General features: G+C 65.1%; 44 protein-coding genes and 1 pseudogene (2 of these 45 only partly in view). 26 read left to right on the top strand and 19 right to left on the bottom strand.

Going from position 1 to position 57671, the window contains the following annotated elements; all coding sequences use genetic code 11:
• The 3 genes in view from BES08_RS31960 to BES08_RS19650 are tightly spaced (each overlapping or abutting the next) and all read right to left on the bottom strand, a layout consistent with a single transcriptional unit that may run on beyond the window.
• Positions 1-18, bottom strand: the start of a protein-coding gene (locus BES08_RS31960) for a glycosyltransferase (protein WP_081798956.1). The gene continues 1377 nt to the left of window position 1, outside the view; only the first 18 of its 1395 coding nucleotides appear in the window; its start codon is at positions 16-18; its stop codon lies off the left edge, out of view.
• The gene (locus BES08_RS31955; protein WP_083274773.1) at positions 15-1154 is read right to left on the bottom strand and encodes an acyltransferase family protein; all 1140 of its coding nucleotides are present in this window, start codon (positions 1152-1154) and stop codon (positions 15-17) included. The genes BES08_RS31960 and BES08_RS31955 overlap by 4 nt, the downstream gene beginning before the upstream one ends.
• Positions 1144-3300, bottom strand: a complete 2157-nt coding sequence (locus BES08_RS19650; RefSeq protein ID WP_197524485.1) for a GumC family protein — start codon at positions 3298-3300, stop codon at positions 1144-1146. Before BES08_RS19650 ends, BES08_RS31955 begins: the two co-directional genes overlap by 11 nt.
• A 163-nt stretch (positions 3301-3463) precedes the next feature.
• On the opposite strand from BES08_RS19650, the gene BES08_RS19645 reads away from it, so the two are divergent.
• On the top strand, positions 3464-4621 hold the full coding sequence (locus BES08_RS19645) for a glycosyltransferase (RefSeq protein ID WP_069709565.1): 1158 nt from the start codon (positions 3464-3466) through the stop codon (positions 4619-4621).
• Entirely contained in the window at positions 4614-5696 is a 1083-nt protein-coding gene (locus BES08_RS19640; RefSeq protein WP_008832831.1) for a glycosyltransferase family 2 protein, read from the top strand. The genes BES08_RS19645 and BES08_RS19640 overlap by 8 nt, the downstream gene beginning before the upstream one ends.
• 20 nt (positions 5697-5716) lie before the next feature.
• On the opposite strand, the gene BES08_RS19635 is transcribed toward BES08_RS19640, so the two are convergent.
• Complete coding sequence (locus tag BES08_RS19635; protein WP_008832830.1) at positions 5717-6505, bottom strand: anti-sigma factor; 789 nt, start codon at positions 6503-6505, stop codon at positions 5717-5719.
• On the bottom strand, positions 6502-7011 hold the full coding sequence (locus BES08_RS19630; RefSeq protein ID WP_008832829.1) for an RNA polymerase sigma factor: 510 nt from the start codon (positions 7009-7011) through the stop codon (positions 6502-6504). Before BES08_RS19630 ends, BES08_RS19635 begins: the two co-directional genes overlap by 4 nt.
• Positions 7012-7097: 86 nt before the next feature.
• Here BES08_RS19630 and BES08_RS19625 point away from each other — a divergent pair, with 86 nt between their 5' ends.
• Both BES08_RS19625 and BES08_RS19620 read left to right on the top strand, forming a co-directional pair.
• Complete coding sequence (locus BES08_RS19625; protein WP_069709381.1) at positions 7098-8342, top strand: S8 family serine peptidase; 1245 nt, start codon at positions 7098-7100, stop codon at positions 8340-8342.
• Between the two features lie 110 nt (positions 8343-8452).
• Positions 8453-9232, top strand: a complete 780-nt coding sequence (locus tag BES08_RS19620; protein WP_008832827.1) for a hypothetical protein — start codon at positions 8453-8455, stop codon at positions 9230-9232.
• Positions 9233-9364: 132 nt separating this feature from the next.
• Here the strand turns inward: BES08_RS19620 and BES08_RS19615 are convergent, their stop codons facing one another.
• Together BES08_RS19615 and BES08_RS19610 are read right to left on the bottom strand one after the other, a co-directional pair.
• A complete protein-coding gene (locus BES08_RS19615; protein ID WP_069709380.1) occupies positions 9365-11611 on the bottom strand; it encodes an FdhF/YdeP family oxidoreductase in 2247 nt (748 codons plus the stop codon).
• A gap of 124 nt (positions 11612-11735) precedes the next feature.
• Positions 11736-12659, bottom strand: a complete 924-nt coding sequence (locus BES08_RS19610; RefSeq protein WP_008832825.1) for a LysR family transcriptional regulator — start codon at positions 12657-12659, stop codon at positions 11736-11738.
• Positions 12660-12804: 145 nt separating this feature from the next.
• On the opposite strand from BES08_RS19610, the gene BES08_RS19605 reads away from it, so the two are divergent.
• From BES08_RS19605 to BES08_RS19565, 10 genes are all read left to right on the top strand, one after another.
• On the top strand, positions 12805-13962 hold the full coding sequence (locus BES08_RS19605; RefSeq protein ID WP_008832824.1) for a muconate/chloromuconate family cycloisomerase: 1158 nt from the start codon (positions 12805-12807) through the stop codon (positions 13960-13962).
• Between the two features lie 5 nt (positions 13963-13967).
• Positions 13968-14258, top strand: coding sequence for a muconolactone Delta-isomerase (gene catC / locus BES08_RS19600; RefSeq protein WP_008832823.1), 291 nt, complete (start codon positions 13968-13970; stop codon positions 14256-14258).
• A gap of 47 nt (positions 14259-14305) precedes the next feature.
• The gene (locus BES08_RS19595) at positions 14306-15226 is read left to right on the top strand and encodes a dioxygenase family protein (RefSeq protein WP_008832822.1); all 921 of its coding nucleotides are present in this window, start codon (positions 14306-14308) and stop codon (positions 15224-15226) included.
• Positions 15227-15251: 25 nt separating this feature from the next.
• Positions 15252-16601, top strand: a complete 1350-nt coding sequence (locus BES08_RS19590) for an SRPBCC family protein (protein WP_008832821.1) — start codon at positions 15252-15254, stop codon at positions 16599-16601.
• The gene (gene benB / locus BES08_RS19585; RefSeq protein WP_008832820.1) at positions 16598-17113 is read left to right on the top strand and encodes a benzoate 1,2-dioxygenase small subunit; all 516 of its coding nucleotides are present in this window, start codon (positions 16598-16600) and stop codon (positions 17111-17113) included. The genes BES08_RS19590 and benB overlap by 4 nt, the downstream gene beginning before the upstream one ends.
• A gap of 10 nt (positions 17114-17123) precedes the next feature.
• Entirely contained in the window at positions 17124-17909 is a 786-nt protein-coding gene (gene benD, locus BES08_RS19580) for a benzoate diol dehydrogenase BenD (protein ID WP_069709379.1), read from the top strand.
• A 25-nt stretch (positions 17910-17934) separates the two neighbouring features.
• The gene (locus tag BES08_RS33705) at positions 17935-18078 is read left to right on the top strand and encodes a hypothetical protein (RefSeq protein ID WP_172705185.1); all 144 of its coding nucleotides are present in this window, start codon (positions 17935-17937) and stop codon (positions 18076-18078) included.
• A 3-nt stretch (positions 18079-18081) separates the two neighbouring features.
• Positions 18082-18852: an alpha/beta fold hydrolase gene (locus BES08_RS19575; protein ID WP_036524997.1), complete on the top strand. Its 771-nt coding sequence runs from the start codon at positions 18082-18084 to the stop codon at positions 18850-18852.
• A gap of 4 nt (positions 18853-18856) precedes the next feature.
• The gene (locus BES08_RS19570; protein WP_036525000.1) at positions 18857-20083 is read left to right on the top strand and encodes an NAD(P)/FAD-dependent oxidoreductase; all 1227 of its coding nucleotides are present in this window, start codon (positions 18857-18859) and stop codon (positions 20081-20083) included.
• Positions 20084-20273: 190 nt separating this feature from the next.
• Positions 20274-21833 carry a tetratricopeptide repeat-containing sulfotransferase family protein gene (locus BES08_RS19565; protein WP_069709378.1) on the top strand — a complete coding sequence of 520 codons (1560 nt, stop codon included), beginning with the start codon at positions 20274-20276 and terminating at the stop codon, positions 21831-21833.
• A gap of 69 nt (positions 21834-21902) precedes the next feature.
• On the opposite strand, the gene BES08_RS19560 is transcribed toward BES08_RS19565, so the two are convergent.
• The gene (locus tag BES08_RS19560; protein ID WP_008832414.1) at positions 21903-22991 is read right to left on the bottom strand and encodes a TauD/TfdA family dioxygenase; all 1089 of its coding nucleotides are present in this window, start codon (positions 22989-22991) and stop codon (positions 21903-21905) included.
• A gap of 245 nt (positions 22992-23236) precedes the next feature.
• Between BES08_RS19560 and BES08_RS19555 the strand changes: the two genes are divergently transcribed.
• From BES08_RS19555 to BES08_RS19545, 3 genes are read left to right on the top strand one after another with little or no spacing between them, the layout of a single operon-like run.
• Entirely contained in the window at positions 23237-23878 is a 642-nt protein-coding gene (locus BES08_RS19555; protein ID WP_008832413.1) for an isochorismatase family protein, read from the top strand.
• Positions 23875-24786, top strand: coding sequence for a hydroxymethylglutaryl-CoA lyase (locus tag BES08_RS19550; protein ID WP_008832412.1), 912 nt, complete (start codon positions 23875-23877; stop codon positions 24784-24786). The genes BES08_RS19555 and BES08_RS19550 overlap by 4 nt, the downstream gene beginning before the upstream one ends.
• 5 nt (positions 24787-24791) lie before the next feature.
• Positions 24792-26003, top strand: coding sequence for a CaiB/BaiF CoA transferase family protein (locus BES08_RS19545; RefSeq protein WP_008832411.1), 1212 nt, complete (start codon positions 24792-24794; stop codon positions 26001-26003).
• A 136-nt stretch (positions 26004-26139) separates the two neighbouring features.
• On the opposite strand, the gene BES08_RS19540 is transcribed toward BES08_RS19545, so the two are convergent.
• From BES08_RS19540 to BES08_RS19510, 7 genes are all read right to left on the bottom strand, one after another.
• On the bottom strand, positions 26140-26781 hold the full coding sequence (locus tag BES08_RS19540; protein WP_069709377.1) for a GntR family transcriptional regulator: 642 nt from the start codon (positions 26779-26781) through the stop codon (positions 26140-26142).
• 163 nt (positions 26782-26944) lie between these two features.
• Positions 26945-28342, bottom strand: coding sequence for an efflux transporter outer membrane subunit (locus BES08_RS19535; RefSeq protein ID WP_069709376.1), 1398 nt, complete (start codon positions 28340-28342; stop codon positions 26945-26947).
• 165 nt (positions 28343-28507) lie between these two features.
• The gene (locus BES08_RS19530) at positions 28508-31690 is read right to left on the bottom strand and encodes an efflux RND transporter permease subunit (RefSeq protein ID WP_069709375.1); all 3183 of its coding nucleotides are present in this window, start codon (positions 31688-31690) and stop codon (positions 28508-28510) included.
• 258 nt (positions 31691-31948) lie between these two features.
• Positions 31949-33217 carry an efflux RND transporter periplasmic adaptor subunit gene (locus BES08_RS19525; RefSeq protein ID WP_008832407.1) on the bottom strand — a complete coding sequence of 423 codons (1269 nt, stop codon included), beginning with the start codon at positions 33215-33217 and terminating at the stop codon, positions 31949-31951.
• Positions 33214-33606, bottom strand: coding sequence for a hypothetical protein (locus BES08_RS19520; protein WP_069709374.1), 393 nt, complete (start codon positions 33604-33606; stop codon positions 33214-33216). The genes BES08_RS19525 and BES08_RS19520 overlap by 4 nt, the downstream gene beginning before the upstream one ends.
• Before the next feature lie 536 nt (positions 33607-34142).
• The gene (locus tag BES08_RS19515) at positions 34143-34766 is read right to left on the bottom strand and encodes a TetR/AcrR family transcriptional regulator (protein ID WP_036525008.1); all 624 of its coding nucleotides are present in this window, start codon (positions 34764-34766) and stop codon (positions 34143-34145) included.
• Between the two features lie 283 nt (positions 34767-35049).
• Entirely contained in the window at positions 35050-36564 is a 1515-nt protein-coding gene (locus tag BES08_RS19510; protein WP_008832404.1) for a succinyl-CoA:acetate CoA-transferase ScpC, read from the bottom strand.
• Positions 36565-36676: 112 nt separating this feature from the next.
• On the opposite strand from BES08_RS19510, the gene BES08_RS19505 reads away from it, so the two are divergent.
• From BES08_RS19505 to BES08_RS19485, 6 genes and pseudogenes are all read left to right on the top strand, one after another.
• Positions 36677-37546, top strand: a complete 870-nt coding sequence (locus tag BES08_RS19505) for a LysR family transcriptional regulator (RefSeq protein ID WP_036525011.1) — start codon at positions 36677-36679, stop codon at positions 37544-37546.
• Positions 37547-37890: 344 nt separating this feature from the next.
• Positions 37891-39162, top strand: a pseudogene (locus BES08_RS34735) (Ig-like domain-containing protein); the annotation flags it as partial.
• Positions 39136-42939 carry an Ig-like domain-containing protein gene (locus BES08_RS19500; RefSeq protein ID WP_477529341.1) on the top strand — a complete coding sequence of 1268 codons (3804 nt, stop codon included), beginning with the start codon at positions 39136-39138 and terminating at the stop codon, positions 42937-42939. The pseudogene BES08_RS34735 and the gene BES08_RS19500, both read left to right, overlap by 27 nt.
• A 56-nt stretch (positions 42940-42995) precedes the next feature.
• Entirely contained in the window at positions 42996-44210 is a 1215-nt protein-coding gene (locus tag BES08_RS19495) for a TolC family protein (RefSeq protein WP_155986209.1), read from the top strand.
• A gap of 50 nt (positions 44211-44260) precedes the next feature.
• Positions 44261-46369 (top strand): type I secretion system permease/ATPase, encoded by a 2109-nt coding sequence (locus BES08_RS19490; protein ID WP_156799937.1) that lies wholly within the window; start codon positions 44261-44263, stop codon positions 46367-46369.
• Positions 46359-47549 carry a beta-barrel domain-containing protein gene (locus BES08_RS19485; protein ID WP_008832399.1) on the top strand — a complete coding sequence of 397 codons (1191 nt, stop codon included), beginning with the start codon at positions 46359-46361 and terminating at the stop codon, positions 47547-47549. The genes BES08_RS19490 and BES08_RS19485 overlap by 11 nt, the downstream gene beginning before the upstream one ends.
• A gap of 3 nt (positions 47550-47552) precedes the next feature.
• Here BES08_RS19485 and BES08_RS19480 read toward each other — a convergent pair whose 3' ends face one another.
• Both BES08_RS19480 and BES08_RS19475 read right to left on the bottom strand, forming a co-directional pair.
• Positions 47553-49085 carry an MDR family MFS transporter gene (locus BES08_RS19480; RefSeq protein WP_008832398.1) on the bottom strand — a complete coding sequence of 511 codons (1533 nt, stop codon included), beginning with the start codon at positions 49083-49085 and terminating at the stop codon, positions 47553-47555.
• Positions 49086-49284: 199 nt separating this feature from the next.
• Entirely contained in the window at positions 49285-50178 is an 894-nt protein-coding gene (locus tag BES08_RS19475) for a pirin family protein (protein WP_036525302.1), read from the bottom strand.
• A 147-nt stretch (positions 50179-50325) separates the two neighbouring features.
• On the opposite strand from BES08_RS19475, the gene BES08_RS19470 reads away from it, so the two are divergent.
• Complete coding sequence (locus tag BES08_RS19470) at positions 50326-51252, top strand: Rossmann-like and DUF2520 domain-containing protein (RefSeq protein ID WP_008832396.1); 927 nt, start codon at positions 50326-50328, stop codon at positions 51250-51252.
• Here the strand turns inward: BES08_RS19470 and BES08_RS19465 are convergent.
• Together BES08_RS19465 and BES08_RS19460 are read right to left on the bottom strand one after the other, a co-directional pair.
• The gene (locus BES08_RS19465; RefSeq protein WP_008832395.1) at positions 51209-52840 is read right to left on the bottom strand and encodes a Na+/H+ antiporter; all 1632 of its coding nucleotides are present in this window, start codon (positions 52838-52840) and stop codon (positions 51209-51211) included. The genes BES08_RS19470 and BES08_RS19465 overlap by 44 nt on opposite strands.
• 166 nt (positions 52841-53006) lie before the next feature.
• On the bottom strand, positions 53007-55334 hold the full coding sequence (locus BES08_RS19460; RefSeq protein ID WP_008832394.1) for a TonB-dependent receptor: 2328 nt from the start codon (positions 55332-55334) through the stop codon (positions 53007-53009).
• Between the two features lie 287 nt (positions 55335-55621).
• Between BES08_RS19460 and BES08_RS19455 the strand changes: the two genes are divergently transcribed.
• Positions 55622-57457, top strand: a complete 1836-nt coding sequence (locus BES08_RS19455) for a cation:proton antiporter (protein WP_008832393.1) — start codon at positions 55622-55624, stop codon at positions 57455-57457.
• A protein-coding gene (locus BES08_RS19450) for an OmpA family protein (protein ID WP_008832392.1) crosses the window boundary here: on the top strand, positions 57454-57671 show its 5' end (the start). The gene runs 394 nt beyond the window's last position; the window shows 218 of its 612 coding nt (coding positions 1-218); it begins with the start codon at positions 57454-57456; its stop codon lies off the right edge, out of view. The genes BES08_RS19455 and BES08_RS19450 overlap by 4 nt, the downstream gene beginning before the upstream one ends.

The raw sequence follows: 57671 nt of genomic DNA, 5'->3' as shown, positions 1-57671 counted from the left end.
TAGCATAAAATTATTCATATATTTTGCATACGTTTCAGAGAATGTGATTTCGAATGCGAATGAAATTCCAAATTTTTATCTATAAATTTATTGGCATAATTTCGAGATATTGAATCAATTTTTGTGATTATTGATGCTGATATAACAACAAATAAGGCGCATAAAGGAAGTGTAAGCGTGTACTGGAAGTTGGATATAGCCTCCATCACGTGCTTAATGGGCGCATGTAGCGCGTATATCGGGTAAGATACTGCTCCTAGCCAATCTAAAATTGCACGGTTGGCTGGCGAAGGTATTGATTTTGCCCCAAGCATTACAAGTAATGGTGAAAAAATCATTACAAATGCCAGATCGTAAGCCGCTCTCGCACGCCCATCAAAATCAGGGATCAAAATTAAGACACAGATCATCAGGAGAACAGGAGTCGAAATGCATGGCACCTTTGGAACCCAGTACCTCCGGGTGCCATCAAGCACTACGCCAAAAGAAAACGAGAACGATACCCGCGACAATGCAACGAACCAATCTTGTAATACCACTCCATGATCAAGGTCACCGAAAATAACTACCGATAGGAGCAACCCCGCGAGACCCAGTACCATCCAGCACAGCAAGCCGATCGCCGTTTTGCGAGCAGAGGATCGCCGCGTTCGTGTCAGCCTTGCCGCGTATATCGCGTTTGCCACGAGTTCGTAGAACAGTGACCATGCGGGCGGATTGAAAAGAAATATGCCCCACGGAACGAACACGTTAGGCAGCATCAGCAGGTTGGCTGGTAATCCGGTAACGATGGCGAACAGACCGGGGCCTTGATCGGGACTGAACAGGCTCCGGCTCAATGCGAGCGAGAGTCCGATGAGCGTCCCGATCGCCATGACGGGTTGCAGGCGTACAAAACGCATCACCAAGAACTCGCGCAATCCCATGCCTTCTCGAAGCCGGGTTCCATAAGCATGGGCAATCACGAAGCCGCTTAGTACAAAGAAAAAATCCACTGCCAGATAGCCGCTTGCGAACAGCGAGCCCGCTGCGGCCGGCCGCCCTAGTGCCGCAAGAGTACGTAAGTGATAAAACAAAACCGAAAACGCGGCGATGCCGCGTAGTGCGTCCAGCGCAGCAAAGCGCTGGGGGGCTACAGTGTCCTCAGTCGACATAGTAGCCCTTGAATTTCTTGTGGTAGCCAAATGCGTCGGTGAGCCCCGCGCTGGCGAATTCCTTGATGTTCACCAGGCTGAGCGCAACCCCTCCCACCTTGCCGCCCCCTTGAGCGAGGAGGTCAAGAGTCGTCCGCACCGCTTTTTCCGGCGTTCGGCGCCAGCGTGCGATGACCAGAGTCTTGTCCGATAGCCTGGATACCATCCGTGTTTCGGCCACGCCCAGAACAGGTGCAGAATCGATGATGATGATGTCGAAACCCTCCCTCAGGCCAGCGATCAGGCGCGCCATGGCATCTTCCGTTATCTGGTCTTCCGAGCTCCGTTGGCCGAGGGTTGGCAAGATATGCAAGCCGGTACGATCTTCGCGCACCAGCGCTTCGTCGATCCGGATCGTACCATCCAGAACACGGAACAGCCCTTCGGCATTCCTGCCGGGTAACAGGGCGTCGGAAGTCGAGTGATGGCGTACGTCGGCGTCCACCAGCACGACACGCTGCTTGCCGATGGCCAAGGTTCGAGCCAGGCACATCGAAGTGGTGGACTTGCCCTCCCGGGGAAGAGCGGATGTGATGGTGAGGACTTTGGCCGTGCCGTCCGACATCGTGAGTCCAAGGTAGGTTGCAAGATTACGAAGGCTTTCCGTGAACAGCGACATCGGCCGCATTGTCACATAGTCCTGAGGCAGGATGCTTTCCGCTTTTGCACGAGTTGCTGAGGACAGGGTCGGAATGGCTCCTGCATAGACCGCGCCTAGGCCCGTCTCGATGTCGGCGCAGGTCGCGACCGTATCTTCCAGATATTCCGCGACCGCCATGGTCAGGCAGGCAGCTATCGCTGCTGCTGCCAGCCCGGCAAGCGCACCGAGAAGATAGCGGGGTGAGGAAGGGGTATCTGGTACACGTGCCACAGACGCGATCGTCGCGTCTGCGTTGGGCAACGCGCCGACCTGCGCGGTCTCTTTTTCACGCGTGAGGTAGGCGTTGTAGATCGCCCTGCTTGCCTCGGCTCGTCGCTCGAGTTCCAGGCGGCCCACTTGTGCCGAACTGTTCTGGGCCAGCGAGCCTTTCGCCTGTGCGCGACTTGCGAGCAATGAACCAAGCCGGGATTCCGCAATCTGCACATCGCCGCGCAGGCCGGAGATGATGCGCGTCAATTCGGCACCGAGTTGACTGCGTACGTCGGCAAGTTCATCGCGAGCTTCGACCACGTCGGGATGGAGCGCTCCATAACGCGCATCCAGTTGGGCCAGGCGGGCACTGGCCTGCGCTTCCTGCTGCCGCAGTTGCCTGACCGTTTCCGACGCAAGCGCGCTGCCGGTATCGGCCCCGCCTCCACCGCGCGCGATCTGGGTCTGAGCAGCGCTCAGCTTTCCGCGCTGTTCGGCCAGTTGCGCCTGCGAGTCCGCGATCTGGCGATTGAGTTCGGAGACTTCCTGCTCGGCCATGGTCGCGCCTTGCGCGCTCATGAGATTGTTGCGGATCATGTAGTTCTGAAGCGCCGCATCATCGGCGACCGCCTGGCGCTGCAGAGTGCTTGCCTGTCCTTCGACGTAGCGCGCGGACTGGCTGTTGCGCAGTTGCTTCTTGGTGCTGTCGAGTTGGATGTAGCGCCCTGCCAGCGCGTTGGCGATCCTTGCCGCGTTCACAGGGTCGGTGGAAGAGACCGAAATCTCGACGAGATATGTCACACCAACACGCCGAACATGACTTTGCGCCAGAAGGATTTCGGCCGTCCGGCGCTCGCGCTCTGCCGCGGATGCGGCGGTATCGATCTTGCCGCCGAACTCGCGTGTGCGTGCGAGACCCAGTTGGCGCACCACGTCCAGTGTCAATGCCAGCGAGCGGACCACTTGCACCGCCGTGTCGATCAGGTTGTCATCCGCAGGTGCCACGAAGCCGCGGTCGTTGATCTTCACCGGTTCCGCCTGCCGCGGCTCCAGCAGAAGCGTGCTTGTGGCGGTATAGGTGCGGGGCAGCAAGGCCAGTATGGTTGCGGCGATCGTCAGAGTGATCACGAAGGCCGAAGCGAAAGCCCACCTGCGCCTGAAGAAAAGCGCGCCTATTTCAGACGCCTCGGGAAATAGTCGAGCGGTTGCCCGGACGGATATTTCATCCGCTGCGGCGCCATGAATCCTGTTGCTCAAGGCGTTGCTCCAAATAGGATCATCTAAACATTGAGGCATATGCAGCAATGCCTAAGCATGTCGTCCGTAAAGCGTTGCGGTCGTCCTAGGTATAATGCCGATACGCCCCGTCGCTGGAAACAGAATTTCGCTCCATTTTGAGATGGAGTTTCGGGGTTTTCAGATGGAATTGGATCAAACTGTCAGGGCATCGGTGGCGTATCTCGTGCATGACATGGACGACACCGCCGTTCATCGGAGAGTCGATCTGCTTTTGGGAGAGGGTTTGGCGGTGGCTCTTGGCGGCTTTCGCAGGCGCGCATCGGTGATGGACACCGACATCGCGCATCGGGTGCTTGATCTGCGCCGCACTGTTGATCTGGGCCGCACCATGGATGCGCGATTGATGCAGCGTGCGGCGGCGGTGGCGCGACATCTTCTTGATCCGGCAGCGGTTCGGGAGCTTTGCTACGGAGCTTCGGTGATCGTCGCCCGAAACCTTGAGATGCTCGTGCTCGCGTGGCGTGTGCGCCGGCGCGAGCAGCGTCTGGTCTACGAGTGCCTGGACATCCATCGGCTGATGCTCGGCGGGGGCTGGAAATCCCGTATGCTCAGGTGGCTGGAGCGGTGGTTGCTGGCGCGCACGGACCTGGTGATCGTGAGTTCACCGGCGTTCGCGGATCGCTACTTTTCGAAAAGGCAACGGCGCTCCGAAGGCGTGATACTGGTGGAGAACAAAGTGTCCCGCTCGCGGTCCAGCGTGCCTCCCTCGCCTAGATCCTCCAGTGACGCCCCCATTGTCATCGGGTGGTTCGGAATGCTGCGCTGCCGCCGGACCTTCACGCACCTTGCCCAACTGGCACAGCGGGCGAGAGGGCGCGTGGAAGTGGTGATCGCCGGCATCGCCAGTCCTGCCGAATTCCCCGATTTCGAAGCGGAAGTGTCGAAGATCCCACGGATGCGATACCTGGGAGCCTATCGCCCCGAAGACCTGGCAGACCTTTATACCGGTGTCGATTTCGTCTGGGCCATCGACTATTTCGAGGAAGGGATGAATTCGGAATGGTTGTTGCCCAACCGGCTCTACGAAGGCCTGGCCCATGGCGCGATACCCATCGCCTTGAAAAGCGTCGAAACCGGGCGCTGGCTGGCGCGCCGTGATGTCGGGTTGTTGTTGGACGATGCGGACAGCGAACTGCCCGATCGATTGCTGGGGCTGACCGCCGATGAGCGATGGCGCATGCAGCTCGCCATTGCCGCCTTGCCGGATGGCGCGCTTCATCAGGCCCTTTCCGAGCGCCGTGCCATAGCCGAGGCCATCTTAGGGCGTGTCCGTGCCTGATTTCGACGGTGCCGACATGCTCATCGTCGTACCCTGCCTGAACGAGGAAGCGTACCTGCCCGCCTTGCTGGCGAAGCTACTGCGCAATGTGGGCGGTGCGCTGGTCGTGGTGGCCGATGGCGGAAGTACCGATCGAAGCAGGGAGATCGTCAGAAATCTCGCCTCCAGGCACGATAATCTGGTGCTGCTGGAAAATCCCAAACGGATGCAGGGGGCGGCGGTAAACCTGGCGGCTCGCCGCTATGGCGCCGGACGTCGCTGGCTGGTGCGGATCGACGCACATGCGCGATACCCGGAAGAGTTCGTCCCACGCCTCGTGCTTTCGGCGCAGGGCATGCGGGCGACCTCGGTGGTCGTGCCGATGACCACACGGGGGACGGGATGCTTCCAGAAAGCGGCGGCTGCGGCGCAGAACTCCGTGCTGGGCACAGGCGGCGCCGTGCATCGCCACGTCGGAAGGGGGCAGTGGGTCGAACATGGCCACCACGCCCTGTTCGACCTCGTCCTGTTCATGATGGTGGGAGGATATGACGAGGATTTTGCCGCTAACGAGGATTCCGAACTCGATCGCCGGCTTATCGCCGCGGGCGGCCGCATCTGGCTCGAGCCGGATGCTGCGATCGTCTACCACCCTCGTGCCTCCGTGAGCGCCCTGTTCAGGCAGTATCGCAATTACGGCAAGGGTCGCGCGCGCAATCTCAAGCGACATCCGGCACCGTTGAAGTTGCGCCAGATGCTGCCGATCGGCGTGCTGCCGGCAATCGCCACTGCACTGAGCGCATTTGCGGCGGCGCCTTTCGGGTTCGGAGCGATGGTGCTGGCAATACCTATGTCATGCTGGTTGGCGGTGTCGCTCGTCGGCGGGGCGTTGCTCGGCATGCGCGCGCGATCGGGATGTGCGGCCTGCTCCGGAATTGCCGCGATGACGATGCATGCTGGCTGGTCGCTGGGCTTCATAGGTGAGGCGCTGAGCAGGCGCAGGATGCCGCCGTCACCATCGTCGCTAAGGCTCGATCCATTGCCCGATGAGCCATCGATGGATGAAACACCGCTGCGGGTGGCACAGGCTACCTGATCAGCCGGTCTGGCGCAGCCCTATTTGCTCCACCGTGCTGCGCGCGCAGCCCGTTCTTGCGCGGCGTCAAGCGGATCGCCTGAGGCCATCGCTTGCGCCGCGGCCATGAGATCTCCCGCGGCCGAGCCGGCTTGTCGGTATTCGCCGTGCGTGGTGGCCTCGTTAGTCATCGCCCGGCGCAGGACCCAGCCTTCGCTGTCCTTGCAGGCGATGCCCGAACTGGCGCCGGCGTCGTAGACGCGGCAATAACCGCCGTCACTGCGCCGGAAGCTGGTGAGAATCCGCAGCTTGCCGGTTTCATCGCTGGACGCGAGCTTTTCGTCGAGGCCCCTGGCCAGCATGCCTGTCGCCACAAGCGCACCGCTTGAAGTCACACCGGCACCGTCATCTGCAATGCGCGTTCCGAAGAACAGTCCCAGCACGAGCGAGGCGGCGATCGCTGCTCCCATGCCGGACCAGCGCGGCAGCGTGAAGCGGCGCGAACTGGCGGCGCGGGTCTGCCTGTCCCGGCGCGCGCGCGCGGCGGTGAAATCGAGAATCCGGGCGGGTTCGTCCGACTTGGCGTCGATCATCTCCGCTTCGACGTCCTCTGCCGCAGCGGCTGCGATCATCAGGGTCAGGCTTTCCGGCACCGGCTCTTCAGCGACGGGATCGAAGTGGCCGCGCAGTAGCGCACGCAGGCGCTGCTGCTCCTGGAGTCGCGACGAAAGCGTGGGGTCGGCGGCAATCGCATCGGCCACCCGCTGCCCGTCGGCGCCGGACAGTTCGCCATCGGCGTAGGCGGCGAATTCCTCCTCGCTCACGGTCATGCGATTTCTCCGAGTTCGCGCAGCAATGCCTCGCGGCCACGCCCGAGCCGCGAGGTGAGCGTGCCCTGCGGCACGCCGATGATTTCGGCCGCTTCCTTGTAGGCAAAGCCCTCGACCAGCACGAGCACTACCGCTTCGCGCTGGTCGTCGGGCAGACGGGCGAGGGCGCGGCCGACATTACCCAGTTCGACCATGTTCTCGGCATCGCGATCACCGGGTGTGCCGACGTTGGCGCCTTCCTCCTCGTGAGTGAAGGTCTGCGAGCGCCGCGTCCTTGCCCGTACTTCATCGATCCACTGGTTGCGCATAATCCTGTAAACCCAAGCGTCAAGCCGCGTGCCGTCCTGCCACGACTGGCGGGACTTGAGCGCGCGCTCGACCGTCTGCTGGCACAAGTCGTCGGCGTCGGCCGCATCACGGGCGAGGCCCCGCGCGAAGCGCCGCAGGCGCGGCAGCAGGGCGGTGAGTTCCTCGCAGAAACGGTCTTGGCTCGTCGATGCGTTCATCGAAATGTCTTGTCCGCAGGATGAAACGGACCGACTGCCGCGTTTCATCCCTGAATGCCACGAAATTTTTGCTATCGGATGGATCGATGAGAAATCGCACCCTTCTTTCGGCCGGGATTGCCGCCATCTTTCTCGCCGCGCCGTCGGTGCCGGTCGAAGCGCAGCTCGGTGGTGGGCTGCCGATGGACCTGCCCGGGACCGTGGGCCGGGTGCGCGATACGCTCGGCGACATTGCCGGGCCGGTGATAGAGCCCGTCGGGCGGATCGTGAGCGACGTGCGCGCGCTGGCGAACGAGCGGGTGCGGCGGCTCACCCGGCTGGTCGCCGATCACGGCGACCGGGTCGAGTGGGACGAGCAGCACCAGCCTGCCGTGCGGGGCGAAGTGCTGATGCTGGACCCCGACGAGGCGGCGCTCGATACGGCCCGGCGGCAGGGGTACAATGTGATCGAGCAAGGTGCGCTGGAAGGGCTCGATGTACGCTTTGCGCGCCTCGAGGTGCCGTCAGGCGCCTCTCTGGCCAAATCGGTGGAGGACTTGCGAAAGACCCTTCCTGGCCGGGAGATCAGCGCGGATCAGTTGCATTTTCCTTCGGGTGGCACCCCCACGCAGGACGGCAAGGCGGTATCCGGCGCGCTTCCACGCGGCGGCACTGTCGGGGTCATCGACGGCGGCATCGGTGGTTCGACGCGGCTTGCCTCGCAGCGTGGCTTCGCGGCGGGAGCGCCGAAAACAAGCGACCATGCCAGCGCGATCGCCTCGCTTCTGACGGGGGCGGGGACTGCGCGTATCTATGGCGCCGATGTCTATGGCGCGGACCCGGCGGGCGGCAATGCGCTGGCGATCGCAAGGGCGCTGGGGTGGATGCAGGTGCAGGGCGTGCCGGTGGTGTCGATCAGTCTGGTCGGTCCGTCCAACCCGCTGCTGGCGCGGGCGGTGGCTTCGGCGCAGAGCAAGGGGATGACGGTGGTGGCGGCGGTCGGCAATGACGGCGCGGCTGCTCCGCCTGCCTTTCCGGCGTCCTATCCCGGCGTGATTGCGGTGACAGGCGTGGACGGATCGGGACGCGTGCTGATCGAGGCGGGGCGTGCCTCGCACCTCGATTATGCCGCGCCGGGAGCGGACATGTCGGCGCTGGTGCCGGGCAAGGGCCGTCAGTCGCTGCGCGGAACGTCCTATGCTGCGCCGCTGGTGGCGTCGCGTATCGCGGCGCGGCGGGCACTCGTCAGAAGTGCCGCAGAGGCGCTGAAAGCCGTGGATTCCGAAGCCATCAAGGGGCAGCGCCGAACCGGACGCGGCGTGTTGTGCAACATCTGCCGATCGGGCCTTTAGAAAAAATCTGAAATAATTTCATCGGCCATGGATGAAAGCGAAATGGCCATCCGTTCCTTCCATCAGACACCCCGGACGGGGCCAACGACAACAAGGAAGGAGCAAATCCCATGAACAAGCTCTCACTTACGACCGCCATCGCAACTCTTGCCCTGATCGCCGCGCCAGGCGTGGCCAATGCCCAACTGCTGGGCGGTGGCGGCCTTGGCGGATCGCTCGGCGGTGGCCTCGGCGGCTCGCTGGGCGGCACCATCGGCGGTGTCGGCAGCTCGATCGACGGGACCATGGGCGGTGCGGGCGACATCAGCGCCTCGCGCGCCAGCCGCAGCGTTTCGTCGCGGGCCTCGGGCAATGCCAGCGGCCACGCCAGGAAGTCCGTGACCAAGCCCTCGGTTTCGGCGCCGGATACCTCGGCGGTGACCGGTGCAGCCGATAGCGCCCGCTCGCAGGCCAGCGGCCTCGTCGACTCCGCCCGCTCGACGGCGGGTAGCGGTTCGGCAACCGGCACGGGTTCGGCCACGGGCTCGCTCGCCGGTTCACTGACGGGATCGGGCGCGAACGGCTCGGCTTCGGGTGCGGGCAATCTCGCCGGTTCGGGCAGCCTGCCTGATACTTCGGGCGTGACCTCGCAGGTTGCGGGCACCGCGACCGGGACGGCTCAGGCAGCCCGCTCGGCCGCGGCAGAGAAGGCGCAGGCGGTCGGCAGCCAGGCCCGCGATGCGGCGTCCAGCGCGGCGAACAGCTCAGCCTCGGGTTCGGGTAATGGTTCTGCCAACGCGCAGGCGGGCAAGCGCAGCGCCAACGTGAACGGCTCGGGCAGCGGTTCGGCTTCGAAGAGCGGTGCGAATGGTTCGGTCGGCCTCGGTGCCAGCACCAGCCGCGACCAGTAAGTTCCGCAGATAAGCCTTCGTCAGAAAGGCGTGCCTAACACCGCCGCGTCGCTTCCATCCCCCACCGATGACGCGGCGGCCTGCGCCCCCGGGAGAGACCACTCACTCTCGGGGGCGTTCTCATGCGTGCGATCAGGCGGCAGCGCGGATGGTGACCGGGATCGACTTGTAGGCCGGGGTGCCGCTCGCGGGGTCATAGTTGTCCAGCGGCACAAGGCAGTTGGCCTCCGGATAGTAAGCCGCCAGCGAGCCGCGCGCGATGGCATGGCGGACCAGCGTGAAGCCCTTCAATGTGCGCCCGGCCGGGGTGGTGACGTCCACCTTGTCGCCCTCGGCCAGACCCAGCATGGCAAGGTCCACTTCGTTGGCGAAGATCACGTCGCGGCGGCCGGTGACGCCGCGATAGCGATCGTCAAGGCTGTAGATGGTGGTGTTGTACTGGTCATGGCTGCGGATCGTGGTGAGCAGCAGCGAGCGCTCGACCTGTTCCTCGGCGTGGGGGTGCGCGATGAACTGCGCCTTGCCGGTCGGTGTCTTCCACGTGCGGGTCGCAGGGCCGATGGTGAGGCGGAATCCACCCGGCTCGCGCACGCGAATGTTGAAGTCGCGAAAGTCGGGATAAACGGCCTCGATGCCGTCGCGGATGCGGTCGTAGTCGGCGACGAGCGCGGCCCAGTCGATGCGGGTGTGCGGCATCGCCGCCTGCGCCAGCCCGGCAACGATCGCCGGCTCGGAGCGCACGTCGGGGCCGGGCGCCTTGAGTTTCCCGCGTGAGGCGTGGACCATCGACATGCTGTCCTCCACCGTCACCCACTGCGGCCCGGCCTGCTGTACGTCCAACTCGGTGCGGCCGAGGCAGGGGAGCACCAGAGTCTCCTTCGCCGTCAGCAGGCAAGTGCGGTTGAACTTGGTGAGGATATTGACCGAAAGGTCCAGCCCGCGCACCGCGGCGAAGCAGGCCTCGGGATCGGGCATGGCGACGGCGAGGTTGCCGCCGAGCGAGATCAGCGCCTTCGAGTGTCCGGAGCGCATGGCGGCAAGGGCTTCGACTGCATTGTGGCCGTGATGGCGGGGCGCGGCGATGCCGAAAGCGTCGTCGAGACGCTGCAGCATGTCCTCGGTCGGCAGTTCGGTGATGCCGACGGTGCGGTCGCCCTGTACGTTGCTGTGGCCGCGCAGGGGGCAGATGCCCGCGCCCGGCTTGCCGAACTGCCCACGCAGTAGCAGCAGGTTGGCGATCGCCTGCACGTTCTGGGTGCCGTGCTTGTGCTGGGTGATCCCCATGCCGTAGCAGACGATCACCCGCTCCGCCTTCATGTAAACTTGCGCCATGCTTTCGATGGCATCGCGCGTCAGGCCGGAGGCGACCTCGATCCAGTTCCAGCTGGTGGCATCGAGATCGGCCCTGAGCGCGTCCAGCCCTTCGGTGTGATCGGCGATGAAAGCGTGGTCTAGGGCGTCGGCCTCAACCACCAGTTTCATCATGCCCTTGAGCATCGCCATGTCGCCGCCAATGCGGACCTGATGGTAGGCAGAGGCGAGCGGGGTGGAATGGGTCGAGAGCATTTCGGTGGGATGCTGCGGCGACTTGAAGCGTTCGAGTCCGCGCTCGCGCATCGGGTTGGCGACGACGATGGGCACGCCGCGCTTCGATGCGGCGGCCAGCGTGCCGAGCATGCGCGGGTGGTTGGTGCCGGGGTTGTGGCCGATGCAGAAGATCGCGTCGGCGAGGTCGAAATCCTCCAGCGTCACCGTGCCCTTGCCGATGCCGATCGACTTGGGCAGGCCGGTGCTGGTCGCCTCGTGGCACATGTTCGAGCAGTCGGGGAAGTTGTTGGTCCCGAACTCGCGCGCGAAGAGCTGGTAGAGGAACGCGGCCTCGTTGGAGGCGCGGCCGGAGCAGTAGAACTCGGCCTGGTCGGCGTGGGCGAGGGCCTGCATCGATGCACCCGCGCGGGCGAAGGCTTCGTCCCATGTGATGGGCACATAGTGGTCGGTCTCGGCATCGTAGCGCAGCGGTTCGGTGAGGCGGCCCGCGTCCTCCAACTGGTGATCGCTCCAGGACCACAGTTCGGTGGCGGTGTGGCGCGCGAAGAAGTCGGGATCGACGCGCTTGACGGTGGCTTCCCAAGTAACGGCCTTGGCGCCGTTCTCGCAGAATTCGAACGAGGAGGTGTGCCGGGGATCGGGCCAGGCGCAGCCGGGGCAGTCGAAGCCGTCGGGCTGGTTCATTTGCAGGAGCGCGCGCGTGTCGGGGCTGGCCTTCATCTGCTCGCGAACGGTACGCGCCACTGCGCGCAGAGCGCCCCAGCCGCCGGCCGGCCCCGTGTAGTCGCTAATGCCTTGGGGGCGGTTCTCGGGTTCACGCGTTTCGCTCATGACTCTGGTACTCGCTGCATGGTGGCGCGGCCGGTTTAGCATCCCGCGTCGGAAAATCCGACGGTACAGGAGTATGCTTTGTGCGCGGACCTGGTTGCATGCTGCGCAGCACAGAGCGGCACCATCAGAGGTCCTCTATCAGCGCGGTGGGCACTTCGTAGCCCCATTGCGCATACTTGCGCGCGATGACGGCGGCCATGAGCGCCAGTTCGGGTGAGCGGTCGCCGGGGCGGTGGCTCATGATGATCGGCGAGGTCGCAGGCTCCACGAGTTCGCGGAAGGCGACGTCGTGGCTGCGGGCGCGGCGGACCGATTCCGGGACGATCGCCATGCCTTCCTGCGCCGCGACGAGGCCGATGGCGATCTGCAGTTCGCGCGCCTCGTGGACCACGCGCGGTTCGATGGAATGGTCGCGGAAGAGCGAGATCACCTGGTCGGCATAGCTGGGGCGCGGTGCGCGCGGGTAGAGAATTTGCGGTTCGTCGGCGAGTTCGCGCAGGGAGATCGGCTCCTCGCCGTTCGCGAGCGGGTGATCCGTCGGGAAGGCGGCGATGAGTCTTTCGTCGCGCAGGATGATGCGCCGTACTGCCGGATCCTCGAACCGGATACGACCGAAGCCGACGTCGATACGCCCGTCCTTGAGGGCGGCGATCTGGTCGAGCGTCGTCGCTTCCACCATGACCAGTTCGACGTTCTCGGCGACCTTGCGGAATTCGCGGATCAGTTCGGGCAGGCGCGCGTATATGGTGGAGGCGACGAAGCCGATGACCAGGCGCCGGCGCCGACTGGTCGCCGCCGCCTTCACCATGGTCTCCACGTCTTCCATGCGGGCGAGCATCTGCAGCGCCTGGGCATGGAGCAGCCGTCCCACCGCGGTCAGCCGCAGCGGCCGGCTCGACCGGTCGAGCAGCGGGGCGCCGACGTGAGCCTCCAGCTGCTGGATCGCGCGCGACAATGGTGGCTGGGCGATGTGCAGCCGTTCTGCCGCCCGGTTGAAGTTACCTTCGTCCGCAACCGCCACGAAGTAACGCAGGAGGCGCATGTCCATCACGAGATCTAAACCCTCCCTCTAGCATCGCTCGGGCTGCAATATACCCAACAGGTATGTAGTGTTGACCGCATTGATCTTTGATAGAAGTATCGCGCAGGCATATCTGTCCCATGAAAGCTAAGCATATGGGAGAGTCGCTGCAATGGCTATGTTAAGCCGCGCTGATACCTTCATCGTCGATGTGCCGACGATCCGGCCTCACGTGCTGGCCATGGCTACCATGCATGCGCAGTCGATGGTGATCGTTCGGCTGATCGACGCCGACGGCGTCGAGGGACTGGGCGAGGGCACCACGATCGGCGGCCTCAGCTATGGCGAAGAGAGCCCCGAGAGCATCAAGTCCGCGATCGACACCTACATCGTCCCGGTGCTGGAAACCTGCGATATCGCGCAAGTCGGCGCGACTATGGCCAAAGTCGCCAAGTGCGTGCGCGGCAATCACTTCGCCAAGTGCGCGGTGGAGACGGCGCTGCTCGACTTGGCAGGCAAGCGGCTCGGGGTTCCGGTGTCCGAACTGATCGGCGGAGGCCGGGTGCGCGGCAGCCTGCCAGTGGCCTGGACGCTCGCCAGCGGCGACACCGCGCGTGACATCGCCGAGGGCGAGGCCATGCTGGAGGCGCGCCGCCACCGCATCTTCAAGCTCAAGATCGGCAAGCGCGACGTGCGCGACGACGTGGCCCATGTCGGCGCCATCTGCAAGGCGCTCGGCGACCGGGCCAGTGTGCGGGTGGACGTCAACCAGAACTGGAGCGAGGCGCAGGCCAAGCTGGGCATGGCGATGCTGGCCGATGTCGGCTGCGATCTCGTCGAGCAGCCGATCGCCGGGGACGACGTCGCTGGCATGGCCCGGCTGTCCACCACGCAGGCGGTGCCGCTGATGGCGGACGAGGCGCTTCATGGCCCCCGCTCCGCGCTGCGTATCGCTGCGAGCCATGCCGCGGGCGTCTTCGCGCTCAAGATCGCCCAATCGGGCGGCCTTTTCGCCACCGCCGAAGTCGCCGCGATCGGTACGGCCGCGGGTATCGGCCTGTATGGCGGCACCATGCTCGAAGGCGGGATCGGCACCATTGCGTCGGCCCATGTCTTCGCGACCCTGCCTGAACTCGCCTGGGGCACCGAACTGTTCGGTCCGTTGCTCCAGACCGAGGAAATCCTTTCCGAGCCGCTGGCCTATGCCGACTTCTCGCTGGCGGTCCCGACTGCGCCGGGCCTCGGCGTCAGCCTCGACGAGGACAAGCTCGCCTTCTTCCGGCGCGACCGGACCGCGCCCGCCCTTCACGCCGTCAACGCAGGAGCCTGACCCCCGTGCTTTTCATGGTCGAAATGGACGTCAACATTCCCCTGGGCTTCGATCCCGCCGAAGCGGCGCGGATCAAGGCCGAGGAAAAGGCCTACTTCCAGAAGCTCCAGGCCGCGGGAACCTGGCGCCACATCTGGCGCAAGGTCGGCTTGTACTCGAACGTCTCGATCTTCGACGTCGAGAGCAACACCGCGCTGCACGACACGCTCATGGCACTGCCGCTGTACCCCTTCATGACCATGAAGGTGACGCCGCTGTGCCGCCACCCTTCCTCCATCCATGACGACGATCGCTGATCGCCACCGCCCGGAATAACGGGCCTAGAATTACGGGAGAGAATGAAATGGACACCAGCTTCGTAAAGACCCCCGAGATCCAGCAGTTGCTCGACCGCGCCGCCGGCGTGAACGAGAGCGGCGGCAGCCCGCGCCTCAAGGCGATCGTGCGCGACCTTACTGAAAGCGTGATGGAACTCATCGTCAGGCATGACGTCTCCGAGAGCGAGTTCTGGCTGGCGATGAAGTACCTGTCGGACAGCGCAGGTGAGATCGGCCTGATCGTCCCCGGCACCGGCCTCGAGCACTTCCTCGACCTCTACATGGACGCCAAGGACGCCGAGGCCGGCCTCACCGGCGGCACGCCGCGCACCATCGAAGGCCCGCTCTACGTCGCCGGTGCGCCGCTCGTGGAAGGCAACGCCAACCTCAGTGTCGATCCCGACGAGGGCACCACCGTGCTGCACATGACAGGCACCGTGACCGGCCCCGATGGCGAAGCGGTCAAGGACGCCATCGTTCACGTCTGGCACGCGAACTCGAAGGGCTGGTATTCGCACTTCGACCCGACCGGCGAACAGACCCCGTTCAACAACCGCCGCCGCATCAAGCTGGCCGACGACGGGCGCTATGCGTTCCATTCGAACCAGCCGAGCGGCTATTCGGTGCCGCCCGAGGGCGCGACCGACAAGCTGATGCAGGCGCTGGGCCGCCACGGCAACCGTCCGGCCCATGTCCACTTCTTCATCGAGGCGCCGGGCTACCGCACGCTGACGACGCAGATCAACTTCGGCGACGATCCCTTCGCGGCCGACGACTTCGCCTTCGGCACCCGCGCAGGGTTGCTGCCAGTGCCCAGTCGCCAGGGTGACAGCGCCTACATCCAGTTCGACTTCCAACTGCAGCGCGCCCACGACGCCGGTGACGAGGGCTTCTCCTCGCGCACCCGCGCCGAAGCGACGCCTGCTCCGGAAGCCGAAACCGTCTGACAACCAGAACACGGGAGACAGGATCATGCACGAACACCTGATGAGCCGCGTTGCGACCGCCGTGGTCGACGACCCCGAGACCGGCCTGTTCCGCTGCCGCCGCGACGTCTTCACCGACCCGGCGCTGTTCGAACTCGAGATGAAGTATATCTTCGAGAGCAACTGGGTCTACGTTGCCCACGAAAGCCAGGTCGAGAAGAAGAACGATTACTTCACGACCTGGATCGGGCGCACCCCGGTGATCCTGACCCGTGCCAAGGACGGCGGCCTCAACTGCGTCGTCAACGCCTGTGCCCATCGCGGCGCCAAGCTGTGCCGCCGCAAGCGAGGGAACCAGCCGCTGTTCGTGTGCCCCTTCCACGGCTGGAGCTTCAAGACCGACGGTTCGCTGATGCGCGCCAAGGACGCCAGCACCGGCGCCTATCCGGACAGCTTCAACCATGAAGGGTCGCACGACCTGACGCGCGCCCGCGTCGAAAGCTATCGCGGCTTCATCTTCGCCTCACTCAACCACGATGTGCTCCCGCTGGAAGAGCATCTGGGCGAAGCGAAAGTCATCATCGACCAGATGGTCGACCAGGCGCCCGAGGGGCTGGAACTGCTGACCGGCAATTCCACCTACACCTTCGACGGCAACTGGAAGATGCAGATGGAGAACGGCTGCGACGGTTACCACGTCAGCTCCGTTCACGAAAACTACCAGTCCACCATGGGCCGGCGTGCCGAAGGCGGGACCAAGGCAGTCGATGCCAACGGCTGGTCGAAGGCTCCGGCAAGCGGCGTCTACGGCTTCGAGCATGGCCATATCCTGCTCTGGACGCAGGTGCTGAACCCCGAAGTGCGCCCGATCTGGAGCCACAAGGCGGCGCTGGACGCACGGCTCGGCGAGGACAAGGCGAAGTTCATTCTCGAACAGACGCGCAATCTAGCGCTCTATCCCAACGTGTTCCTGATGGACCAGTTCTCCACCCAGATCCGCGTGGTGCGTCCGATCGACGTCCATACCACCGAGGTCACGATCTACTGCTACGCGCCCAAGGGGGAGAACGCAGAGGATCGTGCCCACCGCATCCGCCAGTATGAGGACTTCTTCAACGTCACCGGCATGGGTACGCCTGACGACCTCGAGGAATTCCGCAGCTGCCAGTCCGCCTACGAAGGCGCAGGCGAACTGTGGAACGATCTCAGCCGTGGCGCTACGCGCTGGATCCATGGCCCCGACGCCAATGCGAAGGCGATGGGCATGAACCCGCTGCTCTCCAGCGAGCGTAGCGAGGACGAGGGCCTCTTCGTGCGCCAGCACGAGTTCTGGGCGCAGATCATGCTCGACGGCATGGCGAAGGACGCCGAACCGATGCTGGAGGCTGCGGAATGACCCTCGTTCTGGAAAACACTGCCGCCGCGCTGTCCTATGCCGAGATCTGCGCGTTCCTCTACCGCGAGGCGCGCCTGCTCGACGACCGCGAGTTCGACGAATGGCTGGAATGCTATTCGCAGGATGCCGAATACTGGATGCCCGCGTGGACCGACGACGATGCGCTGACCACGAACCCGCAGACCGAGATCTCGCTGATCTACTACGGCAACCGCAAAGGGCTCGAGGACCGGGTCTACCGCCTGAACACCGAGCGTTCGTCGGCCAGCACGCCTGAAGCGCGCACCTCGCACTTCATCGCCAATGTCGAGGTGCTGGAGACGCGCGAAGGTGCGATCGACCTGCGCTACAACTGGCACACGCTCAGCCACCGCTACCAGCAGACGCAGCAGTTCTTCGGAACCACCTTCCTGACGCTGGATACGGCTGGAGACGTCCCGAAGATCCTGAAGAAGAAGATCGTTCTCAAGGACGACTACATTCATCAGGTCATCGACGTCTACCACGTCTGAGGAGGCTGCAGTGATCTTCGCAGGACGGTTCGCAGGCAAGGTCATGGTCGTGACCGGCGCCGCGCAGGGTATCGGGGCAGGTGTTGCCACACGCGCGGCGGCGGAGGGCGCAAGCGTCGTCCTCGTCGACCGAGCCGATTTCGTCGCCGAGGTGGAGCAGGCCATCGTCGCGGATGGCGGCAAGGCCGTCTCGGTGCAATGCGACCTTGAAACCTACGAGGGTGCGGCCGAGGCGATGGCGGCGGCCGTCGCGGCGTTCGGGCGCATCGACATTCTCGTCAACAACGTCGGCGGCGCGATCCGCATGCGCCCGTATGCCGAGTTCGAGCCGGCGCAGATCGATGCTGAAATCCGCCGCTCGCTGATGCCGACGCTCTATTGCTGTCATGCGGCGCTGCCGGTCATGCTGGGGCAGGGATCCGGTACGATCGTCAACCTCTCGTCCAACGCCACGCGCGGCATTCGCCGGGTGCCCTATTCGGCGGCCAAGGGTGGGATCAACGGCATGACGCAGGCGCTCGCCATGGAGTACGCCGAAGCCGGCATCCGCGTCGTCGCGACCGCGCCCGGCGGCACCAGCGCGCCCGCGCGCCGCGTCGCCCGCAATGCCGAGGGCGACAACGCGCAGGAGCAGGCCTGGATGGCCGAGGCGGTGGCGCAGGTCACCTCGTCCGCCTTCATGAAACGCTATGGCACGCTGGAGGAACAGATCGCGCCGATCCTCTTCCTCGCCTCGGACGAGGCCAGCTACGTGACCGGATCGGTCCTGCCGGTGGCTGGTGGCGATATCGGCTGACGCCAGCTTCATAGGACATGGATAGGTGCCCAGACTGATCGCCGTCACCCGCTCGGGCGACGAAACCGCCATCGGTGCTTATCGCACCGACTTCTCGCGCTTGTCCTGCCTGATCGCCATGACCCTGGCGCTCGACGGCCTGCGTGTCACCATCGCACCTGAGGACTGATCTATGCCTTTCACTCAAGCTGCAGGCGCCAGCCTCTACTGGAAGCGCGACGGCCGCGACGACGCACCTGCGCTGGTGCTGCTCAACTCCATCGGCACCGATATGGATTTGTGGGACGCGGTGCTGCCACTTCTGCGCGAACACTTCGCGCTGCTGCGGATCGACGCGCGCGGCCATGGTGCGTCAATTGCCGAACCGGGTGACTTTTCGATGGCGATGCTGGCCGCCGATGTGCTTGCAGGCGCGGACGCGGCAGGTTTTGCGCGCTTCAGTGTCGCGGGCGTCTCGCTGGGAGGGATAATCGCGATGGAACTGGCCGTCGCCGCGCCCGAGCGGATTGAAAAGCTCATCCCCATCTGCACGTCCGCCACGATGGACAGCGCTTCGTGGAACGATCGTATCGCGAAAGTGCGCGGTGAGGGGATGGCCGCCATCGCCGATCTTGCGATGGGGCGTTTTCTGTCGGACACGGCCGAACCCGCGATCTACGAAGCCGTGCGTCGTCAATTGCTTGGCATGGACGCGCAAGGCTACGCGGGCTGCGGGGCGGCGATCCGCGACATGTATCTAGCCGAGCGTATCTCCGGCATCGCCGCGCCCACTCTGGTGGTAACCGGCACGCGCGATACCTCGACGCCGTTCGAAGGGCATGGCGAATATTTGCTTGCCCGCATCCCCGGCGCTGCGCATTTGTCGATCGAGGCTGCACACCTTGCACCGCTGGAGGCTCCCGCCGAACTGGCCTCAGGCATGATCGCCTTCCTCCAGGACTGAGCCCATGGAAAAATCAGACGTCGTCATCGTGGGAGCGGGACATGGGGGAGCGCAGTGCGCGCTCGCCCTGCGCCAGAACGGGTTCACCGGAACCATCACTGTCATCGGCCGCGAGCCGGAGCATCCTTACGAGCGCCCGCCGCTCTCGAAGGAATACTTCGCGCGGGAGAAGAGCTTCGACCGCCTCTACATCCGCCCGCCGACGTTCTGGGCCGAGAAGGAGGTGACCTTCAAGCTCTCCACCGAAGTCACCAAGGTGGACGCCGAGGCGAAGGAACTGACGCTCTCGAACGGCACGACCTTCGGCTACGGCAAGCTGGTCTGGGCGACCGGAGGCGATCCGCGGCGCCTGTCGTGCGGCGGCGCAGAGCTGGCTGGCGTCCACGCCGTGCGCACCCGCGAGGACTGCGACACGCTGATGGCCGAGGTCGATGCGGGAACGCGCAACATTGTCGTCATCGGTGGCGGCTATATCGGCCTCGAGGCAGCGGCGGTGCTGTCGAAGATGGGGCTGAGCGTGGTCCTGCTCGAAGCCCTGCCGCGCTTGCTGGCGCGCGTCGCGGGTGAGGAACTGTCCGAGTTCTACCAGAAGGAACACCGCGATCACGGCGTCGATCTGCGCACCGGCGTTGCGGTTGAATGCCTCGAAGGCGACGGTCACCGGGTAACGGGCGTGAAACTGGTCGATGGCGAGGTGATCCCCGCCGAGGCGGTGATCGTCGGCATCGGCATCGTGCCCGCCGTCGGTCCGCTGATCCTCGCAGGTGCCTCGGGCGCCAACGGCGTGGACGTGGACGAGTTCTGCCGCACCTCGCTACCGGACATCTACGCGATCGGCGACTGCGCGGCCTTCGCCTGCGATTATGCGGGCGGCACGGTGATGCGGGTGGAATCGGTGCAGAACGCCAACGACATGGCAACGTGCGTGGCCAAGGCGATCTGCGGGGACGCAAAGCCGTACAAGGCGTTCCCGTGGTTCTGGTCGAACCAGTACGATCTCAAGCTGCAGACGGCCGGGATCAACATGGGCTTCGACCAGACGGTGACGCGCGGCGACGTCGAGGGGCGCAGCTTCTCGGTGGTTTACCTCAAGCAGGGCAAGGTCGTGGCGCTGGACTGCGTGAACATGGTCAAGGACTACGTGCAGGGCCGCAAGCTGGTGGAAGCGGGTGCGACGCCTGATGTCGAGCGCCTCGCCGACGCAGGCGTACCGCTGAAAGAACTGGTGTGAGGATGACGTCGTCCCGGACCCGATCCGGGACCGCTGGCCGTGAACCGCCTTGCGACGACGAGAGCAGCGAGGAAGTGATCGGGGCGATTGTCAGGGCGCGACCCGGCAGGTAGGCTCGTCGCCTCGAACAGCAGTAGAGGTCGCGCCGGATTGTTTCCTTCCAAGCCCATCGTTCCGACCGTTGCTCCACATGACGCTTGAAGCACAGGCGAGAGCAGCGTTGCGACAGGGGGACCTGAAGGGCGCGGCGTCGGCGGCGGGTGCGCTGGCGCAGGCGAGGCCGGACCAACCGGCGGGTTTTTTCCTGCTTGGCGTGGCGGCGGCAGAAGCGGGGCAGATCGCGCGTGCGGTGCCCCTGCTCGAAGCGGCGGTCGCGCGCGGGCCGGAGCCGGAGCATCTTGCCCAACTGGCCAAGCTGCTCATCCTGCTGCGGCGCGACGGGGAGGCGGCAGACGCGGCGCGGGAGGCGATGGCGCTGTCGCCGATGGATGCGCGCACTTTCGACACCATCGGGTGCGTACTGGCGCGCCTCGGCGATCACGAAGCCTCGCTCGCGCCGTTCGCTGCCGCAGTGGCAGCCGAGCCGGACGACCTCGAATATCGCTACAACCTTGCGGCCGCCAGCGGCTTTACCGGCCGTCTCAATGAGGCAAGCGCTCACTACGAGACGATCCTTGCCGCTGACCCGGTCAATGCGCGGGCGCATTACGCCCTTGCCATCCTGTCACGGCAGACCGCGCAGGCCAATCACGTCCCCCGGCTGAACGCGGCGCTGGCGGCGGTACGTGAGCCGGACGCTGCGCTGCGCATTCGCTATGCGCTGGCCAAGGAGCACGAAGATATCGGTAACTCCGCCGATGCGTTCCGCCACCTGTCGGCCGCCAACGACGCGCACAAGCGCAGCATCGGCTACGATTTCGCGCAGGATGCCGAGATATTCGACGCAATCGAAACCGTGTTCGAAAAGGGCTCGCCGGTAAGAAGTGAAGGGCGGCGCGGCGCCGCTCCCATATTCGTGGTCGGCATGCCGCGCACCGGAACCACGCTCGTCGATCGCATCCTGTCCTCTCATCGCGACGTCGAGGCGGCCGGTGAATTGCAGGCGATGCCGCTGGCGGTGAAGCTGCTGGCAGGTACTCCATCGCGCCGCGTCATCGACGGCGAAACCGTTGCGGCGAGCGTCGCTGTCGATGCTGGGGAACTGGCCGCCGCCTACCTTGAGCGTGCGGCCCATCACGTGGCGGCGCAGAAGCCGCGCTTCACCGACAAACTGCCTGCCAATTTCCTGTACATCGGGCACATTGCGCGCGCCTTGCCCGATGCCCGGATCGTCTGTCTGCGTCGTAATCCGATGGACACGATCTGGAGCAATTACAAAAATCTGTTCGGAAGCCAGTCGCCTTACTACGCCTATTCCTACGATCTGATGGATACCGCACGCTACTATGCGCGCTTCGACCGGTTGATGAAGTTATGGCAAAGCCTCTGGCCGGATAGCGTGTTGCAATTGTCCTATGAGGCGCTCGTCGCCGATCAGGAGGGCGAGACGCGGCGAATGCTTGCTCATTGCGGACTGGAGTGGGACGAGGCCTGCCTCGCCTTCCACGAGAACCGCGCCGCCGTTGCCACGCCGAGCGCGGCGCAGGTTCGGCGGCCGATCAACGCAGATGCCGTCGAGCGCTGGCGTGCGCATGAAGCGGCACTCGCGCCAGCGCGGGCATGGCTGCAGACGCAGGGTATCGACGCCTGAGCCCATCGCTCCTCACCGCGAGCGCGGCGAGATAAGCCATGCCAGTCGCAGTGACAGCCGGCATAGGGGTCAGGAAAGCAACCTCGGCACCGACATGGTGCGGATGGAGAAGCGGGCGTCGGGATGCTCCACCCCGTCGCGGTGCGCGGCACGGTGCTGGACGACGCCGTTCTTGCCGAAACCCTGGACCACCGGCCGATCGGTCTTGCTCGACAGCCAGAGGCGTAGAAGGTGGCGCTTGCGCTGCGGTTCGGGCCAGTCGAAGAACTCGGTGCGCGAGTGGAGCGCAGCATAGTTCGACAGCCACTGGATGTCGCCGGGACGAAAATCCATCGCGATCGCCATGCCGGGCTCGTACGTAATTTCGTCGAAGAGGCGCAGGACTTCCAACTGATCCTCGGTCAGCTTCGGCACGCCGGGGTACTCCTGCGCCGTCACGATATAGAGCGAACCGGCATACATCGAGAAAACCCCGTCCTCCACACTCACCACCGGCGAGGTGTAGGTATCGGCGGGCGCTTCCGCGTCCTGGCGCCTCCAGTCCCAGTGGAACGGCTCGAGCAGCAGGTGAGCAAGGTCCGGTCGGCGGCGCAGGATCTCGTTGTAGATCTCCGCGCCTGAGACCAGGCACGACAGCCCGCCTTCGCGCGCGCCGCGCAAACACATCAGCGCGACGATGTCGGAACTGTCGGAATGATAGACCAGCTTGTCGCGCACCTTGGAGGACTTCGCAGTGGGATCGTCCATCGTCTTGTCGCTGGTGGCGTAGACGTGGTCGAGCAGGTCGCCCATCTCGTTCTGGCGGATCGGATCGCCCATGTGCAGGCCTAGCACGTAGTAGATCGCACTCGACAGCGCATCGGAATAGAGGTCCGAACGCAGCCCGCGCACCAGCACGAAGCCGCGCCCGAAATCGACGTCCTCTCGCCACGCCTTCACCGCATCGGCGCAAGCGACCAGCGGATAGTCTTCCGCCTGGACGAAACGCAGGTCAGGGTCGTCCTCGAGGAAGCGGTTTCCCAGCGTTTCCAGTTCGGCGAGCTGGTCCGCGTCGAGTTCGTAGACCCAGTCCTGGCCCTCCATCAGACGATCCCCGCGCCATGCGGCGGCGGTCAGGACGGGGCCGAGGGCGGAGGATGGAATTTCGGCGACGGTCATAACGGCATGTCTCCTGTGGCGCGTGGCGGCACTCTAGGCATGCTGACATCGCATTGTCTTGATGCTGGACGCACGCGAACGTGCACGAAAGTTCACCATGCATAGCCGCTGGAATTGATTTCTGTGCACTGACTTGGCTTGAAAAGCCGCACATTTGGCGGATTTACGTTGACTACACAGATTTTTGTATACTAAAAATGCCGCCGTAACCGTGTCGATTCGACGGTTCATCGGGAGCTTGCGCAATGGCGGCGAATGCTGCGCTGGAAGACAATTACGCCGTGGCGTTTGGCGGAAAGGCCGGCTTCGGGCGCTTCCCGGCGCTGGTTCTGATCGATTTCGTCGAAGCCTACTTCGCGCCAGACAGTCCGCTTTACGCTGGAGTCGAGGACGCATTGACATCGGCGCTGCGCGTGCGTGAAGCCGCGCGGGCAGCGGGCGTGCCTGTGATCCTGACCAACGTGACGTACCACCCCGGCGGTATCGACGGTGGCCGCTTCTTCGAGAAGGTCCCGGCGCTCGAGGCTTTCATCGCCGGCAACCCGATGGGCGCATGGCCCAAGGGGCTGGAACCGCAAGCGGACGAGATCGTGCTGACCAAGCAGTACCCCAGCGCCTTCTTCGGAACTTCGCTTGCCGCGACGCTGACCGCGCGGGGCATCGACCAGGTGATCCTCGGCGGCCTGTCCACCAGCGGCTGCGTGCGCGCGACTTGCGTGGATGCCATGTCGCACGGCTTCCGCACCGCTGTCGTCGCCGACGCCTGCGGCGATCGCCATCCCGAGCCGCACAAGGCCAACCTCTTCGACATGAACGCGAAATATGCAGACGTCGTCTCGGAAGAGGCGATCATCACCTATCTGTCCGAACTGGAGACCATTCGATGACCGCGATCGAGATCGTCGAAGTTGCCCCGCGCGACGGCTTGCAGAACGAGAAAGTCCTCGTCTCGCTGGAAGACAAGGCCGAACTGATCCGCCGCCTGATCGACTGCGGCGCCCGCCGGATCGAGGTCGGCAGCTTCGTGAACCCCAAGAAGGTGCCGCAGATGGCGGGCACTGACGAACTCCTCGCCATGCTGCCGCGCCGGGGCGACCTGACGTACGTGGGCCTCGTCATGAACATGCGCGGGCTGGAGCGCGGTCTCGCCGCCGGTATCGACGAAGCGGGCGCGGTCTGCGTCTCGACCGACGGTTTCGCGATGCGCAACCAGGGCCAGACCAGCGACGAATCCATCGGTGTCGCGTCCGAAATCGTGCTCGCCGCCAAGGCAGCGGGCAAGAGCGGTCAGGTGACCATCGGCGCCGCGTTCGGCTGCCCCTTCGAAGGCGAAGTGCCCGCCGAACGCGTCGTCGCCATGGCCCGCAAGCTCGCCGAAGTGGCCCCGCGCGAGATTGCGCTGGCCGACACCATCGGCGTCGCCGTGCCCGCCCAGGTATCGCGCCTTGTAACCCAGGTGCGCGAGGCGATCGGCGGCATTCCCGTCCGCGTCCACCTCCACAACACGCGCAACACCGGCATCGCCAATGCCTGGGCCGCGATCGAGGCGGGGGCGACCACGCTCGACGCCGCGCTCGGCGGGATCGGCGGCTGCCCCTTCGCGCCCAACGCCACCGGCAACATCGCCACCGAGGACCTGCTCTACATGCTGGATCGCTCGGACGTGGCGACCGGCTACGACCTTGCCGCCGCGATCGGCCACGCCAAGTGGCTGGAAACTGTCATGAACAAGCCCCTTCCCGCAATGGTGAGCCGTGCCGGCTCGTTCCCGCAGACCATCGAACAGAAAGCCTGACCGCCATGGACACCCCTAACACCGGCGCCTTGACCGACATCCGCGTGGTCGAACTCGGCCAGCTCATCGCCGGGCCGTTCTGCGGCCAGTTGCTGGGCGACATGGGCGCCGAAGTCATCAAGGTCGAACCGCCGCAGATCGACGGGAAAGGCGGCGGCGACCCCATGCGCAACTGGGGCCACGGCGACGCCAAGCTGTGGTGGGAAGTGGTCGCGCGCAACAAGAAGTCGGTCAGCGCCAACTTGCGCGTGCCCCAAGGTCAGGAGATCGTGCGCAAGCTCGTCGCCCATGCCGACATCCTGATCGAGAACTTCAAGCCCGGCACCATGGAAAAGTGGGGCCTCGGCCCGGACGTGCTGCATGAGATCAACCCGCGCCTGATCATCGTGCGCGTTTCGGGCTACGGCCAGACCGGGCCTTATTCCTCGCGCGCGGGCTTCGGCGGCATCGGCGAGGCCATGGGCGGATGGCGCTACATCGTCGGCGATCCCGACCGCGCGCCGAGCCGCATGGGCGTCTCCATCGGTGACAGCCTTGCCGCGACTTACGGCTGCATGGGCGCGCTGGCCGCGCTCCACGCCCGCGAGCGCACCGGCAAGGGCCAGGTGGTGGACAGCGCACTCTACGAGGCGGTGCTGCAGGTCATGGAAAGCCTGGTGCCCGAGTACATGGTTTCCGACCATGTCCGCAAGCGTACCGGCTCGATCCTTGAAGGTATCGCGCCGTCGAACGTCTATCCCACCAGCGACGGCGAGTACCTGATCGGCGCCAATCAGGACGCGATCTTCAAGCGGCTCTGCCAGGCCATGGGCCGCCCCGAAATCGGCACCGATGAGCGCTATGCGACCCACGTGGCACGCGGCGAGCGCCAGACCGAGCTGGACGATCTCATCGCCGAGTGGACGCGCACGCTGACGGTGGACGAACTGGAGGAGAAGATGATCGAATTCTCGATCCCCGCCGGCAAGATCTACCGGGCGCCGGAGATGCTATCCGACCCGCACTTCGCCGCGCGCGAGGCGCTGATCGACGTCGAGCATCCGCAGTGGGGTTCGTTCAAGATGCAGAACGCCTTCCCCAAGCTGTCGGCGACGCCGTCTTCCGTGCGCCGCCGCGCTCCGCTGGAAATCGGGCAGGACAATGCCGAAATCTACGGCGACCTGCTGGGCATGAGCGAGGACGAAATCGCGGCGCTGAAGGCCGGCGCGGCGATCTGATCACTATCCTCCCCGTTCCGCAGGAATGGGGAGGGAGACCGCCCGCGCAGCGGGTGGTGGAGGGGGATAACCCCTCCGGCAGCCCTGCAGGCTGCCACCTCCCCATCGCTGCGCGACAGGGAGGATAAGGGGGCAATCACCCCTCCGCAGGCTCCAGCCTGGCGTGAAGCGCGCGGCGGATATGCGCCGTCATCAGCGCTTCGGCCCAATCGGGATCGCGCTGGCCGAGTGCGGTGGTGATCTCGACGTGCTCGCGGTAGCTGCGCAGGAGTTGCTCGCGGCTGTAGGCACGCACCGTCTGCTGGACGACCGGCTGCAGCACCAGCTTGCCGAGCAGCGCGGCGAGGCGGTCGGAGGCCGCCGTCTCCAGGATCAGCGCGTGAAAGCGGGCATTGGCGGCAAGGTAGGCAGGCAGGTCGAAATCGAGCGCCTCGATCACCGTACGCATGGCCTCGTTCGCGGCGTTCAGACCAGCGATGACGCTTGTGTTTGTCCGGCTGGCGGCACGGCGGACGGCGTAGGCTTCAAGCATGCCGCGAAGGACGAAGACCTCCTCGAGATCGTCGTTGTTCCATTCGGCCACGAAGGAGCGCTGGCTGTCGGTGCGGCGCACGAAAAGCTCGGCCTCAAGTTGTCGGATCGCGGCGCGGACGGGGGTGCGCGAGACGCCGCAGAGCGCCGCCAGCTCCTCTTCCTTGAGCTGCGTGCCGGGGGGGAGTTCGCCCGAGAGAATGCGGCTGCGCAACTCTTCATAAGCCTGATCGCTGGCTTTCGACACCTCGAACCTTCCTGCATTCGGCGGCACCCAGAGGGGGGCTAACGGCACCCAAAGGGGGGCATGGCGCAACCGGGCAGTCCGGAAAGGACCGCTTCAAAGCGCCATGCCCCCCTTGCAATGATACGCCAGCCGGGCCGTGCGTGAAAGCTCTTTGTATACTAAACTACCAGCGCCCTCCCAGCGCGCGGAACAGATCGACTTGCGCGAAGGCCACCTCGCGTTTTGCGGCTGCGGAATCCGCTTCGGCGCTGGCAAGGGTGCGCTGGGCGTCGAGGACATTGAGGGCATCGATCTGACCCCGGCTCTGGCGGGCGAGGCTGACGTTGGCTGCGCGGTTCGCCGCATCGCGCGAGGCGGCGAGGCGTTCCTGCCGGAGCAGGGCGTTGCGGTAGGCGGACAATGCGGTTTCCGTTTCGCCCAGCGCCGTCAGCACGGTGCCGTCGAAGGTGGCGAGATCGGCCTTGGCGTCGGCCTTGCTTTCGTTGATGCGGGCGCGGATCGCTTCCTGGTTGGGGAAGGCCCACGAAATCAGTGGGCCCAGCAGCCAGCGCAGCGGGCCGCCGCCGAACACGTCGGTCGCGCCGACCGTCGTGGTGCCGATCGAGCCGCCCAGCGTGATGCGCGGGTAGAGGTCCGCCGTCGCCACGCCGATGCGCGCGGTGTCGGCGGCAAGGCGGCGCTCGGCGGCCTTCACGTCGGGGCGGCGGGCGAGGAGCGTGGCGCCGTCACCGACCGGGATGGGGGTGGCGACATTGGGGGTGGTGTCGCGGGCAATGACGCTGTCGGGCAGGTCCTGCGGGGTGCGGCCGGTCAGCACGGCGATGCGGAACAGGGCGGCGTCGCGGCGGGCCTGCAAGGTCGGGATGGCGGCCGCCTGTGCCTCGCGCAGTTGGGTGACGCGGATGACGTCGAGCTTCTGGTTGAGGCCGCGTTCGAAGCGGGCGTTGGTGATGCGTTCCGAGCGGGCGAGCAGGTCCACGGTGCGCTGGGCGACGTCGATCTGTTCGTTGGCGCTGGTGGCATCGACATAGGCGCGCACGGTATCGGCGACCACGGTGACGCGCACCGCGTCGGCGTCCTCCTGCGCGGCGGCGAGGTCCGCGCGCGAGGCTTCGATACCGCGCTTGACGCGGCCGAACAGGTCCACCTCGTAGTTCACCGAGAGCCCGCCATCGACGCGGCGGCCTTCGCGGTCGTAGCCGGGGAGCACCTGGCTTTCCGACACGCGGCCGTACGTGCCGGTGGCGCTGAGGTCGGTGGAGGGCAGGCGGTCGGCGCGCGATCCCCGCAAGGTGGCGCGGGCCTTCTCGATGCGGGCGACGGCGACGCGGATGTCGGTGTTGGCGGCGAGCGCGTCGGTGACGAGGGCATCGAGCGCCGGGTCGTTGTAGAGCTTCCACCAGGTGTCGTCGGGCGCGGCAGTGGTGACGTCCGCGCTCTGCACGCCGACGAATGGGGCCTCGGCCGAAGCGGGCGGGGTGGGGGCCACATGGTCCGGCCCGACGGCGCAGGCAGAAAGGGCGGTGGCGGAGAGGAGGGCCGCTAAAGTCTGCTTCATCATCGGATATGTCCTGTGTCGATGAAATCGTGAGGTGGGCGCCGGGGCTTCGACAAGCTCAGCCTGAGCGGGTTGGGGGGATTCCGCGAAGCCTTAGGCGAGGGGATTGGGATAAGCCCAACCCCGCTCGCCCTGAGCTTGTCGAAGGGCCTCGGCGCCGCCCTTGCGTTACTCAGCCGGAACCGCGTGGAGGTCCGCATGGTGCGGGCGCGGACGGCGGCGCAGCTTTTCCGCCAGACCCCGGCACACCACGTAGAACGTCGGCGTGAACAGCAGCCCGAAGCCGGTGACGCCGGTCATGCCGAAGAACACCGCCGTGCCCAGCGCCTGCCGCAGTTCGGCACCGGCGCCCTGCGCGATCACCAGCGGGACTGCGCCCAGGATGAACGCGAAGCTGGTCATCAGGATCGGACGCAGGCGGGTCTGCGCGGCGTAGACGGCCGCCTCGACGATGCCCATGCCCTGTTCCTCTTCGGCCTGCTTGGCGAATTCGACCACGAGGATCGCGTTCTTGGCCGCCAGCGCGATCAGCACGACGAGGCCGATCTGGGTGAGGATGTTGTTGTCCATGCCCCGCAGGTTCACGCCCGCCATGGCCGCGAAGAGGCACATCGGTACGATCAGCACGATCGCCAGCGGCAGAGTCAGGCTTTCATACTGCGCGGCCAGCACGAGGAAGACGAAGACCACGGCCATGCCGAAGACGATCGCCGCCGTGTTGCCCGCCGTCACCTGCTGGTAGGCGATGCCGGTCCACTCGAAGCTGTAGCCCGAAGGGAGCGTCTCGTTCGCGACCTTCTCCATGGTGGAGAGGGCTTGTCCGGTCGAGAAGCCCGGCGCCACGCTGCCGTCGACTTCCACGGCGGGGTGCAGGTTGTAGCGCACCACGCGGTAGGGGCCGGTCTTGTCCTGGAAGGTGGCGACCGAACCGATCGGCACCATCGCGCCGGAGTTCGAGCGGGTCTTCAGGTTGGCAAGGTCGGCGATCGAGCCGCGGCTGCCCTGATCCGCCTGCGCGGTGACGCGGAAGGTGCGGCCGAGCAGGTTGAAGTCGTTCACGTAAGCCGAGCCGAGGTAGACCTGCAGCGTCTCGAACACGCGCTCCGGCGGAATGCCGAGCATGTCGGCCTTGCGGCGGTCAATGTCGGTGAAGACGCGCGGGGTGTCCTGGTTGAACAGGGTGTAGACCTGGCTCAAGTCCTTCTGCTGGTTGGCCTTGCCGATCACGCCGCCCGCCGCCTTGGCAAGCTCGCCGTAGCCGCGACCTTCGTTGTCCTCCACGATCATGCGGTAGCCGCCCGGGGGGACGATGCCGTTGATGGTCGGCGGCGGAATGACGAGGACCATGGCCTTGTCGTAGCCCTTGAGCGCTTCCTGCGCCTGCGCCATGATTTCCGGGCCGGTCACGCCCAGTTCCTTGCGCTCCTCGAAGCTCTTGAACGGGAAGTAGATCGCGGCCGAATCCGGCGATGCGGTGCGCGAGGGGCCGTGGAAGCCGGCGAACATCACCGCGCCGCGAATGCCCTTGATCGGCAGGAGACGCTTGGCGATGTCCTTGGTCACCTCGTCCGTGCGCTCCAGCGAGGAGCCCGAGGGCAGGAACGCGGCGGCAAGGAAGTAGCCCTGGTCCTGCTGCGGGATGAAGCCGGTCGGCGTCGCCCAGAACAGGCCCACGGTTCCGGCGATGAGGGCGGCATAAGTCGCCATCATGCGCGTGGGGGCCTTGACCAGACGCAGGGTGAGGCGGGCGTAGCTGGCGCTCATGCGGTCGAAGCCGTGGTTGAACTTGTCCGCACCCGACTGGAGCGCGCGGCGCCAGCGCGGGGCTGCGGGTCCGACCCGCTCCTTGTGCTTGAGCAGCAGCGCGGCCATCGCGGGCGAGAGCGTCAGCGAGAGCACCAGCGAGATGACCGTGGCGGTCGAGATCGTCACTGCGAACTGCTTGTAGAACTGGCCCGAGATGCCGGTGATGAACAGCGTCGGCACGAACACCGCGCAGAGCACCAGCACGATCGCGACCAGCGCGCCGGACACTTCGTCCATCGAGCGGCGGGCGGCTTCGAGCGGGGTCAGGCCCTCCTCGATGTAGCGCTCCACGTTCTCGACCACGACGATCGCGTCGTCGACGACGATGCCGATGGCGAGCACGAGGCCGAACAGCGAGAGGTTGTTGAGCGAATAGCCCACCGCCATCAGCATGATCGCGGTGCCGACCAGCGAGACCGGGATCGCGAGGATCGGAATGATCGCCGCGCGCCAGTTCTGCAGGAACACGAGGATGACGAGGACGACGAGGATCACCGCCTCGAACAGCGTGTGGTACACCGCGTCGATCGACTGGCCGATGAACTCGGTGGGGTTGTAGATGACCGAGTATTCAAGTCCCTTGGGGAACTTGGCCTGCATGGCGTCCATCTCGGAACGCACCAGCTTGGCGGTTTCGAGCGCGTTGGAGCCGGGGCGCTGCATCACCGCCATGACGACGGTGGGATTGCCCGAAAGGTAGGTGTTGGTGGTGTAGTCCTGCGCGCCCAGTTCCACGCGGGCGACGTCGCGCACGCGGACCTGATGGCCGTCCGCATCGGTGCGCACGATGATGTCGGCGAACTGCTGCGGCTCGGTCAGGCGGCCCTGCGCCTCGATGCCGATCTGGTAGGCGTTGCCCTTGTCGAACGGGGGCGCGCCGATGCTGCCTGCGGAAATCTGCACGTTCTGCGCGCGCAGGGCGGCGACGATCTCGCCCGCCGTCAGGTTGAGCTGCGCGGCGCGGCCCGGATCGATCCAGATGCGCATGCCGTAATCGCGCGCGCCGAAGGTCTGGACGTCGCCGACGCCGTCGAGACGGGCGAGGCGGTCCTTCACTTGCGTGAGCGCATAGTTGGAGATGTAGTCGCGATCATACGTGCCGTCGGGCGACTGCAGGTTGACCACCATCAGGAAGTCCGGGCTGGCCTTCTTGGTGACCACGCCCATCGAGCGCACCGCGTCGGGAAGACGCGGCTCGGCGATGGCGACGCGGTTCTGCACCAGCACCTGCGCGGCATCAAGGTCGGTGCCGATCTTGAAGGTGACGGTGATCGTCACCTTGCCGTCGCCGGTCGACTGCGAATCCATGTAGAGCATGTTGTCGACGCCGTTGATCTCCTGCTCGATCGGAGCGGCGACGGTGTCGGCGACGGTCTCGGCCGAGGCGCCGGGATACTGCGCGTTGACCGTGACGGTGGGCGGAACGATGTCCGGGTACTGGCTCACCGGCAGGCCGATGAACGCGATGGCGCCGACGATGGTGATGATCACCGCGACGACGCCCGCGAAGATCGGACGGTCGATGAAGAAGCGGGAAAGTCGCATTGGGAGTGCCCCTGATGGGCGCGCGTCAGTCCGGGCTGCGGGCGGTGTGCCTGCAACTTGGGAAGCCGGGCGCGCCGGTTGGCGCGAAAGTCGGGTAAGCGGAGCCCCGGCGCCCTTTGCTGGGGACGCATGGGTTCCGCGCAAAAACTCCCGTCATCCCCGCGAAGGCGGGGACCCATCTGATGCCCGTTCGACAGGCACCGGCAGGAGATGGGTTCCCGCCTTCGCGGGAATGACGGGTCTGTTACTGTGCAGTCATCAGTTGAACGTCGCCTGCGCCGCCGCCGGCTCGGCCGGCGCCGGAGCGCTTTCGACCTTGCCGCGCTCGATCCGGCCCACCTTGGTGGTCACCTTGGTGCCCGGGATCGCCGCTTGGTAGTTCGAGACGATCACCGAATCGCCCGCATCCAGCCCGGAGCGGATCACGCGCAGGTCGTCCACCAGCGGCCCGACCTCGACCGGCTTGGCGGCGACGGTGCCGTCCTTGCCGACGACCATCACCACCTTGCGGGTCTGGTCCGAACGCACGGCGGCGTCGGGAACCAGCGTCGCCTTGACGGTTCCGCCATTGGCGAGGCGCATGTTGCCGAACATGCCAGGCGTCAGGAAGCCGTCCTTGTTGTCGAGGCTGGCGCGGATGCGGATGGTGCCGGAGCTGGGGTTCAACCCGTTGTCGGTGAAGTCCAGCTTGCCCTTCCAGCGATAGGCGGCTTCGTCCTGAAGACGCACCTCCACGTCGGAAGTGGCGCCCTTGGCCTTGTCGCGCTGCGCCTTGAGGAACAGCGATTCAGAGGCGTCGAAGGTGAAGTAGATCGGGCTGACGGCGTTGATCGTGGTCAGCAGCGTGGCGTTCGCCCCGGCATCGCCCGAGACGAGGTTGCCCGCGTCCACCCGGCGATCCGACACGCGGCCCGAGATCGGCGCGCGCACGGTGGCGAATTCCACATCGAGGCTGCGCGAACGCACCCGCGCCTGAGCCGCCGCAAGAGCAGCCTCGGCGGCACGGACGCGCGAGCGCAGGTTGTCGACTTCGCTGGCGGCCATCGCCTCGTCCCCGGTCAGACCGGCGACGCGGGCATAGTCCGAACGGGCGAGCGCGAGGGTGGCGCTGGCCGAAGCCGCATCCGCCCGCGCTTCGGCGAGCGAGGCGGCGTAAGGGCGCGGATCGACCACGAACAGCGCCTGTCCGGCCTGCACGTAGTCACCGTCCCTGAACAGCACCTGGGTAATGGCGCCCGAGACGCGCGGACGCACTTCGACCGTCTTGCTGGGGGCGAAGCGGCCGACATAGTCGTCCCACTCGGTGACGTCCTTCACCAGCGGATGGGCCACCTGCACCAGTGCGGGCGGGGGTAGGGCAGCGGCGGGTTCGGTGCCGCCGATGAACTTCCAGCCAAGCCCGGCGACCGCGACGAGCGCCAGCGCGCCGATGGCGATCTGGGCACGTCGTGATCCGGTGCGCTGCTCGGTGGTCTGTTCGCCGGAAGCGTATTCGGAGGGGATTTCGAGTTTGGTCGCGACTGTCACGTGGCGATGCTCCGGAAGGGGGCGCGGGTGCGCCCGATGGTGTCGATGACGGCGCCGATCTTGGCCTCGGACCAGCCTGCTGCGCGGGCTTCCTTCAGCGCCGAGACCGGCAGGGTGTAACCATGGTGCCAGGCGCGCACGGCCAGACGGCGCAGCGCTTCGAGGCGTTCGTTCGCCAGCGTGGGCGAAGGCGGCGTGGGGCCAAGGACGAAGCGCAGGAACCAGCCGCGCTTGCGCGCCGGTTTCAGCGACTGCATCCCGTCGGTCCGCGCAAGAGCGAGGATGCGCCGCTCGGTAAGGGTCAGCGTCTCGCTGGCGGTGTTGGCCGAAGGGGCCAGCGAGATGGGCAGCGCCTGCAGCGCTGCATCGGAGAAGTCGATGAAGGCCATATCCGTGCTCCTGCGTAAGTAGGGCGAGTTCAGGTGTGCCCCGGCACGCACCCCGGGACAGGGGGGAAGGGTGCGCGCCGGAGCGGCTTCCGGCTTGGGGCAGCCGGAAGGGTGCGGGTAAGGCTCTCCCGTCGCCGGACACGCGAATGTCCAGTCGTCGGCACGAGCCGGATGTGTGTCATCGAGCCGCTTCCCGGGAGGGAGTGCAGCTGTCAGGCGGCCGGTCGGGACCGGTCGGTGATGGGAATACCCGAGGCCGGGGGGAGGCGATTCGGGCGGTTCATTTCTATACCAAGCGGTATATATTCAGGTCCGGGTCACGTCAAGCAGGTTTCTGTACCGACCGGTAAATTAGGACTCTGAAGAGGGTTTCAAGAGGCTGAACGCCCGTTGAACGAATTTTTTCCGCAAGTGCGAAGGCCCACCTCGCTGCGACTACGCCCTGCGGGCCAAGTCTCGCGACCCTCCCGCATGCGGGAGGGTGAAATGGTGCGCTATACTTCTCCCCTCCCGCTTGCGGGAGGGGTTGGGTTGGTTCAGCGCCCCGGCCACATCGCCAGGAACGTATCCGCAGTACCCTGCAGCTCTTCCGGCCCGGCGCCGCCCTGTGCCTTGACCGAAAGGCCCTGCAGCACCGTGGTGAGGCAGCCCGCGAGCTTGGCGGGGCAGACGCTGTCGGGCAGGTCGCCCTCATCGCGAGCCTGTTCGAAGCGCTTGATGACGGCGGCTTCCGAAGAGGCGCGGCGCTTGATCACGTCGGCGCGGATCGAGTCCGCCTCAGGCGTGCAGGCCACGGTGCTGATCACGCCGAGGCAGCCGTGAGGGTCCTTCTCGCCGCAATGAGTCGCCAGTGCGCCGGTCAGCAGCCGCTCGGCCACGCCGCGCGCGGTCGGCGCTTCGAGCGCCTTCCCCATGTAGGCCAGCTTGTCGCGCTCGTAGAGGTCGAGCGTCTTCTTGAAGAGCGCTTCCTTGTTGCCGAAGCAGGCATAGAGGCTGGGCTTGGTGATGCCCATGGCCTCGGTCAGCTCCGCCATCGAGGCGCCTTCGTAGCCGCGCGTCCAGAACACCCGAAGCGCGGCTGCAAGAGCCTCGTCGGGGTCGAATTCGCGGGGACGGCCCCGGGCGGCTGGGGGCACCGCAGTTGGTGCTGAGCATTTCATACCGGGCGGTATATAGGTTGGGGGTCGGGCAGAGTCCAGTGTGACGGGACTGTCATTTTGGGTAGCCTTCAAGGTCATGGTTGAAGGCGCGGTAACCGATAAAAGCTGTCGTCACCCTGAATTCCATGCGCCGGGATGCCGGGGCAAGTTCGTGTGCTGCATAACCTCAGTCATTCCCGCGAAGGCGGGAACTCATCTCCTGACGCTTCATGTCGCACCGTCATCAGTTGGGTCCCCGCCTTCGCGGGGATGACTGAAATGGTTTGGCTTCAATACGTTCCACTCACCCCGGAAGCATTGTGCCCGTATCGATGAACCGCTGGTGCCACGACAGCGCCTCGCTCGGCAGCGACGGCGCGTGTCGGCCATAGCTGCCGTGGTAGGCGCGGTCGTAATAGTCGCGCAGCGCGTCGCGGTACATCGGGTGCGCGCAGTTCTCGATCACCAGCGCGGCGCGCTTGCGCGGGGTCAGGCCGCGCATGTCGGCAAGGCCCTGCTCGGTGACCAGCACCGCCACGTCCTGCATGATGTGATCGACATGCGCCGCCTGCGGCACGATCGCGGAAATCGCGCCGCCCTTCGCCGTGGAGGGCGTCATGAAGATCGAGACATAGGCATTGCGCGCGAAGTCGCCCGAGCCGCCGATGCCGTTCTGGATACGGCTGCCCATCACGCACGTCGAATTGACGTTGCCGTAGATGTCCGCCTCGATCAGCCCGTTCATTGCGATGCAGCCGAGGCGCCGGATCAGTTCGGGGTGGTTGGAGATTTCTTGCGGGCGCAGGATCATCCGGCTGGCATAGCGCGCCATCTCGGCATTGATCCGCTCGGCCGCCTCGGGGCTGAGCGAGAACGCCGTGGCGGAGGCCACACGTAGTTTGCCCGCGTCGATGAGGTCCAGCATGCCGTCCTGGATCACCTCGGTGTAGGCCGTCAGATCGTCGAACGGGCCATTGACGAGGCCGGTCAGCACGGCGTTGGCGATGTTGCCGACACCCGACTGCAGCGGTAGCAGCGATGCGGGCAGGCGGCCCTTCGCCACCTCATGGCTGAGGAACTCGATGATGTGGTCGGCGATCTTCAGGGCGCTGGCATCGGGCGCGGTGAACGGCAGGTTGCGGTCGGGCGCGTCGGTCTCGACGATGGCGACGATCTTGGCGGGATCGCACTGCAGCGTGGCCTGGCCGATCCGGTCGTCGGGGCGGACCAGCGGGATCGGCACGCGGGCAGGGGGCAGCGCGGTGCCGTAATAGATGTCGTGCATCCCCTCCAGCGCCGGGTTCTGCCACGCGTTGACCTCGAGGATCACCTTGTCGGCACGGTCGAGCCAGGTCTTGTTGTTCCCCACCGAGGACGAGGGAACCAACGAGCCGTCCGGCCGGATCGCGGTCACTTCCACCACCGCGACGTCGAGGGGGCCAAGGAACCCCTGCCACGCCATCGGCGCCACTTGCGACAGATGCATGTCGAGGTAGTCCATCTCGCCCTTGTTGATCCGTTCGCGCGCGATCGGGTCGGAGTTGTAGGGCAGGCGCAGTTCGATGCCATCGGCCTTGGCCAGCGCGCCGTCGAGTTCCGGGCCGGTCGAGGCGCCGGTCCAGACCTTCACCCGCATCGGGCGACCGGCGGCGTGCTCGTCCTCGATCCGCGCGGCCAGCGCCATCGGCACCGCCTTGGGATAGCCGGAGCCGGTGAAGCCGCTCATGCCCACGGTCTGGCCGTGATGGATAAGCGCGGCGGCGTCGGCTGCGGACATGACCTTGGAACGCAGGTCGGCGCGGGCGATACGATCTGTCATGGGATGCCTCTCAATCTCGGTGACCTTCTGGGGGCCGCCGCTCCCATTCGATCCGTGCGTGTGTGAAGACAATATATCAAATATGCACACCACTTGTGCTATATACGTTCAGATGAGTGACCTGATCCGATCCTTGCGGCTATTCGTGCGCCTGAACGAAGAGGGCAGTTTCTCGGCGCTGGGCCGCCGCCAGAACCTCAGCCATACCACGATTGCGCGGGCGATCAGTGATCTGGAACAACATTTCGGCGTGCGCCTGTTTCAGCGCACCACGCGCAGCCAGGCGCTGACGGCGGATGGGGAGCGACTGCTGGAGCACGCGGTGGCGATTCTCGATCAGGTAGGGCTGGCCGAAGCGGACCTCGTGGGAGCGGTGGCGGCGCGCGGACTGGTGCGCGTGGGCGTAACGACGGCGCTCGGCTTCCATTACGCGCAGCGGCTCGGAAGCATCGCGGCGCAGCATCCCGATTTGATGATCGAACTGCTCGTCGCCGACTGGCGCGATGCGGCAGACCACGGTGGTCTGGACCTGTGGCTTTGGGTAGGAGACGGGAGAAACGCCGCCGGAAGCACGCTGCTAGGGCAGCTTCCGCGCGTGCTGGTCGCCGCGCCGGACTATGTCAAGCGTCATGGTGTGCCTGTGACGGCCGGTGAACTGAAGCAGCATCAGTGCCTGACATATGGCTACGCGGCGCGGCCGGCGCCATGGTCGATCGACGGCCGCGAACTCGAGGTGTCGGGTTTTCTGCGCGCCAATTCCAGCGAGGCAGTACTGCGCGCGACGCGAGGGGGACTTGGCATCGGGCTGTTGCCGCGCATCCAGGTCCAGGAAGACATCGAGCGTGGCCTCCTGAAGCAGATCATGCCTGATGCGGATATTCCGTCCATCCCGGTGATGCTCGCCAACGGCTTTCGCGGCATGCGCATGCCGATGCGTGCGCGTGTAGTGATGGACTTCCTTGAGACGGATTTTCCAATCTGACGCATGCCTCAAGAAGAAAGCATTCTGGTCCTTCAATGCGCTTTAAGTTGATAATGTATCTTATGTAAAATAACGAATGACTGATCGGAGGCTGGTCATCAGCCGACCCTCAAGCCGGACCTGCAGTAGATGGGATCGAGTTGGTCGAGCACGGCAAGCTCCTTGCAGGAATTGCATCCGTTATAGACCTCGAGAGCGCACCAAACTTTTCCCTAAGCCTCTAAAGCATTTGGTTCCCGGATATTTCCCTCGAAATCGGAGGGGAACGCAATTGGCGAATCCCGGCGCGTGATTATTCCCTAGCCTGTACGGAGCGCCAGCATGCTCTGCGCGGGAGGTGCACAATGCCCGTTGAGGCCAAGATCTCGTCCGACCTGTCCGGCGTGCGCATCGCCCCTGTCCAAGCCGTGGAAGGTTCGGTTTCGGTCGCCCCTGGCAGCAGCATCGCCCTGAACGTGGCACCCGAAGCGGTGACCGGCTTCAGCCGCGAAGGCACGGACCTCCTGGTGCACCTGCGAACCGGCGAAACCGTGAGAATCGCGAACTTCTACGTCGATCCATCCCGGTTCTCGCAACTGATGCTGGTCGAGGAAGATCACCTCGTGGCCGCGGACGTAGCGCAACTATCCGGCAGCAGCCTTGCCACGCCTGCCTACGTCCCGATGGATGTCATTGCCGGATTTGCCGCTCCGCCTGCGACCGAAGCCGCCGGCATGGTCGCCGGAGCGGCGTCCGGCGCCGGTCTGGGCGCGGGCGTGATCGTTCCGCTTGCGGTGCTCGGTGGCGGCGGACTCATCGCGGTCGCGGCAGGCGGCGGTGGGGGCAATCGCGGCGGCAACGATACGCCGACGACACCTCCCGACACGACCGCGCCGGCCGCACCGAGCAATCTCGTCGTTTCGGCAGCCGGAGACCGCCTCACGGGGCGCGCGGAGGCCGGAGCTACGGTGCTGGTCGATACCGATGGCGACGGAACGGCGAACTACACGTCGATCGTCGGTGCCGACGGCGCTTTCACGGTTGTCCTGGCACCGGCACTCGTCAATGCGGAGCCGATCAGCGTCACTGTCCGCGATGCCGCCGGAAATGTCGGTCCGGCGGCGGGCACGAACGCGCCTGATCTCACTCCGCCCGAGAACGCCACGCAACTCGGTGTCGCGGCGGACGGCACCGGAATCACAGGCACCGGCGAACCCGGAGCGACCGTCACCATCGACATCGATGGTGACGGCGAGCCCGACTACACGGCGACGATCGCCGCCGATGGAACATTTTCGGTCCTCTTCGCTGCTCCCGTCGACAATGGGCAGCCGATCACGGTCAGGGTCACCGACGCGGCGGGCAACATGAGTGACGCGGCGACCGTCCGGGCGCCCGACCTGACTCCTCCACCGGCCACTGCCCCCACCATCGCCCCCAGCAACGGTACCGCGTTGACCGGCACCGCCGGAAGCGGCATCGCGGTTATGCTCACGGATGCCGCAGGGCATACGGTCGGTCAGGCTACGATCGCGGCAGACGGAACATGGTCATTCACTCCGCAACCGCCGCTGACCAATGGGACTGTGATCCGCGTCGCAGCGGTGAACCTGGAGGGGCAGGCTGGCCCGGCGGCCAGCATAACCATCGACTCCCTCGCTCCCGACGCTCCGACCCTTTCACCAAGCAACGGCACCGAGATCGGCGGTAAGGCCGAAGCCGGAACCACCATCTTGGTCACCGATGGCAGCGGTACGCCGCTTGGGCAGGCAATCACCGGCATTGACGGGGCTTGGTCGATGACGCCCGCCAATCCGGTTCCCGATGGCACGATACTGATCGCGATTGCGCGCGATGCCGCAGGCAACAGCAGCCCTCCAACCAGCACCGCCGTCGATGCGATGGCGCCCCCGGCCCCGACATTGGCGCCGCCCAATGCGACGACGGTGTCCGGCACTGCGGAGCCCGGGGCAACTCTGATCCTGTCCGACGGCAACGGCGATCCGATCGGAGAGACGAGCGCCGATAGCGACGGGAACTGGACTTTCACGCCGTCGCCGCCGCTGGCAGATGGAAGCACCGTCGTGGTGGCTGCGCGCGATGCGGCGGGCAATGTCGGTCCTTCGACCAGCGCTGCGGTCGATGCCACTGCGCCTGCGGCTCCCGACATTGCCCCATCCAAAGGTGACGTGATTTCCGGCACCGGCGAGTTGGGCGCAACGGTGGTCCTCACCGACGGCAGCGGCAATTCCCTCGGCCAGACGGTCGTAGGCACAGGTGGAACCTGGACCTTCACGCCGGGATCTCCGCTGCCCGACGGCACCAGCGTCAATGCCGTGGCTCGCGATGCGGCCGGCAACGAAAGTGCTTCCGATAGTATCGTCATCGATGCCGTTTCTCCCGCAGCACCCGAAATCGCACCGACCAACGGCACGGTGATATCCGGCACCTCCGAGCCCGGAGCCCTCATCCTGCTCACCGCCGGCAATGGCGATCCCATCGGCCAGACGCTCGCCGAGGCAGACGGGAACTGGAGCTTCGTTCCCGGCCCCCCCTTGGCGGACGGCACGGGAGTCAGCGCCACCGCCCAGGATGCCGCGGGAAATGCCAGCCCCGCATCTACCACGACGGTCGACGCGATCGCTCCAGACGCGCCGAGCATAGATTCCACCGACGGCAATGCGCTCACCGGCACGGCTGAGCCTAATACGGTTGTCACCCTGACCGATGGCGACGGCAATCCGATCGGAGACACGAGTGCCGATGGCGGCGGAAACTGGAGCTTTACGCCCGGCGCTCGGCTATCGGACGGCACTGTCGTGACCGCCACGGCACGAGATGCGGCAGGCAACGTCAGTCCCGCATCGACTACGACGGTGGACTCCACTGCCCCAGCCGACCCCACGATCGATCCCACCAACGGCTCGCTCGTCACCGGCACGGCGGAACCGAATTCGACCGTGGTGCTGATGGACGGGACGGGCAATACATTTGCCGCCTTCTCGCCGCAGGCGAGTCCGGGCGGCTTCACGGTATTCGCAGCCTCGTCTGCGGTTCCCGATTATGGCTTGCCGCTTGGACAGGTTACGACGGATCCGCAGGGCAACTGGACGTTCACCCCCCTGCTCCCCTTGCCCGATGGCACGGTGGTCATCGCGGTATCGGTCGACGCCGCAGGCAATGTAAGCGGACCGGTCAGCACCACCGTGGACGGCGTGCCACCGGCGATTCCGACCATCGACCCGACGACCGGTGCGCTGCTGGAGGGCAATGCCGAACCGGGGGTGACGCTCCTGCTCAGCGATTCGCTGGGCAATCCGATCGGAGAAACGACCGCGGACGACAATGGCGACTGGACTTTCGTACCCACCCTCGCCTTGCCGCACGATACCGTCGTGGAGGTCGTCGCCGTCGATGCGGCCGGTAACACCAGCCTTCCGGCCAGCACGGTGGTCGATGCCGTTGCGCCCGTCGCACCGATCATCGCCGCGAGCAGCGGCGACGTCCTTACCGGGACGGCCGAACCCGGTACGACCATCATCCTGACGGACGGGCTGGGTATCCCGCTGGGCGAGGCCATCGTCGATCAAAACGGCGGCTGGATCTTCACGCCATCCACGCCCCTTCCCGATTCCACGGTGGTCGAGGCATTCGCCATCGATGCCGCAGGCAATATCAGCCCGGTATCCACCGTCACGATCGATGCGACCGCTCCTGACAGCCCTGTCCTGACGCTGGTTTCGGGCGGTGAACTTCTGCTCATATCAGCGGAACCAGGCGTTACCGTTCGGGTCGTGATCGATGGGGAAACGGCCAATCCAATACAAGTCACGGTCGATGGCAACGGTAACTTCAGCCTCCCGTTGCTCACCCCGTTGATCGCCAACGAGACCGTGAGCGCCATTGCCATCGACGCCGCGGGAAACCAGAGTTTGCCCACGGTCCTGATCGCCCCCGACATCGCGCCCTTGACGATAGCCGTGGTCGAGGCGGACGACGGCTACATCAACGCGAACGAGGCGGCAGACGGCATCCAGGTCGAAGTCACGCTCAGACCGACGATGCAGGCCGGGCAGCAGATCACGGCCGCGCTGAACGGCCAGGGCGGATATCAGGCGCAAGCCACCCATGTCCTGTCGGTGGGCGACATACTGGCCGGGGTCGTCGTCCTCACGATCGCGCCCGCAGGTGGTTTTCCCGAGGGAGCATCATCCGTATCGGCCAGCATCGGCGGAGGAGATGGGGCATCGCCCGTCAACTTCGTGATAGACACGAGCCCCCCCGCAACGCCCGTCCTGTCGCTGTTGGCCAGCGCTCTGACCATATCCGGCGAGCCCGGCTCGCAGTTGACGGTCACGGCGACCGTGGGCGGATTGACAACCAATACCGTGGTCACAGCCGACAACAGCGGCCTGGCTTCGCTCAACCTGTTGACGGACCTTGGCATTCGGCTCGACTGGGCGCAGTTGCTCGACGCTCGGATCTCCGTCACCAGCGAAGATCCGGCCGGCAACACGAGCAGCGTGGCGACGATCGATGTCGCGCCCAACATCGAAGCGCCGCCGACTATCGGAGGCTTCGGTCTGGCCGTCAGCCTCAACCCGCTCAACCCCCAATTCGGCATAAGCGGTACGACCGAGCCCAACTCCACGGTGGTGATCCGGGTCGTCACTCCGGTGCTCAACGTTGAATTGCTGCCCCTTACCGCCGATGGCAGCGGCCATTTCACGCTCAATCTCCTGAGCCCGGCCATCCTGACCCAGTTGGGCCTGAACGTTACGGACATCCTCAATCTTGGCTCCCAGATATCGTTGGGAATGGTGGCCACCGATCCGCAAGGGCATGAGAGCGCGATCTACGGCTTGTCCCTCAGTCCCAATGGCCTGTCCCTGAACCTGGGACAAATCGATGTGAACGGCTCGCTGGCGGACGACATCATATCGGGCACAACCGGGGCGGAGCACATCAACGGCAACAGCGGGAACGATCTCGTCCTGAACGTCGGCGCAGGCGATCACGTGCTGACCGGTCCGGGGCACGACACCGTCGAAGTGCTGGCCACCAACTTCTCCACCATCGACGGCGGTGCCGGGTTCGATACGATCCTGCTCGGGAACGGCATCGATCTCGATTACGGAGCGCCGGGGGTCGGCACGCTGTCGAACATCGAGCGCATCGATCTCGGCACGGGCGACAGCGGTAGCGTGTTGACCCTGACGGCGTCGGAAGTCAGCGCAATCACCGATGCGGGACACACCCTGCAGATAACCGGTGAGTCCAACGACGTGCTGAACATCACCGGTGCCGTCGACACCGGATCGACGCAGACGCTCGATGGCCTCGTATACGACGTCTATACATTCGGGGTGAGCACCATTCTGGTCGAGGACAACACAGTCCAGGTCGTCGTGTGAGGGCAGCGGGGGGAGGCTGCGCAGATGCTCTGTTCGTTCTTGGCATGATCGCTTTCATGACCGTTTGCCCAGCTCTGCGGCGGGCGGAGGCCATGACGGTGGAGGAAGCCGTAGCTGCCGCGATAGCGCGTCATCCGGCGCTCTCCGCGGCAGCGTCGGAGGTGAAGGCCGCGCATACCGAGGTGAAAGTGGCGCGATCCGGATACCTCCCGTCGATCTCCGCATCGGGTGGCCCACAGGAAGTGTCGACGGAGAAATGGGCTTATGAAGTGACCGCTGCGCAGATGGTCCACGACTGGGGGCAGACGCGCAGCAGGACCGACGGCGCGCGGGCGGCCGAACGGCAGGCCCGCGCAGAATGGTCGATGACACGCGACGAAGCGGTCCGAGACGTGATCGAAACCTACCTCGATGTCGTGCTGGCGCGCCTGCAGCGCGAAGTCGATCTCGCGCAGATTTCGACGCTCGAGGATCTGTCGCGCATGACCGGCATGCGGGCGGATGGCGGATATGCCGATCGCAGCGAGCCGGACCGGGCGCAACTCGAACTGGCCCGCGCGCATCAAAGGCTGGCCAGCGATGACGGACAAGCCGCCAATGCCGGTGCGCAGTTCGAAACGCTTGTCGGAACGCCCCCCGGACATCTGGAGCAGCCCGTACCGGCCTCGATGGTCCGGCGTATCGAAACGCAGAATATCGATACGCTGATCGACGAGGCTCCCGCCTTCCGCAAGGCGCTCGAGGAAACGCACTACGCCCGGGCCCAGTTCGACGATGCCCGCTCGTCGATACTGCCGCGCGTAAATCTCGAGGCGACTGCGCTCAGTCGTGAGATCGGCGGCAGGATGGCAAGCGATGCGGTCGTCGCACTGCGCCTGCGCATGACGCCGCTACAGGGCCTTTCGTTATTTGACCGGGCCGATGCAGCAAGGCAGCGCGTGAACGCCGCACAATTGAAAGAGGCCGCGGTTCGGCGCGATATCGCGCGCGAGCTGCGCAACCTGATGACGACGGCAACCGCGCTCGAGCAGCAGGCACAGGCACTGCGCGCCCAGGTTTCGGATGCCGGCAACCTGAGCGGCCTCTATCGCGAGCAGTTCGAGGTCGGTCGCCGCGACATCGTCGATCTCGTGACGATCCAGCGCGAGCATTTCGATGCCCGGCGATCGCTCAACGAAGTCATGCTGCAAATGGCCAGGACTCAATATCGGATAGCGGCACAGCTGGGCCGGCTGTCCGATCTGGTCGCTTTGCCGCCGGAACTGCCGTGACGGATGCCGGGCCAGACAAATGCGGATCATCGCCGCGCAGGCAGGATAGCTTGCGGGCAGGCCTGGTCCTCCTCGCGGCCGTGCTGGGGCGGCATACCAGCGTGGCCGAACTGGGCGACGGGATGCCGCTCGTCGATGGCACTATACCTCTGGACATGGTGCCAAGGGCCATGCGGCGGCTCGACATAGCCGCGCAGGTCCGGCGCTGCGATCTCGATCTGCCGAGTTATCTGCTACCGGTCCTGTTGTTACTCAAGGACGGGAACAGCGTGGTTCTTGCCGGGCGGGAAGGTGACGTGGCGCTCCTGCTGTTGCCCGATGCGGATGGCGGCATGCAGCGAATACCTGTGGCCGAGCTGGCGGTATTGCACAAAGGCATCGCGGTCTTCGCCAAGCCGCGCTTCAAGTCGGAGCCCCGGGCCGCCGCATTTGCGTCCACCGATGGTCGGCATTGGTTCTTTGGTGCACTGAGACGGTATCGCCGTGCTTATCTGGAAGTGGCTCTCGGCGCGATGATGGCCAACCTGCTCGCCATCGCGACGGCCATTTTCGCGATGCAGGTCTACGACCGGGTCGTGCCCAATTCGGCGTTCGATACCCTCTGGATACTTGCGAGCGGGGTCGTCATCGCCATCGTGCTCGAAACTATGCTGCGTTATATGCGCGGGCATCTTCTCGATGCGATGGGCAAGAGCCTGGACCTGAACCTGTCGACACAGCTGTTCGCGCGCGTGCTGCAGACGAGACTTGCCGCCCGCCCCGCCTCGCTTGGAGCCTTCACCAGCCAGATCCGCGAGTTCGAAGGCGTCCGCGAATTCTTCACCTCGTCCAGTGCAGCCATCGCCAGCGACCTGCCATTCACGCTCATATTTCTCACGATCATCGCGCTGATCGGCGGCCCGGTCGTCGTCGTGCCGATTGCTACCGTCCTGCTGATGGTGCTGCCCAGCCTCCTCATGCAGGGCCGGCTTGCAGACCTTTCGCGCAGGAACCTGCGGGAAGGTGCGATCAAGAACAGCATCCTCATCGAGGCGGTGGAGAACCTGGAGGCGATCAAGGCCGGGCGCGGCGAAGGGCGTGCCTTGCGCTTGTGGGAATCGCTGACCGCCCAACTCTCGGAAACTGCGCGGCACAGCCATTCGTTGTCGAGCGCGCTGACTTATGGCGCAGGAATGGTGCAGCAACTTTGCTACGTCGGCGTCGTCGCCTTCGGCGTGTACCGCATCGGCGAAGGGGCGATGACCGTCGGCGCGCTCGTCGCATGCTCGTTGCTTGCGGCAAGGGCCGTTGCGCCGATGTCGCAGGCTGCGGGAATACTGGCACGATGGCAACATACCCGGGTCGCGCTCGAAGGGCTGGACCAGCTCATGGCCGCTGCGGTCGAGCGCCCCGGGAACCGTGTATTCGTCCGCGCAGAGCGATTGCGGGGACGGTTCGTCCTGACGGACGCCGCGGTTCGATACGACGACGAACCGCCGGTGGTGAAAATCGCCGCACTCACCATCGCCGCCGGAGAGAAAGTGGCGATACTGGGCGGGAATGGCGCCGGAAAATCGACGCTGCTGCGCCTTCTGTCGGGCCTTGGCGACGCGACGTCGGGCACCGTCATGCTCGACGGGATGAACCTTGCCCAGATCGACCCTTCGGATCGGCGGGCGGCAATCGGCTTCCTGCCGCAGGACATCGCCCTGATGCAGGGCTCGCTGCGAGAGAACCTCAATCTCGAGGGCCGCGCCATATCGGATGCGGAGATCTTCACGGTTCTCGACGATGTGGGGCTGGGGCGCTTCGTACGGGCCAATCCCATGGGGCTGGACCTGCCCCTGCTCGGCAACCGCAGTCTGTCCGGCGGACAACGACAGGCGGTGGGTCTTGCCCGGGTGATCCTGCAGGACCCGCAGATCGTGCTGCTCGACGAAGCGACGGCGTTCTTCGATCAGGCAGCCGAGGACCACCTGGTTACGCGCCTGCAACCCTGGCTGGGCGATCGCACGCTGGTCCTGACGACACACAAGCGTTCGATGCTGGCGCTGGTCGATCGCGTTATCGTCATGCGCGATGGCGGTGTGGTGATGGATGGCCCGATCGGCAGCGTCGTCTCCGGCAATCAGGTGGCCGCGCCCGAGCGCATGGCGGCGGGAGCGGCGCATGGCGGTTGAAACCTTCCCGGCACAAGGGTTCCACCGCGAACCGGACGATCCATTCCAGACCGGCCCGCATCCCCTGTTTCGCCCCTTGTTGTGGGCAGTAATGGCCAGCATCGTGATCGCCATCGTGTGGGCATCCCTTGCCCGTATCGACGAAGTCACGCGCGGTGAAGGAAGAGTCGTCCCGGTCAGTCGCATGCAGAAGATCCAGAGCCTGGAGGGCGGCATTCTGGCAGACCTTCTGGTCGGCGAAGGCGATATCGTGGCCCGGGGGCAGTCGCTGGTCCGGCTCGATCCCACGCATTTCAGGACCTCCTACGAAGAATCAGCGAGCCAGGCGGTCGTTCTCAAAGCCGCGATAGCCAGGCTTCAGGCGGAAGTGCTCGGCAAGGGTTCGATCAGCTTTCCTCCACAGGTCCAGGCCGATGACGCGCTCGTCCGTTCCGAGCGCGAACTGTTCGCTTCCCGGCGCAGCAAACTGGAGGAAGGGCGGCGCACCCTGCAGCAGCAGATTTACATCGCGCGAGGGCAATTGGCCATCGTGCAGCCTCTGACCGCCCGCAAGGTCGTCAGCGAGATGGAGGCGCTCAAACTGCGGCAGGACATCGCGACTTATACCGGCAAGCTGGTCGAACTCGAAAACACCTATGCGCAGGAGGCCTATACCGAACTGGCCAACAAGCAGGCCGAGTTGAGCGCCGTCACCCCGATCGTCCAGCAGCGCGGCGATCAGCTGCGGCGCACCGAAATCCGTTCACCGGTACGGGGGCGGATCAATACCGTCCTGATCAATACGCGCGGCGGTGTGGTTCAACCCGGCGAGCCGATCATGGAAGTCACGCCGATCGAAGATCGCCTGTTGATCGAAGCACGGGTTCGCCCGCGCGACGTGGCGTTCCTGGTCCCCGGCATGCCGGCGAAAGTGAAGATCACGGCATACGACTATACCGTCTACGGCGACCTTAACGGGCGGGTCGAGCGCATCAGTGCCGATACCATCGAGGAGGAGACGGTGCGCGGCAAGGACGCCTACTATCAGGTCTTCGTCCGCACCGACGGCGCGCATCTCATGCGGGACGGCAAGGCGCTGCCGATCATTCCCGGCATGGTCGCCGAGGTGGATATCCTGAATGGAAAGCGCAGTGTTCTCAACTATCTGCTACGCCCCCTTCTCAAGGCACGTTTACATTGAGCATCAGGCCGCCGAACGTCGTTCCTCCGAGGTCTCTTCACACTCGACATGGCCGCTGATTTCCGACCCTGCATCCCTTGAAAAGCGCAGGTTCCAGATGGTGGCGGTGAGTGAGATCGCAGTGACGACCCAAAACGCTACCGAAAAATCGCGCAACGTCGGTGCTGAATTGCCATTGGCGATCATGGCAAGGTGCAACGCCATGGCCGCCACGCAAATGCCCAGAGACAACATCAATTGCTGGAACGTGGAATAGAACGCCGTCGCGCGGCTCATGTGCTGCTTATCGACACCATCATAAGCGATTGTATTATAAGCCGTGAACTGGAAGGACATGAAGAAGCCGCACAGCACCAGAACCGCGAACATCGCCCAGGTCGGCCAGGCGGGGCCGAACAGGCCGCAGATGGCATAGCCGCCGGTTGCGATCACCCCATTCCAGATCAGGGCACGGCGGAAGCCGAAACGGCGAAGAACGCGCTGCGCGAAGCTCTTCATCGCCAGCGAGCCGATCGCGGTGGCGACGGTGATCGTCCCGCTCTTCGCTGCGGTGAATCCAAGGCCCACCTGCATCATCAGTGGGAGCAGGAATGGCTGGGCACCTTGGGTAATGCGCGTGATCGATCCCGCAATGACCGAAAGGCGAAACGTCGGGTCACGTAGCAGTTCAAGGTCGAGGATGGCACCCTCGCGGTTGCGGGCATGGCGGACATAGAAGATGCCTGCGATCAGGCCGATAGCCACCAGCACTCCTGCCATGACGCTTTCGCCGGGACGGCTGACCATCTCGAAGCCGAAGAGCAGGCACCCTAGCGAAAGGCCACTGAGGATGAAGCCGGGCGTGTCGAAGCGGCCAGGCTCATCCTCGCGAATGTTGGCGATATAGCGACCGACCAGCCAGAAGCCCAGCGCCCCCATCGGCAGGTTGATGTAGAATATCCACCGCCAGTCCAGATAAGTCACGATGAACCCGCCCAGTGGCGGCCCCAGTATCGGGCCGATCAACGCGGGAACCAGCAACCACGACATTGCATTGACCATGTCGCGCTTGGCGACGGAGCGCAGCAGGACCAGTCGCCCGACCGGTATCATCATCGCCCCTCCCACGCCCTGCAGGAAGCGCGAGGCGACCATCATTTCCAGGGAGCGCGACTGCCCGCAGGCAAGGCTTCCCAGCACGAACAGCAGGATTGCGGTACGGAAAACCGTGCGCGATCCGAAGCGATCGGCCAGCGAACCGGAGGCGGGAATGAAGATCGCAAGCGCCAGCAGGTAGGACGTCAGCGCAACGCTCATCTCTTGTGGACGCACGGAGAAGTCCCGCGCCATGGTGGGAAGCGCCGTGGCCAGCACCGTCGCATCGACGAATTCCATGAACAGGGCTGATGCAATGATAAGCGCGACAAAACGGTAGTTTGCGCCGGACTCCGCAGGTCCTTCATCACGCGTCTTGGCCAGTGCTCCGGCCGCAGGAACGATCCCGTCCCGCACTTCGGCATTGACCGAGGCGATACCGCGCCGCCGCGGCCTCAACATGGGACCAGAGGGCAGCGGGCAAGAAGATACATGTTCAGCTTTCCGGGTTACGGACGAATGGGCCTCTCCAGTCCAAGGGCCGTCCATCGTGTCGCGGGCGTACCGGAACCCTTCATATAAGTGCGATGCGCCGTATTGAAACCCCTTCCCTTCGGAAAATGGCCCTTCGCGCCGCGCTTTCAGCCGATTTCCATCCGCGTCACGACATTGCCGGAGGCTTCAGAAACGGGTCGTCCGGCAGGGGGATGAATTCCTTATCGTCCGCGTCTGGCAGTTTCATGCGGCCGGCTTTCCAGTCCTCCGCAGCCTGACGAAGCCTATCCTTGGAAGATGAGACGAAGTTCCAGTAGAGGAAGCGCTCGCCGACCGGCTCGCCACCCAGCACCATCACGGTGGATCGTTCCACGGCGATTACACTGGATACGTCGGCGCCAAGAACCAGCATATTGCCCGCTTCGTAGCGGCTGCCATCGACTTCGACCGCCCCGGTAGCGACATAGACCGCCCGCTCCGCGTGGCCCGGCGGCACTTCGGCTCTCGCGCCTGCATCGAGGTCCAGATGTGCGTAGAACAACGGAGAATGCGTGCGCGCCCCGGCAGTAAGGCCGTAGGCGCTGCCTGCAATCAACTGGCCGCGCACGCCCGCTTCGCTCCATTGCGGAAGATCGTCTCCGGCGTGGTGAGAGAACGAGGGCGCCACTTCCTCGTCGCCTTCCGGCAAGGCGACCCAGGCCTGGATGCCGTGGAGATGATCGCCGACGGCGCGGGCCTTTTCGAACCGTTCGCTATGCGTAATGCCGCTGCCCGCCGTCATCCAGTTCACTTCCTGCGGGCGGATCGTCTGATGCGAGCCGACACTATCACGGTGCACGATCTCGCCGGAGAACAGATACGTCACGGTAGACAGGCCGATATGCGGGTGCGGCCGCACATCGAGGCTGCGATCGGCGCCTGCCGCGACGTCGAGCGGTCCCATGTGATCGAAGAACACGAACGGCCCGACCATGCGCCGTTTGGCGAAAGGCAGAACCCGGCCCACGTCCAGACCGCCGCCAAGGCTGCGCCGCCGTTGCTCGATCACCATTTCGATCATGTCGTCTCGCCCGTTGTTTTCCTTGCCCGGCCAGATATGCGGCATCGCCGAGGGCCGTGCAACTTGCGAGCCGACACGCTGGGTATTCCGCATTTTCCGAGTCATCAGGTGATCCCACCTGATTAGAAAATGCTTTAGGCAGTCGTCATGACTGTCACGCCCATAGCCGAACGGATCGGCATCGTCGGAACCGGACGCGTCGCGCAGGCCTTCGCGCTGGGACTGCGTGACCACTCGCGGTCCCAATTGCTACTTTGGGGGCGCAACCCCACGCGCGCGGTGCAAGCTGCGCGGCACATCGAGCGATGCGTGATCGCGGATAGCTTGAGCACCCTCGCTGCGACCTGCGATCTCATCGTCATCGCCGTTGCCGACGATGCGATCGAGATGGTGGCGGCAGAGATGGCGAGAGAGAGTCTGCCCGGCGCGCCCTTCGTCTGCCATCTCAGCGGAGGAAGCGGAACTGCCCCCCTCTCCTGCCTGCAGGCTATCGGCGCAAGGACGGCTGCGGTCCATCCCGCCATGACTTTCACCGGCGAGCCGCAGATCGAGGTCGAGCGCATGGCCGCCGCCCACTTCGCAGTGACCGGGTCGAGCCCGGCCGCGACGGTCACCGGAATGACACTCGTGCGCGCACTTGGCGGCGTGGCCGTAGAGGTCACCGATGCCGACCGGCCTCTGTACCATGCGGCATTGTGTCATGGGGCCAACCATCTGGTCACCCTCATTGCTGGTGCAGGCGACGCCCTGAAGCTGGCCGGTATCGCCGCGCCGGGGGCTTTTCTTGCCCCTCTGGTTCGCGCGGCGCTCGAAAACAGCCTCGATCGTGGACTGGCGGCTCTATCCGGGCCTGTGCTGCGAGGGGACGCGGGCACCATCGAGCGCCATCTCGACGTCATCGCCAGGGACGACCCCGCGCTGATGTCACCTTACCGCGCCATGGCGCTGGCAACGCTCGACGCACTAGGCGACCGAGGCGCGCAGGAGCGCAAGGAGCTTGAACGACTCCTCGCGCCCGGCCGGATCGATTTCAGCCTAGAAAGCGGGCTTCCGACAGATCCAGTTCGCGAGTGAGCTTGCGGGCGGTTTCGCTGCTGATGTTTCGCGCGCGAAGCAAGTGCGCAAGTGCCGCCCTCTCCGCCTTGACCCCGACGAGGCGGAAGTCGCGGAGCAGTCTGTCTCCGGTGCGCGCCTCTGCGGATTGGCGCTCGCTCAGGCCTTCGATGCGTTCGCGGTAGAGGGTCATCACCTGCCCCCCGGCATCCGCGAACAGATCGGCCTCGCCGTGGCTTTCGGCGAGGGCGTGCTGGTGCCGCTCGATCGCCTGGATCGCGGCTTGCGCGACTGCGATCCTGGCGGAATCCTCCTCCGCCTGACGCGCCGGTTCGGGCGGCATGGCCAATCCCTTGAGCAGGAACGGCAAGGTCACGCTTGCCAGTACCAGCGAAACGACGATCACCCCTGCGGCAAGGAAGATCGCAAGGTCGCGAGTGGGAAACGGCGTTCCGTCGTTGAGGGTCAGCGGCAAGGTCAGCACACCGGCCAGCGTGATCGCCCCGCGCACGCCCGCCACCGAGGTCGCGGCGATCAGGCGCCAGTCCGGCGTCTGCACGCCGACGCCGCGCTTGGCCTTGCGCAGGATCGTCAGCTTCAGCGATGCCCACACCCACACGAAGCGCAAGGTCGCCAGACCCGCGACGATCGCCAGCGTGTAGATCGCGAGCCACCAGGCCTCGCTATGTCCGGTTACCGCGACGGTCTGGCGCGCTCCGGCGAGGATGCCCGGCATTTGCTCGCCCAGCAGCACGAAGATGATGCCGTTAAGGGTGAACTGGATCATGTCCCACACCGAGTTGCGGCGCATCCGGGTAACCGCGAGAGCCTGCCGCGAAATCTCGGCATACGTCATCGTCACGCCCGCGCTGACTGCCGCGAGAATACCGGAAGCGTGGAAATGCTCGGCCAGCAGGTAGGAGCCGAAGGGGATCAGCAGGCTGACCAGGATCTGGGAGCCGGTGTCTTCTCCCCAGCGCTTCGTCACCCACGCCTTCACGCGCGTCACCACCAGCGTCACCGCGACACCGATGACGAGGCCGCCGCCCGCGACCCACAGGAAGTTGAGCGCCGCGCTTCCGGCCGAGAACGTGCCGGTCAAAGCCGCCGCCACCGCGAAGCGCAGGCAGACCAGGCCCGAGGCATCGTTGAGCAGCGATTCGCCTTCGAGGATGTGCATCATTCGCTTGGGGATCGGCACGCGGGCGGCAATGGCCGACACCGCGATCGGGTCGGTCGGCGAAACCACGGCGGCAAGCGCGAAGGCCACCGCCAGCGGCATCGCCGGGATCATCCAGTGGATCAGGAAGCCCATGCCGATCACGGTCATGAGCACGAGGCCAAGGGCCAGTTCCACCACCGTGGAGGCATCCTTGAACAATTCGTCCTTGGGGATGCGCCAGCCGTCAAGGAACAGCAGGGGCGGCAGGAACAGGAACAGGAACAGTTCGGGATCGAGTTCGACCCGATGCGATGTGGACATTCCGATCACACCGCCCAGCACGATCTGGACCAGCGGCGTGGGTATCGAGAACGGCATCATCCTCGCAACGGCACCGCTGACGACGACCGCCAGCAGCAGAAAAAGTACGATCGAAACTGTCTCCAAAACCTCACTCCATATGACTACCCGTGCAGTCTAGGAGGCAGGGCGCCCGAGGGGCAACCCACTAATTGCAAAAAAGGCAATTAAATTCAGCTCTGAACGTATCTTCCGGACACACGAACGCCCGCCCCTTTGAAGGGTGCGGGCGCCTGTGACTTATCCGGATGGATCAATACTTCAGCGAGAGGGTCGCGAAGGCCGAGCGACCCGGTGCGATCGTCGCGAAGTGGGTCGAGTAGGTCTTGTCGTAATACTTCTTGTTGGCGAGGTTCTGCACGTTCACGCGTACCTCGATGTTGTCAGTGATGGTGGCGGAAGCCGTCGCGTCGAAGCGCCAGTAGCTGGGGATCGAGCGTGTGATGGTGCCGTAGGTCGAGGCACCGTAACCGCCGTACTGCTTGGAGTTGTAGATCGCGCCGCCGCCGATCTGGAAGCGCTCGGCGATGTCGAACGTCGACCATGCGGTGAAGCTGTGCTTCGGCGTGTTCGGGAACGGCTTGCCGTTGTTGATGCTGGGCGTGATGACGGTGCCGACTTGGGTGTACCCACCATCGACGATCTTGGAGTCCATGTAGGTGTAGCCACCGAAGACGCTCCAGAACGGAAGCGGCTTGCCGTTGAAGCCCACTTCGACGCCCTTGATGTTGCGCTTGCCCTGGAAGACCACATCGGCGCCGTTGGTGATGCGGGCGTTGTCGGTGTCGGTCTTGAACAGTGCCAGGTTGAGGCCGAAGGCGTCATCGAAGAACGACCACTTAGTGCCGATCTCGTAGGACTTGGTGACTTCCGCCTTGAGATCAAGGGTGGTCAGCGCGGTCAGCGCGTTGCCTTCCTGGCCTTCACCGATCAGGCTGCCGGCCGGCGTGGACGACTTGGCGATCGAGACGTAGACGCTGCCGTTGGACATCGGCTTGAGAACGACGCCCGCCTGATAGTTCAGGAAGTGCTCCTTGTTCGACAGCACGACCGGAGCAGTGGTCGTCGAAATGGTCGTCGCCGTCGTGTCGAACCAATCGTAACGCAGGCCCAGGTTCAGCAGCAGGAAGTCGGTTACCGTCACGGTGTCTGCGGCATAGAGCGCGTAAGTCGTCGCTTCGGTCTTGCCGCTGATGGCGCTCTTGACCACGGGCACGACGGTGCCGTTGGTCTGCACGTTCTGCCACGGATCGTAAGGGTTGGGGTTGGTCAGGCTGGTGCAGTTGTAAGCCGCAATGTTCAACGTGCCGCAGCGACCGTTGGCACCACTCGTTGCCGTGGCGGTCGTGACGTTGGTGTTTACGTTGAAGGTACCGCGCTTCGACTGTTCCCAGCTGGCCTCGAAGCCGGTCGCGAACGAGTGCTCGATACCGCCGGTCATGAACTTGCCCGACAGGTCGAGTTGGCCGACCATCGAGTCCACGTCGCTCCAACGCGTGTTCGCTCGGCGCCACACCAGGCCGTTCTGCACGTTGCCCTGGCTGTCGTCGGGCTGGGTGATGATGTATGCCTGTTTGACGTTGGCATACTTGCCGGTCGCGCGCAGGCGGATCGTGTCTGACAGATCATGCTCGGCGCGCATCAGCAGTTCGTCGGTATTGGTCTTGCGGAAGTCGCGGTTGGCCAACCCGTAGAAGGTGCTACGCTTGACGTCGGCGGGCTCGATCTTCAGCAGGCTTGCCGAAGTCACCTGGGCAGCAGTGCGCTCGAACGGAATGCCCGGATCGGGAATGTCGTCGCTCTGCATGTGATAGTAGTTGATGAAGGCGCGGGTCGAAGTGCCCAGGCCCAGCGCCACCGAGGGCGAGATACCCCAGCGGTTGTAGGTCACCACGTCTCGCTTGGCGACGTCGGCATCGTGCCACATGCCATTGATGCGGATCGCCGCCATGTCGCCAAGTTGGTAGTTCGCGTCGATGGTCGCGCGCTTGTAGTCGTCGGTGCCGTAGCTGAGGTCGGCGCGCGCATCGGTGCCGAGGTGCGGCATCTTGCTGACGAGATTGAGGCTGCCGCCGGCGCTGCCGCGACCGCCCATGGTGGAATCGCTGCCCTTCACGACTTCGATCTGCTCGATCGCGAAGATTTCGCGCGACTGGCCGCCGACGCTGCGCACGCCGTCGATATAAGTGCTGCCCTGGGCGTCGAAGCCGCGGATGAACGGGCGATCGCCCTGCGGGTTACCGCCTTCACCGGCGCCGAAGGTAATACCCGGCACGGTCCGCAGAGCCTCGACGAACGTGGTCGAACCGCTTTCGCGGATCACCTGCGACGGCACGACGATGACCGTCTTGGGGGTGTCGAGCAGCGGCGCGGTGTACTTGGGCGAATCCGCCTTGTTCACACGGTACGGCGTTTCCTCGATCGCGGTGTCGGACACGGTGACCCCGCCCAGGCTGCGCGCGGCGGTGTCGCCTTCGGCATCCTGTGCGAGCGCAGGCGCGGCAGCGAAGCCCACGCACGAAAGCGCGAGATAGGCAGGCGCGACGCGCGCCGATGATAGGCGAAGGCGAGACTTGGACACTTTTTTACCCCTCATGCTTGTGTCGGAAATTTCGCCGCCGCTAATGCGAATGATTTGCGACAAAGGCAAGGGATAAAATGCCGCAATGTTGCGACAATGTTTGAGCATTGATGCAGCAAGGCCTGAAAGCTTGATCGGAAATCCGCCAAAGACGGGATTTTCGATAAGACACCAGCTTCATCTCGGGATGCGGATCTGGCTGTGAGATGGCCACGCGCCCGGGCTGCACCGTGTAAAAGCCGCATCCGCCGGTTACCTTTCCGGCGTTCAGCGGTTACCCCCTGCCTATGGAGCAACAAGCCCTTGTCTTCGCGCTGATCGGCATTCTCGGGATCGGCGCGCAGTGGATCGCCTGGCGTACCGGCTGGCCCGCAATCGCCCTCATGCTCGCCGCCGGTGTCCTTGCCGGGCCGGTGACCGGGCTGATCGTGCCGGAACGAACTTTCGGCGAACTCCTCGAACCGATGGTTTCGGTGGCGGTGGCGCTCATCCTGTTCGAAGGCGGCCTCAGCCTCAATTTCCGCGAATTGCGCAAGACCGAGGGCGCGGTGACGCGGCTCATGGTGATCGGCATCCCGCTGGGCTGGGTGCTCGGCACCCTCGCCTGCTATTATGTGGCGGGGCTCGTCTGGCCGGTCGCGATCCTGTTCGCGGGCATCCTCGTGGTGACCGGGCCGACGGTGGTGATCCCGCTGCTGCGCCAGAGCAACGTCGCCCCGCGCCCGCGCGCGATCCTCAAGTGGGAAGCGATCGTCAATGACCCCTTCGGCGCGCTCTGCGCCGTCATCACTTACGAGTACCTGCGCCGCGTCGACGAAGGCGGCACCCTGCTCTCGGTCGTCGCCGCGCTGCTGGGCGCGGCGGTGGTTGCCGGGCTCATCGGCTATGCCACGGCGCGCGCGATCGCCTGGGCTTTCCCGCGCGGCCACGTCCCCGAATATCTCAAGGCCCCGGTGCTGCTGGTGGCGGTGATCGGCACGTTCGTGCTGTCCAACCTGATCCAGCAGGAGACCGGCCTGCTCGCCGTAACGGTGATGGGCGTCGCGGTGGCCAACATGCGCCTCGATTCCCTGCGCGACATTCACCCGTTCAAGGAGAACGTCACCGTCCTCCTCATTTCGGGCGTGTTCGTGCTCCTGTCGGCGTCGCTCAACTTCGAGGTGCTGCGCCTGTTCGAGTGGCGCTTCATCGCCTTCCTCCTCGCGCTGCTGTTCCTCGTCCGCCCGGCAACGGTGCTGGTCGCGCTGGCCTTCAGCAAGATCCCGTGGAACGAGCGGTTGCTGGTCGCGTGGATCGCGCCGCGCGGTGTCGTCGCGGTCGCAGTCTCGGGCCTGTTCGCGTTGCGTCTCGATCAACTGGGATATGGCGATGGCAGCATCCTCGTCACGCTGTCGTTCTCCGTGGTGGTGGCGACGATCGTGGCGCACGGGTTCAGCATCCGCTTCGTCGCGCGCTGGCTCGGCGTCATGGGTGCGCCGCAGAAGGGGCTGCTGATCGTCGGCAGCACACCGTGGAGCCTGTCGCTTGCCCGCCAGCTCAAGTCGCTCGACCTGCCGGTGATGATTTCCGACGCCAGCTGGCAGCGCCTCGCCGCACCGCGACAGGCGGGTATTGCCACCTATCACGGCGAGATCCTGGCCGAGACGACCGAGGAACGGCTGGACCTCACGCAGTTCCAGGTGCTCGTTGCGACGACCGAGAACGAGGCCTACAATGCCCTCGTTTGTAACGAATTCGCGCCGGAAATCGGCCGCGATGCTGTATACCAGCTGGGCGGCAGCGGCGATGACGAGGACCACCGCAGCCTTCCCGAAGCCCTGCGCGGGCGCGCGATGTTCGCCGCCGGACACGGCGTCGAGGAGATCATGGAGCGCGAGACGGCGGGCTGGACCTTCCGCAAGACGCGGATCAGCGAGCAGTTCGACTTCACCGACGCCCGCTCCTCGCTGCCGGACGAGGCGGATATGTTGTTCGTGCTCCGCAAGGACGGCCGCATCCGCTTCTTCACCCATGCGTCGAGGCCGACGCCGCAGGCGGGGGACATCGTGGTGTCCTACGGCCCCTCGCGCCATTCCGATCCCGAAAACCCGGCCCAACCCCACAAGAAGGAGGCGACCGCATGAGAGGCTTCAAATTGCAGAAAGGCGCCGCGCACTGGCTGTCCGCCGCCGCGATCGGGCTTGCCGTCAGCGCCTGCCAGCCCGGCAAGGCCCCGCAGGACGACCAGAGCGAAGCAGCGGCCGATGCCTCCGAAGCGATCGAGCCGGAGTTGGTAAAGAAATCGATCATTCGCGCGGAGATTGATCCCGCGCCAAGCGAAACCCCGGTGCTGCAGCC

This window comes from Novosphingobium resinovorum, from assembly GCF_001742225.1.
In the GTDB taxonomy this organism is placed as follows: domain Bacteria; phylum Pseudomonadota; class Alphaproteobacteria; order Sphingomonadales; family Sphingomonadaceae; genus Novosphingobium; species Novosphingobium resinovorum_A.
Note: the sequence above shows the minus strand (reverse complement) of the source record. Positions and strands in the feature narration are given on the sequence as shown.

Excerpts from the sequence above, each read along its gene's own strand:
- BES08_RS19530 (WP_069709375.1), bottom strand. The coding sequence starts at position 31,690 with ATGCGACTTTCCCGCTTCTTCATCGACCGTCCGATCTTCGCGGGCGTC.
- BES08_RS19625 (WP_069709381.1), top strand. The coding sequence starts at position 7,098 with ATGAGAAATCGCACCCTTCTTTCGGCCGGGATTGCCGCCATCTTTCTC.
- BES08_RS19510 (WP_008832404.1), bottom strand. The coding sequence starts at position 36,564 with ATGACAGATCGTATCGCCCGCGCCGACCTGCGTTCCAAGGTCATGTCC.
- BES08_RS19620 (WP_008832827.1), top strand. The coding sequence starts at position 8,453 with ATGAACAAGCTCTCACTTACGACCGCCATCGCAACTCTTGCCCTGATC.
- BES08_RS19485 (WP_008832399.1), top strand. The coding sequence starts at position 46,359 with ATGGCGGTTGAAACCTTCCCGGCACAAGGGTTCCACCGCGAACCGGAC.
- BES08_RS19565 (WP_069709378.1), top strand. The coding sequence starts at position 20,274 with ATGACGCTTGAAGCACAGGCGAGAGCAGCGTTGCGACAGGGGGACCTG.
- BES08_RS31955 (WP_083274773.1), bottom strand. The coding sequence starts at position 1,154 with ATGTCGACTGAGGACACTGTAGCCCCCCAGCGCTTTGCTGCGCTGGAC.
- BES08_RS19475 (WP_036525302.1), bottom strand. The coding sequence starts at position 50,178 with ATGATCGAAATGGTGATCGAGCAACGGCGGCGCAGCCTTGGCGGCGGT.
- benB (WP_008832820.1), top strand. The coding sequence starts at position 16,598 with ATGACCCTCGTTCTGGAAAACACTGCCGCCGCGCTGTCCTATGCCGAG.
- BES08_RS19480 (WP_008832398.1), bottom strand. The coding sequence starts at position 49,085 with ATGTTGAGGCCGCGGCGGCGCGGTATCGCCTCGGTCAATGCCGAAGTG.
- BES08_RS19570 (WP_036525000.1), top strand. The coding sequence starts at position 18,857 with ATGGAAAAATCAGACGTCGTCATCGTGGGAGCGGGACATGGGGGAGCG.
- BES08_RS19550 (WP_008832412.1), top strand. The coding sequence starts at position 23,875 with ATGACCGCGATCGAGATCGTCGAAGTTGCCCCGCGCGACGGCTTGCAG.
- BES08_RS19560 (WP_008832414.1), bottom strand. The coding sequence starts at position 22,991 with ATGACCGTCGCCGAAATTCCATCCTCCGCCCTCGGCCCCGTCCTGACC.
- BES08_RS19635 (WP_008832830.1), bottom strand. The coding sequence starts at position 6,505 with ATGACCGTGAGCGAGGAGGAATTCGCCGCCTACGCCGATGGCGAACTG.
- BES08_RS19615 (WP_069709380.1), bottom strand. The coding sequence starts at position 11,611 with ATGAGCGAAACGCGTGAACCCGAGAACCGCCCCCAAGGCATTAGCGAC.
- BES08_RS19470 (WP_008832396.1), top strand. The coding sequence starts at position 50,326 with ATGACTGTCACGCCCATAGCCGAACGGATCGGCATCGTCGGAACCGGA.
- BES08_RS19590 (WP_008832821.1), top strand. The coding sequence starts at position 15,252 with ATGCACGAACACCTGATGAGCCGCGTTGCGACCGCCGTGGTCGACGAC.
- BES08_RS19520 (WP_069709374.1), bottom strand. The coding sequence starts at position 33,606 with ATGGCCTTCATCGACTTCTCCGATGCAGCGCTGCAGGCGCTGCCCATC.
- BES08_RS19495 (WP_155986209.1), top strand. The coding sequence starts at position 42,996 with ATGACCGTTTGCCCAGCTCTGCGGCGGGCGGAGGCCATGACGGTGGAG.
- BES08_RS19455 (WP_008832393.1), top strand. The coding sequence starts at position 55,622 with ATGGAGCAACAAGCCCTTGTCTTCGCGCTGATCGGCATTCTCGGGATC.
- BES08_RS19575 (WP_036524997.1), top strand. The coding sequence starts at position 18,082 with ATGCCTTTCACTCAAGCTGCAGGCGCCAGCCTCTACTGGAAGCGCGAC.
- BES08_RS19645 (WP_069709565.1), top strand. The coding sequence starts at position 3,464 with ATGGAATTGGATCAAACTGTCAGGGCATCGGTGGCGTATCTCGTGCAT.
- BES08_RS19515 (WP_036525008.1), bottom strand. The coding sequence starts at position 34,766 with ATGAAATGCTCAGCACCAACTGCGGTGCCCCCAGCCGCCCGGGGCCGT.
- BES08_RS19535 (WP_069709376.1), bottom strand. The coding sequence starts at position 28,342 with ATGATGAAGCAGACTTTAGCGGCCCTCCTCTCCGCCACCGCCCTTTCT.
- BES08_RS19505 (WP_036525011.1), top strand. The coding sequence starts at position 36,677 with ATGAGTGACCTGATCCGATCCTTGCGGCTATTCGTGCGCCTGAACGAA.
- BES08_RS19595 (WP_008832822.1), top strand. The coding sequence starts at position 14,306 with ATGGACACCAGCTTCGTAAAGACCCCCGAGATCCAGCAGTTGCTCGAC.
- BES08_RS19545 (WP_008832411.1), top strand. The coding sequence starts at position 24,792 with ATGGACACCCCTAACACCGGCGCCTTGACCGACATCCGCGTGGTCGAA.
- BES08_RS19630 (WP_008832829.1), bottom strand. The coding sequence starts at position 7,011 with ATGAACGCATCGACGAGCCAAGACCGTTTCTGCGAGGAACTCACCGCC.
- BES08_RS19605 (WP_008832824.1), top strand. The coding sequence starts at position 12,805 with ATGGCTATGTTAAGCCGCGCTGATACCTTCATCGTCGATGTGCCGACG.
- BES08_RS19610 (WP_008832825.1), bottom strand. The coding sequence starts at position 12,659 with ATGGACATGCGCCTCCTGCGTTACTTCGTGGCGGTTGCGGACGAAGGT.
- BES08_RS19555 (WP_008832413.1), top strand. The coding sequence starts at position 23,237 with ATGGCGGCGAATGCTGCGCTGGAAGACAATTACGCCGTGGCGTTTGGC.